The organism is Nocardioides sp. NPDC004968, assembly GCF_040608935.1.
Classification (GTDB): Bacteria; Actinomycetota; Actinomycetes; order Propionibacteriales; family Nocardioidaceae; genus Nocardioides.
The window spans coordinates 1-46,756 of sequence record NZ_JBEXJF010000041.1; the positions used below are offsets into that span (position 1 = coordinate 1).

The 46,756-nt window shown below is 69.7% G+C and carries 42 protein-coding genes, 1 pseudogene and 2 riboswitches; of the genes and pseudogenes, 20 read left to right on the top strand and 23 right to left on the bottom strand.

The window, feature by feature from the left end:
* The 4 genes from ABZU72_RS24815 to ABZU72_RS24830 form a co-directional block, all read right to left on the bottom strand.
* Positions 1-1,573: cobyric acid synthase (locus tag ABZU72_RS24815; RefSeq protein ID WP_355021455.1), on the bottom strand; the 1,573-nt coding region annotated here is incomplete at its 3' end.
* Positions 1,570-2,355 carry a precorrin-6A synthase (deacetylating) gene (cobF, locus tag ABZU72_RS24820; protein WP_355021456.1) on the bottom strand — a complete coding sequence of 262 codons (786 nt, stop codon included), beginning with the start codon at positions 2,353-2,355 and terminating at the stop codon, positions 1,570-1,572. The genes cobF and ABZU72_RS24815, both read right to left, overlap by 4 nt.
* Complete coding sequence (gene cobN, locus ABZU72_RS24825) at positions 2,352-5,999, bottom strand: cobaltochelatase subunit CobN (RefSeq protein WP_355021457.1); 3,648 nt, start codon at positions 5,997-5,999, stop codon at positions 2,352-2,354. The genes cobF and cobN overlap by 4 nt, the downstream gene beginning before the upstream one ends.
* 33 nt (positions 6,000-6,032) lie before the next feature.
* Positions 6,033-6,178: riboswitch (cobalamin riboswitch) on the bottom strand.
* Positions 6,156-6,716: a GNAT family N-acetyltransferase gene (locus ABZU72_RS24830; protein WP_355021458.1), complete on the bottom strand. Its 561-nt coding sequence runs from the start codon at positions 6,714-6,716 to the stop codon at positions 6,156-6,158. It overlaps the preceding riboswitch by 23 nt.
* 97 nt (positions 6,717-6,813) lie before the next feature.
* Here ABZU72_RS24830 and ABZU72_RS24835 point away from each other — a divergent pair, with 97 nt between their 5' ends.
* A complete protein-coding gene (locus tag ABZU72_RS24835; protein ID WP_355021459.1) occupies positions 6,814-7,434 on the top strand; it encodes a helix-turn-helix domain-containing protein in 621 nt (206 codons plus the stop codon).
* On the top strand, positions 7,427-8,152 hold the full coding sequence (locus ABZU72_RS24840; RefSeq protein WP_355021460.1) for a hypothetical protein: 726 nt from the start codon (positions 7,427-7,429) through the stop codon (positions 8,150-8,152). Before ABZU72_RS24835 ends, ABZU72_RS24840 begins: the two co-directional genes overlap by 8 nt.
* Here ABZU72_RS24840 and ABZU72_RS24845 read toward each other — a convergent pair.
* The gene (locus ABZU72_RS24845; protein ID WP_355021461.1) at positions 8,134-9,564 is read right to left on the bottom strand and encodes an NAD(P)/FAD-dependent oxidoreductase; all 1,431 of its coding nucleotides are present in this window, start codon (positions 9,562-9,564) and stop codon (positions 8,134-8,136) included. The genes ABZU72_RS24840 and ABZU72_RS24845 overlap by 19 nt on opposite strands.
* Before the next feature lie 192 nt (positions 9,565-9,756).
* On the opposite strand from ABZU72_RS24845, the gene ABZU72_RS24850 reads away from it, so the two are divergent.
* Positions 9,757-10,398: a hypothetical protein gene (locus ABZU72_RS24850; RefSeq protein ID WP_355021462.1), complete on the top strand. Its 642-nt coding sequence runs from the start codon at positions 9,757-9,759 to the stop codon at positions 10,396-10,398.
* Between the two features lie 22 nt (positions 10,399-10,420).
* Here the strand turns inward: ABZU72_RS24850 and ABZU72_RS24855 are convergent, their stop codons facing one another.
* From ABZU72_RS24855 to pcaH, 5 genes and pseudogenes are all read right to left on the bottom strand, one after another.
* A complete protein-coding gene (locus ABZU72_RS24855) occupies positions 10,421-10,762 on the bottom strand; it encodes a carboxymuconolactone decarboxylase family protein (RefSeq protein ID WP_355021494.1) in 342 nt (113 codons plus the stop codon).
* 132 nt (positions 10,763-10,894) lie between these two features.
* Positions 10,895-11,572 (bottom strand): annotated as a pseudogene (locus ABZU72_RS24860) (alpha/beta fold hydrolase); the annotation flags it as partial.
* Positions 11,569-12,828, bottom strand: coding sequence for a lyase family protein (locus ABZU72_RS24865; protein ID WP_355021463.1), 1,260 nt, complete (start codon positions 12,826-12,828; stop codon positions 11,569-11,571). The pseudogene ABZU72_RS24860 and the gene ABZU72_RS24865, both read right to left, overlap by 4 nt.
* Before the next feature lie 8 nt (positions 12,829-12,836).
* Positions 12,837-13,385: a protocatechuate 3,4-dioxygenase subunit alpha gene (pcaG, locus tag ABZU72_RS24870; protein WP_355021464.1), complete on the bottom strand. Its 549-nt coding sequence runs from the start codon at positions 13,383-13,385 to the stop codon at positions 12,837-12,839.
* Positions 13,382-14,158, bottom strand: a complete 777-nt coding sequence (gene pcaH, locus ABZU72_RS24875) for a protocatechuate 3,4-dioxygenase subunit beta (protein WP_355021465.1) — start codon at positions 14,156-14,158, stop codon at positions 13,382-13,384. Before pcaH ends, pcaG begins: the two co-directional genes overlap by 4 nt.
* 71 nt (positions 14,159-14,229) lie before the next feature.
* On the opposite strand from pcaH, the gene ABZU72_RS24880 reads away from it, so the two are divergent.
* Genes ABZU72_RS24880 through cobS form a run of 3 tightly spaced genes read left to right on the top strand, consistent with a single transcriptional unit; the run spans position 14,230 to position 16,815 of the window.
* The gene (locus tag ABZU72_RS24880) at positions 14,230-14,973 is read left to right on the top strand and encodes an IclR family transcriptional regulator (protein WP_355021466.1); all 744 of its coding nucleotides are present in this window, start codon (positions 14,230-14,232) and stop codon (positions 14,971-14,973) included.
* Positions 14,974-14,992: 19 nt separating this feature from the next.
* Complete coding sequence (cobT, locus tag ABZU72_RS24885; protein WP_355021467.1) at positions 14,993-16,042, top strand: nicotinate-nucleotide--dimethylbenzimidazole phosphoribosyltransferase; 1,050 nt, start codon at positions 14,993-14,995, stop codon at positions 16,040-16,042.
* Positions 16,042-16,815, top strand: coding sequence for an adenosylcobinamide-GDP ribazoletransferase (cobS, locus tag ABZU72_RS24890; protein WP_355021468.1), 774 nt, complete (start codon positions 16,042-16,044; stop codon positions 16,813-16,815). The genes cobT and cobS overlap by 1 nt, the downstream gene beginning before the upstream one ends.
* Here cobS and cobU read toward each other — a convergent pair.
* Positions 16,812-17,351 (bottom strand): bifunctional adenosylcobinamide kinase/adenosylcobinamide-phosphate guanylyltransferase, encoded by a 540-nt coding sequence (cobU, locus tag ABZU72_RS24895; RefSeq protein WP_355021469.1) that lies wholly within the window; start codon positions 17,349-17,351, stop codon positions 16,812-16,814. The genes cobS and cobU overlap by 4 nt on opposite strands.
* Before the next feature lie 36 nt (positions 17,352-17,387).
* On the opposite strand from cobU, the gene ABZU72_RS24900 reads away from it, so the two are divergent.
* Complete coding sequence (locus tag ABZU72_RS24900) at positions 17,388-18,176, top strand: metallophosphoesterase family protein (protein WP_355021470.1); 789 nt, start codon at positions 17,388-17,390, stop codon at positions 18,174-18,176.
* Between the two features lie 33 nt (positions 18,177-18,209).
* Here ABZU72_RS24900 and ABZU72_RS24905 read toward each other — a convergent pair whose 3' ends face one another.
* The 7 genes from ABZU72_RS24905 to ABZU72_RS24935 form a co-directional block, all read right to left on the bottom strand.
* A complete protein-coding gene (locus tag ABZU72_RS24905) occupies positions 18,210-18,971 on the bottom strand; it encodes an ABC transporter permease (protein ID WP_091048348.1) in 762 nt (253 codons plus the stop codon).
* On the bottom strand, positions 18,968-19,741 hold the full coding sequence (locus ABZU72_RS24910; protein WP_355021471.1) for an ATP-binding cassette domain-containing protein: 774 nt from the start codon (positions 19,739-19,741) through the stop codon (positions 18,968-18,970). The genes ABZU72_RS24905 and ABZU72_RS24910 overlap by 4 nt, the downstream gene beginning before the upstream one ends.
* Positions 19,738-20,121 (bottom strand): DUF1048 domain-containing protein, encoded by a 384-nt coding sequence (locus ABZU72_RS24915; protein WP_355021472.1) that lies wholly within the window; start codon positions 20,119-20,121, stop codon positions 19,738-19,740. The genes ABZU72_RS24910 and ABZU72_RS24915 overlap by 4 nt, the downstream gene beginning before the upstream one ends.
* A gap of 3 nt (positions 20,122-20,124) precedes the next feature.
* Positions 20,125-20,454 (bottom strand): PadR family transcriptional regulator, encoded by a 330-nt coding sequence (locus ABZU72_RS24920; protein ID WP_141805770.1) that lies wholly within the window; start codon positions 20,452-20,454, stop codon positions 20,125-20,127.
* 163 nt (positions 20,455-20,617) lie between these two features.
* Positions 20,618-21,166, bottom strand: a complete 549-nt coding sequence (locus tag ABZU72_RS24925) for a hypothetical protein (RefSeq protein ID WP_355021473.1) — start codon at positions 21,164-21,166, stop codon at positions 20,618-20,620.
* 40 nt (positions 21,167-21,206) lie between these two features.
* Positions 21,207-23,546 carry a WXG100 family type VII secretion target gene (locus tag ABZU72_RS24930; protein WP_355021474.1) on the bottom strand — a complete coding sequence of 780 codons (2,340 nt, stop codon included), beginning with the start codon at positions 23,544-23,546 and terminating at the stop codon, positions 21,207-21,209.
* Positions 23,546-23,854 (bottom strand): hypothetical protein, encoded by a 309-nt coding sequence (locus tag ABZU72_RS24935; RefSeq protein WP_355021475.1) that lies wholly within the window; start codon positions 23,852-23,854, stop codon positions 23,546-23,548. The genes ABZU72_RS24930 and ABZU72_RS24935 overlap by 1 nt, the downstream gene beginning before the upstream one ends.
* A 380-nt stretch (positions 23,855-24,234) precedes the next feature.
* Between ABZU72_RS24935 and ABZU72_RS24940 the strand changes: the two genes are divergently transcribed.
* Positions 24,235-24,564, top strand: a complete 330-nt coding sequence (locus ABZU72_RS24940) for a hypothetical protein (RefSeq protein ID WP_355021476.1) — start codon at positions 24,235-24,237, stop codon at positions 24,562-24,564.
* A gap of 98 nt (positions 24,565-24,662) precedes the next feature.
* Here ABZU72_RS24940 and ABZU72_RS24945 read toward each other — a convergent pair whose 3' ends face one another.
* Positions 24,663-25,682 (bottom strand): alpha/beta fold hydrolase, encoded by a 1,020-nt coding sequence (locus ABZU72_RS24945; RefSeq protein ID WP_355021477.1) that lies wholly within the window; start codon positions 25,680-25,682, stop codon positions 24,663-24,665.
* 78 nt (positions 25,683-25,760) lie between these two features.
* On the opposite strand from ABZU72_RS24945, the gene ABZU72_RS24950 reads away from it, so the two are divergent.
* Both ABZU72_RS24950 and ABZU72_RS24955 read left to right on the top strand, forming a co-directional pair.
* On the top strand, positions 25,761-26,336 hold the full coding sequence (locus ABZU72_RS24950) for a TetR family transcriptional regulator C-terminal domain-containing protein (protein ID WP_355021478.1): 576 nt from the start codon (positions 25,761-25,763) through the stop codon (positions 26,334-26,336).
* 33 nt (positions 26,337-26,369) lie between these two features.
* Positions 26,370-27,251 carry a hypothetical protein gene (locus ABZU72_RS24955; protein WP_355021479.1) on the top strand — a complete coding sequence of 294 codons (882 nt, stop codon included), beginning with the start codon at positions 26,370-26,372 and terminating at the stop codon, positions 27,249-27,251.
* A gap of 10 nt (positions 27,252-27,261) precedes the next feature.
* Here ABZU72_RS24955 and ABZU72_RS24960 read toward each other — a convergent pair whose 3' ends face one another.
* From ABZU72_RS24960 to ABZU72_RS24970, 3 genes are all read right to left on the bottom strand, one after another.
* Positions 27,262-28,722, bottom strand: coding sequence for a glycosyltransferase family 39 protein (locus ABZU72_RS24960; protein WP_355021480.1), 1,461 nt, complete (start codon positions 28,720-28,722; stop codon positions 27,262-27,264).
* A gap of 71 nt (positions 28,723-28,793) precedes the next feature.
* The gene (locus ABZU72_RS24965; RefSeq protein WP_355021481.1) at positions 28,794-30,428 is read right to left on the bottom strand and encodes an alkaline phosphatase D family protein; all 1,635 of its coding nucleotides are present in this window, start codon (positions 30,426-30,428) and stop codon (positions 28,794-28,796) included.
* A gap of 86 nt (positions 30,429-30,514) precedes the next feature.
* Complete coding sequence (locus tag ABZU72_RS24970; RefSeq protein ID WP_355021482.1) at positions 30,515-31,402, bottom strand: oxygenase MpaB family protein; 888 nt, start codon at positions 31,400-31,402, stop codon at positions 30,515-30,517.
* Between the two features lie 77 nt (positions 31,403-31,479).
* Between ABZU72_RS24970 and ABZU72_RS24975 the strand changes: the two genes are divergently transcribed.
* The 10 genes from ABZU72_RS24975 to ABZU72_RS25020 all read left to right on the top strand — a co-directional run bounded on the left by ABZU72_RS24975 (position 31,480) and on the right by ABZU72_RS25020 (position 45,753).
* Positions 31,480-32,577: a hypothetical protein gene (locus tag ABZU72_RS24975; protein ID WP_355021483.1), complete on the top strand. Its 1,098-nt coding sequence runs from the start codon at positions 31,480-31,482 to the stop codon at positions 32,575-32,577.
* 8 nt (positions 32,578-32,585) lie between these two features.
* Positions 32,586-34,031 carry a protein kinase gene (locus ABZU72_RS24980; protein ID WP_355021484.1) on the top strand — a complete coding sequence of 482 codons (1,446 nt, stop codon included), beginning with the start codon at positions 32,586-32,588 and terminating at the stop codon, positions 34,029-34,031.
* Between the two features lie 194 nt (positions 34,032-34,225).
* Positions 34,226-35,416 (top strand): MFS transporter, encoded by a 1,191-nt coding sequence (locus ABZU72_RS24985; protein ID WP_355021485.1) that lies wholly within the window; start codon positions 34,226-34,228, stop codon positions 35,414-35,416.
* A gap of 63 nt (positions 35,417-35,479) precedes the next feature.
* Complete coding sequence (locus ABZU72_RS24990; protein ID WP_355021486.1) at positions 35,480-35,905, top strand: Fur family transcriptional regulator; 426 nt, start codon at positions 35,480-35,482, stop codon at positions 35,903-35,905.
* A gap of 96 nt (positions 35,906-36,001) precedes the next feature.
* Complete coding sequence (gene katG / locus ABZU72_RS24995) at positions 36,002-38,155, top strand: catalase/peroxidase HPI (RefSeq protein ID WP_355021487.1); 2,154 nt, start codon at positions 36,002-36,004, stop codon at positions 38,153-38,155.
* Positions 38,156-38,294: 139 nt separating this feature from the next.
* Complete coding sequence (locus ABZU72_RS25000; RefSeq protein WP_355021488.1) at positions 38,295-40,760, top strand: transglycosylase domain-containing protein; 2,466 nt, start codon at positions 38,295-38,297, stop codon at positions 40,758-40,760.
* Positions 40,761-40,833: 73 nt separating this feature from the next.
* Positions 40,834-41,469: a TetR/AcrR family transcriptional regulator gene (locus ABZU72_RS25005; protein ID WP_355021489.1), complete on the top strand. Its 636-nt coding sequence runs from the start codon at positions 40,834-40,836 to the stop codon at positions 41,467-41,469.
* Positions 41,466-43,079 carry a CocE/NonD family hydrolase gene (locus ABZU72_RS25010; protein WP_355021490.1) on the top strand — a complete coding sequence of 538 codons (1,614 nt, stop codon included), beginning with the start codon at positions 41,466-41,468 and terminating at the stop codon, positions 43,077-43,079. The genes ABZU72_RS25005 and ABZU72_RS25010 overlap by 4 nt, the downstream gene beginning before the upstream one ends.
* A gap of 86 nt (positions 43,080-43,165) precedes the next feature.
* Positions 43,166-43,279, top strand: a riboswitch (SAM riboswitch).
* Between the two features lie 43 nt (positions 43,280-43,322).
* Positions 43,323-44,660, top strand: a complete 1,338-nt coding sequence (locus ABZU72_RS25015; protein ID WP_355021491.1) for an aminotransferase class V-fold PLP-dependent enzyme — start codon at positions 43,323-43,325, stop codon at positions 44,658-44,660.
* Positions 44,661-44,697: 37 nt separating this feature from the next.
* The gene (locus ABZU72_RS25020; RefSeq protein ID WP_355021492.1) at positions 44,698-45,753 is read left to right on the top strand and encodes a biotin/lipoate A/B protein ligase family protein; all 1,056 of its coding nucleotides are present in this window, start codon (positions 44,698-44,700) and stop codon (positions 45,751-45,753) included.
* A gap of 5 nt (positions 45,754-45,758) precedes the next feature.
* Here the strand turns inward: ABZU72_RS25020 and ABZU72_RS25025 are convergent, their stop codons facing one another.
* The gene (locus tag ABZU72_RS25025; RefSeq protein ID WP_355021493.1) at positions 45,759-46,583 is read right to left on the bottom strand and encodes an alpha/beta hydrolase; all 825 of its coding nucleotides are present in this window, start codon (positions 46,581-46,583) and stop codon (positions 45,759-45,761) included.
* Between the last annotated feature and the right edge of the window lie 173 nt (positions 46,584-46,756).

The window sequence follows — 46,756 nt, forward strand, 5'->3', positions numbered from 1 at the left end:
ACCGGCGGTGCAGGAGCCCATCACCACTGCGACCTGCGGTATGCCCTCGGCCGAGAGCACGGTCCGCTGTCGCGCTCGGGGTGAACGTGTTGGTCTCGACACGACGTCGTTCGTCCCTCACGACGTCGGCTCGACCGACGGGGGAGTTAGCGAGGTCGAGCAGCGCATCGACGTCGAGGTGTTCCTCGACGAGGTCGCCGATCAGGTCCAGGCGGCGCTCGCGGGCGGCCGGGAAGGAGACCGTGGACGGGTCGCGGCCCAGCGTCGCCTCGAGGAACGCGCCGCGCAGCGCGTCGCCCTCCAGGCTGCCGTGCCACATGGTGCCGAAGACGTTGCCGGCGCGGGCGCCGCCGAGGAACTCCGATACCCCGTCGCCGCGGGTGATCCGGCCGTGGTGGATCTCGTAGCCGCTCGCTTCGACCCCGAGCGCCGACCCGGTGGGCAGGCGGAGGTTCTTGGCGGGGGTGAAGTCGGTGCGTACGTCGAGCAGACCCAGCCCCTCGACCTCGGCGACCGAGCCCTCGACACCGTCGGGATCCGCGATCACGCCGCCGAGCATCTGGAAGCCGCCGCAGATCCCGAGGAGCGGGCGGCCGCGGCGTACGTGCTCGGCCAGGGCCACGTCGAGGCCACGCGAGCGGAGCCAGGCCAGGTCGCTGATCGTGGACCGCGTGCCAGGCAGGACGACCAGGTCGGCGTCGGCGACGTCGGCCGGTGAGGAGGCGAAGACGACGTCGAGGTCCGGCTCCAGGCCGAGCGCGTCGACGTCGGTGAAGTTGGAGATCCGGGGGAGGCGTACCACCGCGACCTTGCGGGTGGCGCCGGCTTCCGCACGCCGTCCGTCGAGGTCGAGCGCGTCCTCGGAGTCGAGCCACAGCGACGGCTCCCAGGGCAGCACCCCGAAGACCGGGCGCCGGGTGAGCGACTCCAGCGAGTCGAGTCCGGGCTTGAGCAGCCCGGCGTCGCCACGGAACTTGTTGACCACAAAACCGCTGATCAGAGCCTGGTCCTCGGGCTCTAGGAGCGCCAGGGTGCCGTACATCGCCGCGAACACCCCACCCCGGTCGATGTCGCCGACGACCACGGTCGGCAGCCCGGCATGCCGCGCCAGGCCCATGTTGACGTAGTCGCCGGCCCGCAGATTGATCTCGGCCGGGCTGCCTGCGCCCTCGGCGACGATCACGTCGAAACGAGAGGCGAGATCGTCGTACGCCGCATGGGCCGCGGTCGCCAGATGCCGGCGCCCCGCCTCCCAGTCGTGGGAGGAGACCTCGCCCGCGGGATGCCCCATCAGGACCACGTGGCTGCGGCGGTCGGAGCCGGGCTTGAGCAGCACCGGGTTCATCGACGGCTCCGGGGTGACCCGCGCCGCCAGCGCCTGTACCCACTGCGCCCGGCCGATCTCGGCGGTCGTCCCGTCAGAGGCCTGGCAGACCATCGAGTTGTTGGACATGTTCTGGGCCTTGTAGGGCGCGACCTTGACGCCGCGGCGGGCGAACGCCCGGCACAGCCCGGTCGTCACGACCGACTTGCCCGCATCCGAGGTCGTGCCGGCGACCAGCAGGCCGCTCATGCTTTCGGAGCCCGCAGGAGGTAGATGTCCATGACCCAGCCGGACTTCTCGCGCAGCCGAGTGCGTGCCTCCTCGATCGCCGGAAGGACCTCGCCGACCGTGCCCGCGGCCAGCTCCTCCTCACGGGTGCCGAGGTTGCCGCCCCACCAGATCCGCCAGTCCTCGAGCCCGGGGAGGTCGACGACCCGGTTGAGCATCACCACGAGGTTGTCGTGCCCGGCCTCGACGGCCTCGAGCACGGCGCGGCCGGTGGTGACGTAGAGCGGGCGCCCGACGTCATGGAGGACGAGCCGGTGCCGGGCGGCGAGCAGCTGCACCGAGGAGATCCCGGGGATGACGTCGACCTCGACATCGAGCTGCTCGGAGATCTGGTCGACGACCCGGATCGTGGAGTCGTAGAAGGCCGGGTCGCCCCAGACCAGGAAGCCGACGTCGCCGGGGTGCTCGGCCAGCACGGCGAGATATCGCTCGACCCGGGCCCGGTGCCAGTCGGCGACGGCGGCCCGGTACTCCGCGTCGGTCCCGGTGAACTCCTCACGCCGCTCGCGGGGCGCGTCGGCGACCTTGACCACCCGGGCGGGTTCGTCGAGATGGCGGTCGAGCAGCTCCTCGCGAGCCCGGACCAGCGGGTCGGGCATGCCCTGCTTGACCGTGCCCGACTTGTCGGTGACCAGGAAGAAGTCGACCGACCGCATCGCGGCCACGGCCTCGAGGGTGACCTGGTCGGGGTCACCGGGGCCGACCCCGATGATCTTGATCCGACGCTTGCCAGAAGAACTCATTCCTCCTCCAGATCACCTTCGATGTCGAGATAGATCTCCTGCATCGCCGCGACGAGCTCGGGGTCGGGAGACTCCCACAGCCCGCGCTCGGCAGCCTCGTGCAGCCGCTCGACGATGCCGCGCAGCGCCCACGGGTTCGAGGATCGCATGAACTCCTGGTTGGTCTCGTCCAGGACGTACTCACGGGCGAGCTTCTCGTACATCCAGTCCTGCACCACGCCGGCGGTCGCGTCGAAACCGAAGAGGTAGTCGACGGTCGCGGCCAGCTCGAAGGCGCCCTTGTAGCCGTGGCGCTGCATCGCCGAGATCCAGCGCGGGTTGACCACCCGGGCCCGGAAGACGCGGTTGGTCTCCTCCTGCAGCGTGCGGGTCTTGATGGCGTCGGGGGAGGTGGAGTCGCCGACGTACGCCTTCGGCTCGCTGCCGGTCAGCGCGCGGACGGTCGCGAGCATGCCGCCGTGGTACTGGAAGTAGTCGTCGGAGTCGGCGATGTCGTGTTCGGCGGAGTCGACGTTCTTGGCGGCGACCTTGATCCGGCGGTAGTTGGCGCGCATGTCGTCGGCCGCCGGGGCGCCGTCGAGGTCGCGGCCGTAGGCGAAGCCGCCCCACGCCGTATAGACGTCGGCGAGATCCTGGTCGGAGCGCCAGTTGCCGGCCTCGATCACCTGCAGGATCCCGGCACCGTACGAACCCGGCTTGGAGCCGAAGATCCGGGACGTCGCGCGGCGCTGGTCGCCGTGATCGGCGAGGTCCTCGAGGGTGTGCGCACGGACGAAGTTGTCGGTGTCCGACTCGTCGAGGTCGGCCACCATCCGGACCGCGTCGTCGAGCATCGAGACGACATGCGGGAACGCGTCGCGGAAGAACCCGGAGATGCGTACGGTCACGTCGATCCGGGGCCTGCCGAGCTCTTCGAGCGAGATGACGTCGAGGTGCGTGATCCGGCGGGAGGCCTCGTCCCACTCGGGGCGCACCCCGAGCAGTGCGAGCACCTCGGCGACGTCGTCGCCGGACGTACGCATCGCGGACGTGCCCCACACCGAGAGCCCGACCGATGTCGGGTAGTCGCCGGTCTCGTCCAGGTAGCGCTGCAGCAGCGAGTCGGCCATCGCCTGCCCGGTCTGCCACGCCAGCCGCGACGGCACCGCGCGCGGGTCGACGGTGTAGAAGTTGCGCCCGGTGGGGAGTACGTTGACGAGCCCCCGCAGCGGCGAGCCCGACGGCCCCGCGGGGACGAAGCCACCGTCCAGCGCGTGCAGGACGGCGGACAGCTCGTCGGTCGTCCCGTTCAGCCGCGGCACCACCTGCTCGGCGGCGAAGACGAGCACCTGGCGCACGGCCGGGTCGTCGTGGAGCGTCTCGGCGACCGCCGGGTCCCAGCCGGCCGCGTCCATCCGCTCGACCAGCCCCCGAGCCTGGGTCTCGATCTCGTCGACCGCTGACCTCCCGGTGGTCGAGCCTGTCGAGACCCCTTCCTTGAGTCCGAGCGCCGCTCGCAGCCCGGGCACGGCGCCGCCGACGCCGCCCCACACCTGCGCGGCGCGCAGGATCGAGAGCACCAGGTTGACCCGCGCCTCGCCCTCGGGCGCGGCGCCCAGGATGTGCAGGCCGTCGCGGATCTGGGCGTCCTTGATCTCGCAGAGCCAGCCGTCGATGTGGAGCATGAAGTCGTCGAAGTCGTCGTCCTCGGGCCGCTCCTCCATGCCGAGGTCGCGGTGGAGCTCGGCGGCCTTCATCAGCTGCCAGATCTCGCCGCGGATGGCGGGCAGCTTGGCCGGGTCCATGGACGAGATCCGGTCGTACTCCTCCATCAACGACTCCAGCCGCGCGATGTCGCCGTAGGACTCCGCGCGTGCCATCGGCGGCACCAGGTGATCGATGATCGTGGCGTGCGCGCGGCGCTTCGCCTGGGCGCCCTCGCCGGGGTCGTTGACCAGGAACGGGTAGATCAGCGGCATGTTGCCGATGGCCGCATCCGGGCCGCAGGACGCCGAGAGCGCGGCGTTCTTGCCGGGCAGCCACTCCATCGAGCCGTGCTTGCCGAGGTGGACCACGGCGTCGGCGCGGAAGCCGTGCTCGAGCCAGCGGTAGGCACCGAGGTAGTGGTGCGACGGCGGCAGGTCCGGGTCGTGGTAGATCGCGACCGGGTTCTCGCCGAACCCGCGCGGCGGCTGGATCAGGATGACGATGTTGCCGGCCTGGAGCGTGGCCAGCACGAGCTCACCCGAGTCGTTGACGAACAGGCTCCCCGGCGTCGGCCCCCAGGTCTCGACCATCTGTTCGCGCAGGTCAGCCGGGAGATCCGCAGTCCACTTGTCGTAGTCGGCCTTCGAGATGCGGACGTGGGCGTCGGTGAGCTGGGCGTTGGTCAGCCACTCCTCGTCCTGGCCACCGGCCGCGATCAGCGCGTGGATCAGCGCGTCGCCGGCGGCGGTGTCGCCCTCCTCGGCGGCGACGGAGTCGAGGATGCGTACGACCTCGTTGTCCTGTCCCAGGTCATAGCCCTCCTCGCGGAGCCGGCGCAGCATCCGGATCGCGGAGACCGGGGTGTCCAGGCCGACCGCGTTGCCGATCCGGGAGTGCTTGGTGGGGTAGGCGGAGAGCACCAGCGCGAGGCGCTTGTCGGGGTTGGCCGTGTGCCGCAGGCGGGCGTGGTTGACCGCGATCCGGGCGACCCGCGCGGTGCGCTCGGGGTCGGCGACGTAGTGGGGGAGACCCTGCTCGTCGAGCTCCTTGAAGGAGAACGGGGCGGTGATGATCCGCCCGTCGAACTCGGGGATCGCGATCTGGTTGGCTGAGTCGAGCGGCGTGACGCCGTCGTCGGAGACCTCCCACTCCGCGCGCGAGCTGGTCAGGCACAGGCCCTGCAGCACCGGGATGTCGAGCGCCGCCATCCGCTCCACGTCCCAGGCCTCGTCCTCGCCACCGGCGCTCGCCGAGGCAGGCACGGAGCCACCGGCCGCGAGCACGGTCACGATCAGCGCGTCGAGGGTGCCGAGCGCCTCGTAGAGGTCATCGGGGGCCGAGCGGAGGGAACCCGCGAAGACGGGTACGCCGGTGGCCGCGCCAGTCGCGTCGATGGCGTCGGCCAGCGCGTGGGCGAACGCGGTGTTCCCGCTGGTCTCGTGGGCGCGGTAGTAGAGCACCCCGATCCTGGGGAGTTGTGAAGCTGAGGGTGACCCATGGGCCACGCTGGGGTTCACAACCCGCTCCGGGACGCCCCAGGCCGGGACGGAGGCCGGCGGCTCGAACCCGAAGCCGGTCAGCAGGACCGTGTCGGAGAGGAACGCGTGCAGCTGGGCGAGGTTCGTCGGCCCGCCCTCGGCGAGATAGCGGTGAGCCTCGGCGGCGACACCCATCGGAACGGTGGAGTGCTCCATCAGCTCGGCGCTCGGCTGCTGCTCGCCGCCGAGGACCACGACCGGCGTGCCGCGCTCCTTGACGGCGCTCAGGCCGTCCCACAGGTCGGTGGGCGAGCCGAGGAGCCGGAAGACGACCAGGTCGGCGTCGGCCACGACCTGCTCCAGATCGGTCGCTCGCGACGGGTTCGCCCAGGCGTACTCGGCGCCGCTGGCACGGGCCGAGAGCAGGTCGGTGTCCGAGGTGGACAGAAGGGCGATGCGTACGCGTGCAGAGTCGGCCATGCCGAGTTCCTCCTAGGGGTTCTCGCCCCGTCGATCGGTCGGATTGCCCGTGGCCAGTGTCTGGCTGTGTCCGTGCCCAGAAGCTGTACGGACGTCACAGTGGCGGAACCGCCCCGGACTCTCACCGGGTTCCTGCGCCACGAGCGTGCTCGCAGCCTACCCCGCGTGGCGCGCGAGCCAGGTCTCGCGGGTGACCTCGTACTCGACCTCGCCGTCGGCGTGCCCGGCGAGCGGTTCGTCGAAGGTCTCGTGGAAGGCGCGTACGAAGCTCATCCCGACAGCGACCATGGTCGCGCGGGACGCCTCGTTGACCGCCATCGTCTGCGCGATCACCCGATCGATCCCGAGGTCCTCGAACCCGTGGCGGAGCAGCTCGAGCGAGCCTTCCTTCGCATAGCCCTTGCGCCACTGGCGTTGCGGGAGCCGGTAGCCCAGCTCGGCGGCATCGGTGCGCGGCGGGTTGTCGGGCGGCTCGAACATGTAGAGCCCGACGGCCTCACCGGCCGCGTACCCGATCCACTTGCCCAGCGCCTCCGTCTCCTTCGCCACCCGGATCCACTTGTGCATCCGCTCCTCGGTCTCCTCCGGCCTGAGCGCGCGGGTGAACAGATGGCGGAGCACCACGGGGTCCGAGTTGAGCTCGACGAGGAACGGCAGATGCTCCTCGGAAAGCGGGACCAGGTCGAGGCGCTCGGTGCGCAGACGGGCTTGCGGCATGGGCCAGACGTTAGCCAGGACGTACGTCGGTGGCACCTGGTTTCTGGGGCGATCACCTCAATTGACAAATCTGTTTGTCAATTGCATCCTGGATCTTGTGAGCAACGGCATCATCTATGTCGACGAGCCGGACCGGGTGGCCGCGGCGCTGTCGCCTATTCGTCGGCAGCTGCTCGGTCACCTGCAGGAGCCCACGTCGGCCACCCAGCTCGCTGCCGTGCTCGAGCTGCCTCGCCAGCGGGTGAACTACCATCTGCGGGCGCTCGAGTCGGCCGGGTTGGTGGAGCTGGTCGAGGAGCGGAAGCGCCGCGGATTCGTCGAGCGGATCGTGCGTGCGAAGCCGGGTGCGATCGTGGTCGACCCATCGGTGATGGGCCGCGGATCCGAGTCTGCTGAGAGCGCCGGGCGGATCATGGACCAGTTCGCCGCCGACCACCTGGTCGGGGTCGCGGCAGCCACCGTGCGGGATGTAGCCCGTATGCAGGTCAAGGCAGACGAGCAGGGCAAGCGCCTGCTCACGTTCACGATCGAGGCCGCCGTGCGCTTCGCTGACGCCGCCGACGTGCACAGATTCACCGAGGAGCTGACCGAAGCGCTGCGGCGTACGGCCGAAAGCTTCGACAGCCCGACCGGTCGTCAGTACCGCGTGGTCATCGGCGGGCATCCCGCCCCGGCCGCGGTGGCCGAACCGTCCGAACAGGAGCAGAGTGATGAATGACATTCAGCGCGGCGAGACGCCGCGGATCGAGGTCACCGCGTCGGCCTCGGCCGATGCCGCGTGGCAGGCGCTGCGGGATCCGGCCGCCATCCGACAGTGGCACGGCTGGGACACCGATGAGGCCGAGGCCGAGATCGACTCGATCTACTTCACCGACGTCGTCGAGGAGGCCGACCGGCGCACACTGGTCGTCAACGGCGGCGACAAATTCGAGATCCAGCCGGACGGCGACGGTGTCCGAATCACGCTGACTCGTGCGCCGTTGTCCGGCAACCCGGACTGGGACTCGTACTACGACGATGTCACCGAGGGATGGACGTCGTTCATGCATCAGCTTCGGTTCGCGCTCGAGCGCCGGCCCGGCATGACGCGCCGCACGCTGTTCTTCGCCGATCGCGGCACCTACTCGGGCACCGTCATCGAGCGGCTCGGCCTCGACGCTGTCGCCGACCAGCCCCGGGGCAGCCGCTACACAACGACGATCGCCGGCGAGGACGTGACTGGCGAGGTCTGGTTCCGCTCGGCGCACCAGCTGGGCGTGACGGTCGACGCATGGGGCGAGGGCCTGCTGGTGATCGCCGGCACCGCGCCGTCGGACGCCGACCCGGCCGGCACGTCGATGGCCATCCTCAGCACGTACGGCCTCGACGGCACCGACTTCGGGCAGCTCGACACGAGGTGGGCCGGCTGGTGGGCCGATCACCGGGCGGGGGAGTGATCCCCATCCAGGTGGCGTAGAGCGCGGTGGGCGGCGTGGTAGCCGCACATGCCGTGGACGCCGGCGCCGGGCGGGGTGGCGGCGGAGCAGAGGAACATCCCGGGGATGCCGGTGTCGTAGCCGGCGAGGGTGGGCCGGACGATGAGCTGGCGAAGGGTGTTGGCGCCGGTTGAGATGTCACCCCCGACGTAGTTGAGGTTGTACGCCGCGTAGTCGGCCGGTGTGGTGACGTGCGTCGCCACGATCTGATCGCGGAAGCCGGGGGCGAAGCGCTCGATCTGGGCCAGCACCGCGTCGGTGGCGTCGCCCTCGTAGCCGTGCGGGACCTGCGCGTAGGCCCAGACCGGGTTGAGGTCTCCCGCCGAACGGGACGGGTCCGCGACGTACTGCTGACCGAGCAGCACGAACGGACGCTCCGGCATCCTGCCCGCCGCGATCTCCCGCTCGCTGGTCGCCACCTCGGCGATCGTCCCGCCGAGATGGACGGTGCCGGCGCGGCCGACCTCCGGGTCACGCCACGGGATCGGCCCGCGGACCGCGAGGTCGAGCTTGTACGCCGCGGGGCCGTGCTGCCACCTCCGCATCGCCCGGCGCTGCCGCTCGGGGAGGGCGGAACCGGCGATGTCGGCGAAGCCGCCTGGACTGGTGTCGAACAAGGTGACATCGGCGTCCGGAATGTCGGCGAGGTTGCGGACGGTGGTGCCGGTGACGATGGTGCCGCCCAGCTCCTCGAGCCGCTCGGCCATGGCGAGGGTGATCGCGTGGGAGCCGCCCTCGGCGACCGGCCAGCCGTAGCGATGCCCGCTCACCACGAGCATGGTGCCCACGGCGGCCGGGCCCGGACGGTCCAGCGGCTGGAAAGCGTGCGCCGCGCATCCGGCGAAGAGCCCCTTCGCCGCCTCCTCGCGGAAGGCCCGCGCGAGCACGGTGGCCGGTGGCGCGGCGCGCATCCCGAAGCCGGCCAGGCGGAACGGATGCCGGGGGAGTCGCACCATCGGACCGAGGACGTGGTCCGAGATCGCGTCCCAGCCGCGTACGACCGGGCCGAACACCTGCTGCCAGCGCTGTCCGTCGGCACCCAAGCCTGCGGCCGTCTCCTCGACGGAACGGTGCAGGAGCGCTGCCGTGCCTGTGTCGAGCGGATGGGCGAGCTCGACCTCGGGAAAACGCCAGGTCAGGCCGTACTTCTCCAGCTCGAGGCCGCAGAGGAACGGTGAGGCCAGGCCGAGCGGATGGATCGCCGAGCAGATGTCGTGGCGCAGCCCCGGCAGGGTCAGCTCGGCGGTGCGCGTCCCACCGCCGACGGTCTCCGCGGCTTCGACGACCGTGACCTTCACGCCCTGCTGCGCGAGCACGATCGCAGCCGCCAGGCCGTTGGGCCCGGCGCCGACGACGGTTGCGGTGGACGACATCAGGACACAGCCTGACGCCTTGTCGCGGCCGCGACAAGCGACACAGGCGTACGTAGAACTGCGTAGGTCGATGCCGCGTCCGACCGGACGCCCGGCCGGAGCGACAGCGGAAGGCTCGAGTCATCCCATCCGAGCAAGCGAGGAGATTCGAGAATGTCCACGTCGACCACGTCTTCACAGGCAGCTACAGCCGTGTCCCGCTCTGCCCACAACCGGGCGATCGCAGGGGCTGCGGTCTTCCTGGTCGCCTACCTGGCGGTGAGCCCGGTGGCGGGCATGTTCGCCACCGGCGACATCCCGCTACCGACCGATCCCGGCGAGCAGATCAAGGCCTTCCTGGTCGCCAACCCGCTCGCGGCGATCTCCGGAGCGATCCTGCAAGCCGTCTCGGTCATCGGCTTCGCGGTCTTCGCCCGCGTCGTGGTGCCGATGACCGGCAACCGTGCCCTGGGCGTGGTCGCCGGCGTCTCGGTGGCCGCGATGCTGGTGTCCTCGGTGATCACCCTTGTCTCCGCGGTGTTCGCGGCCGACCTCTCCGCCGACACCCTCGCGACGCTTCGCCTCACCGGCTTCTACGCCGGCGGCGTGGTGAACGTGACCACGCTCGGCTTCGTCGCCTTCGCCGCCTCGCGTCAGCTCGTCCGCATCGGCGCGGTGGGGAGGGGCACCGCGACCCTCGGGTACGTCGTGGGCACGCTGTCGATGCTGTCGGTGATCTCCCTCGCCGTCTACTACGCCAACCTCTTCCTGCCGCTGGGCCGGGTGGGGTCGATGGTGTGGACGCTCGTCGCGGCGATCGTGCTGATGCGGCGTACTGGAAGGTCGGCGAAGTGAGAGTCCGGACCGCGGTTCGGACTCAGTCGTTCAGGACGCGGTTGGCGACGGCGAAGGCGGTGTTGGCGGCGGGTACGCCGACGTAGATCGAGGTCTGCAGGAGCACCTCGATGATCTCCTCGCGGGTCAGCCCGTTGGTGAGCGCGGCGCGGAGATGGAACTCGAGCTCGTCGAAGTGGCGGCCGGCGACCAGGGCGGTGAGGACGCCGATCGAGCGGTCCCGGCGGGCGAGGCCGGGGCGGGTCCAGATCGTGCCCCAGGCGTAGCGCGTGATCAGGTCCTGGTAGTCGCGGTTGATGTTGGTGATCGCGGCGGTGGCCCGGTCGACGTGGTCGTCGCCGAGCACCTGGCGGCGTACGTTCATACCGGCCGCGTAGGCCTGGTCCGAGGCCGTCACGTGGGAGGTGATCAGGCTGGCGACGGCGTGCGGTGCCTCGGCGGGAGCGAGGTGACCGACGGCGTCGAGGCTGACGAGCCGCCCGCTGCGCACCCCGACGACGATCTCCTCGAGCGAGGCCGGCGGGGTCGGGGCGTCGTCGACACCCGCGATCGCCAGGACCGGTGCGGCGATCTCGGCGAGCCGGCCGCGGACGTCGTACGCCGCCAGCGCATCACAGACCAGCGCGTAGCTCTCCGCGTCGGCGTCGCGCAGCGAGTGGAGCAGGGCGCCGCCCCGGGCGGGCTCGCGCTCGAGGAAGCCGGGGGCGAACCAGCGCTGGGTGGAGCCGGCGACCTGTGAGGCGGTGCCTGCGGCGCGTACGGTCTTCGCGCGGTCGTTCCAGCCCTCCGGCTCGCCGATCTTGGCGCCGGTGTTGGTGAGCACCGCGGCGCTCACCCGGGTGGGTGCGTCGAGCAGGAGCTGGAGGCCGACGGCGCCGCCGACCGAGTCGCCGGCGTAGGCGAAGGTGCCGTGGCGCTCGCCGCGGTCGGTGAGGACCCGGTCGATGCAGGCGAGCACGCCCGCGGCGAGGTCGGCCATCGAGAAGGCGTCGGAGGTGGGGGTGCCGTGGCCGTGGCCCGGGAGCTCCCAGCCGATGACGTGGAAGCTGTCCGCGAGCAGCTCGGCGGTGGCGGCCCAGAGCGCGGTCACCGAGGTGCCGAGGGACGGGCCGACGACCAGGATCGGCTTGCTCGGGTCTCCGGCCAGCTCGACGGGGGTGATCCTCGGTGTCATTGCAGGTCCTTCCAGATTTCGTGCGCGCGGGCGAGAGTCGTGTCGATGAGGGTGTCCGCGGCACCGAGATAGTCGTCGAGCCCTGCGGCCGCCTCGGTCCCGGCAAGGATCTCGCCACCCACGAACCCGGTCAGCGACCGCTGCTCGGCCAGCAGGTCCGCGCCCGCGGCTTCGGCGGTGGCGCGCATCCGGGCCGCATCGACGCGGAGCCCGGCGAGAAGCTCGGTGGTCTGCGAGGCGGCGACGGCGCTGCGACGGGCGAGGGTCTGCAGGGTCTCCCACTCGACGTGCCAGGCGCCGTCGGGACGCTCGTCGACGTACGTCGCCGCTGCGGTGTGGAGCGTGGAGGCCAGCGGGGGAGCGGCGAGCGCGTGGCGACGGATGAGGACGGAGAGCACCGGGTTGGACTTGTGCGGCATCGTCGACGAACCGCCGCGCCCCTCGCCGGCCGGCTCGGCGAGCTCGCCGATCTCCGGGCGGGTGAGCAGGGTGACGTCGGTGGCGATCCGGCCCCAGGTGTCGGCCGCGGTGACCAGCGCGTCGGCGGCCGCGGTCAGCGGGGCGCGGTTGGTGTGCCAGGGGACTCGCGGGGTCAGCCCGAGCGTGGTCGCCGCGGTCGCGGCCGCCTCTTGTGCGGCGGTCACGGGATCGCCGAGACCGCGGAGCCGGGCCAGACCGACGACCGCCGCCAGGGTGCCGGCCGCGCCTCCGATCTGTGCGGGCAGGGACGTACGCGTCCGGCGCAGGGCCTCGGCGGCGTCGCTCAGGCCGGAGAGCCAGGTCGCGGCCTTGAGCCCGAAGGTGATCGGCACCGCGTGCTGGGTCAGGGTGCGGCCGGACATCACCGTGGCGCGGTGGTGCCGGGCGAGACCGGCCAGCGAAGCGGCCTGCGCGGCGAGCTCGTCCTCGACCCGGTCGAGCACGTCGGCGAGACAGAGCACGAGCGCGGTGTCGACCACGTCCTGGCTGGTCAGGCCCTTGTGGACCCATCGGGCGGCCTCACCGTCGAGCCGGCCACGCAGCAGCTTCACGAGTCCGATGACGGGGTTGCCCCCGGCCTCAGCACCCTCGGCGAGCACTGGGACGTCGTCCGCGGAGACCAGGCCGACCAGCGGCGTACGCGCTTCCTCCGGGGCGATCCCGGAGGACGCGACAGCGGCCAGCCAGGCCTCCTCGACCCGCACCATCGCGGCGAGGTAGGCGGCCTCGGAGAAGAGATCCCCGGCGCGCTCCTCGCCGGGCCACAGCAGCGACATTCGACTCCTCAGCCGTAGGTGAGAAAGGTGGTCTCGCGGTCGCCCTGGAGGTGGATGTCGAATCGCAACCCGGTTGCGTCCGCGGTTGCCACCAGCGTCGCACGCTCGTCTTCGGACAGCGACACCAGCAGGGGATCGCCGGCGTTGGCCGGGTGCTCGGGCAGGTAGATCCGGGTGTGCAGCTTGTCGAGCAGACCGCGGGCGAAGACGGTGAGCGCGAAGAAAGGTGCCGAGCCCTCTGCGGACGCACCCGGGAGCACCGTCGAGAACGTGTAGTGGCCGTTCAGGTCGGTGTCGGCGCGGCCCCAGCCGGTGAACGTCCAACCGTCGCGGTGCAGCGACCCCTCGGCCTGCGGGACGTTGCCCTCGGCGTCGGTCTGCCAGATCTCGAGGAGGGCGTCGGGGATCGGGTTGCCGGCGCCGTCGTAGACCCAGCCGTGCAGCCGGATCGAGCCAGGGCTGCCGGGTGGGACCAGGTCGGCGTCGCCCTCGTAGGGGAGCGCGTAGCCGAAGAAGGGGCCGATCGTCTGGCCTGGCGTGGGGATGGCGGTGCTCACAGGTCGCCCTCCTCGGGCTCGGTCCAGGTGCGGCTCGGGCCGGTCAGGACGATGTCCCAGTTGTAGCCCATCGAGTACTCGGGGGTGGAGAGGTCGTGGTCGTACGTCGCCACCAGGGCATCACGAGCCTTCTGGTCCGTGATCGACTGGTAGATCGGGTCGAGCGCGAAGAGCGGGTCGCTGGGGAAGTACATCTGCGTGATCAGCCGCTGCGTGAACGCGCGGCCGAAGAGCGAGAAGTGGATGTGCGCCGGCCGCCAGGCGTTGATGTGGTTGCCCCACGGGTAGGGGCCGGGCTTGATCGTCTGGAACCGGTAGCGCCCCTCGGAGTCGGTGATGCAGCGGCCGACGCCGGTGAAGTTGGGGTCGAGCGGCGCCGGGTGCTGCTCGCGCTTGTGGATGTAGCGGCCCGCCGAGTTGGCCTGCCAGATCTCCACGAGCTGGTTGCGCACAGGACGCCCCTCGCCGTCGGTCACCCGGCCGCTGACCGTGATCCGCTCGCCGATCGGCTCGTTGCTGCCGGCGATGGTCAGGTCCGCCTCGAACGGGTCCACGTCGGAGTTCCCGAAGCACGGGGCCCACAGCTCGATGGTCTCGGGGTCGGCATGGCGCGGGTCCTTGGTGGGATGGCGCAGGATGCTGGACCGGTAGGGCGGGTAGTTCAGCAGAGGCTGACGTACGTTCTGGCCCGCGGAGTCGGCCTCGAGCTTGGCGATCTCGGCCGAGAGGTCGGCCTGAGCCTCGACTGGTTGTTTCTTGGTGGGCGCTGTCACGCTCCGAACGCTAGGTGCCGGAGGCGTACGATGAAAGCGCGGACTTCCGCTGAGCGAAAGAGGTGGGCGAGATGGCCGGAGGCAGTGGAGGCCGCACGGTCGCCTCCCGCGTCCTCGGCCTCATCGGCGCCTTCGACGCCGGTCATCGCCGGCTCACGCTGAGCGAGCTCGCGGTCCGCGCGGACATCTCCCTCCCGACCGCCCACCGCCTGGTCGCCGAGCTGGTCGAGTGGGGTGCTTTGGTGCGCGGCGAGGACGGGACGTACGCCGTCGGCCGTCGGCTCTGGGACGCCGGCCTGCTCGCCCCGGTCGCCACGGACCTGCGCTCCGTCGCGGCCCCGTTCCTGCACGACCTCTACGGCGCGACCCTGGAGACGGTCCATCTGGCCGTTCGCGAGGACGACCACGTGCTCTACCTCGAGACGCTCCGCGGCACCCGCAACGTACCCATCGTCTCCTCGGTCGGCTCGCGCCTGCCGATGTACTCCACCGGCGTCGGCAAGGTGCTCCTGGCCCATGCCCCCGAGGACGTACGCAACCGGGTGCTGGCCGGCCCGCTCAAGCCGTTCACCCGCCACACCATCACCACCCCCGGCCTGCTGCGGCGCCAGCTCGACCGGGTGATCTCCGAAGGCTATGCGACCACCGCCGAGGAGATGACCCTCGGCGCCTGCTCGGTCGCGGTCCCGATCACCACCGGCTCCGGGGTCGTCGGCGCCCTCGGCATTGTCGTCTCCGACCTCCGCCGCAACCGCCTCCGCCTCGTCTCCGCCCTCAAGGTCGCCGCCCAGGGCGTCTCCCGCGCCCTTCCGTGAGGTGGGGTACCTTGCCGAGGTGACGATCCGGACCGCAGACGACAACGTACGCAACCAGGCAGCCGAGCGGCTGGGAGCCCTGGCCACGCCGCCCGGAGCCCTGGGCCGCCTCGGAGAGCTGGCGGTCTGGGTGGCCGCGTGCCAGGGCGAGGTGCCGCCGCGGCCGGTCGAGAACGTACGACTGGTGATCTTCGCCGGTGACCATGGCGTCGCCCAGCACGGGGTCTCGGCGTTCCCGCCCGCGATCACGGGCGCGATGGTGCGTACGTTCCTGGGCGGTCGGGCCGGAGTCAGCGCGCTCGCGAAGGCGCACGGCGTACAGGTCCGGGTGCTCGACCTCGGCGTCGACGAGGAGTTTCCGGACCTCGACGAGGCCACCCGGGAGGCGCTGACCCAGCACAAGATCCGGCGAGGGAGCGGCGCGATCCACCTCGAGGACGCGCTGAGCGCCGAGGAGACCCGGGCCGCGCTGGAGGCCGGCGCTGCGGTGGCGCGCGAGGAGATCGCTGCCGGAGCCCAGCTGCTGATCAGCGGCGACATGGGCATCGGCAACACCACGCCCGCGGCGGCGATGGTGGCCGCCGGGCTCGGGCTGCCGGCGAGCGAGGTCACCGGTCGTGGGACCGGCATCGGCGACGATGCGCTGCGGACCAAGACCGACGTCATCACCGCGGCCCTCGACCGTGCCGGTGAGCGCGCCGGCGACCCGATCGAGACCCTCGCCGCGCTCGGCAGCGCCGACCTCGCCGCGACGACCGGCTACCTTCTCGAAGCCGCCCGCAGCGGCACCCCGGTCCTTCTCGACGGCCTGATGAGCGTGGCCTGTGCCCTCACCGCCGACAGGATCGAACCCGGGGCCGCGACGTGGTTCGCTGCCGGACACCGCTCGACCGAGCCCGCCCAGTCGATGGCCCTGGAGAAGCTCGGTCTCGAGCCGCTGCTCGACCTCGACCTGCGGCTCGGCGAAGGCTCCGGCGCCGTCGCCGCCGTGCCGGTCGTACGCAGTGCCGTCGCCCTGCTGCGCGACGTCGCACTGCTCTCCGAGCTCGCTCCGGGAGATCCTGCCTGATGCTCGTGCGGGACGCCTGGCGTCTCGCGGTCGGCACGCTGACCGCGATGCCCGTGCCTCCTCCTGAGCACGTCGATCGCCGTCGTGCCGCGATGGCGATGGCGGTGGCGCCGTTGGCGGCGTTGCCGCTCGCGCTGGGGGCCGCCGCTATCGCACTCCTGGGGCAGCTCATCGGGCTACCGCACCTGGTCACCGCCCTCCTCGCGATCGGCGTCGTGGTCGCCGGCAACCGGGCCCTCCATCTCGACGGTCTCGCCGACACGGTCGACGGCATGGCGGCGTCCTATGACCGCGATCGCTCGTTGGCGGTCATGAAGACCGGCACCTCCGGCCCCGCCGGCGTCACCGCGATCGTCCTCGTCCTCGGTCTCCAGGTGGCGGCACTCGCCTCGCTGCTGGAAGGGGAGGTCGTACGCACCTCGGTTCTCGCAGCTGTCGCCGTCTGCGCCTCGCGCGCGGCCTTGGCGCTGTGTTGCACTCGCGGTATCAGGCCGGCACGCGAGGACGGGTTAGGGCGTACGTTCACCCAGACCCTGTCACCGCTCGTCACCGTCCTCGTCTGGACCGTCGTCGCGGCCGCCCTCGCCGGCGCCGGCGCCTGGGCCGGTCTGCCGTGGTGGCGAGGAGCCCTCGCGGCCGCCGTTGCCGCAGCCGTCGTCGGCGCGATCATCCTGCGGGCGATTCGGCGGTTCGGGGGAGTGACCGGCGACGTCTTCGGTGCCGCCGTCGAGGCGGCGCTGGCGACCATCCTGGTCACCCTGAGCACCGGCTAGAGCTTCAGGACCCGTCCGGCGATGACGAGATGCACCTCGTCGCACGCCGCGGCCAGCCGCTGGTTGACCAGCCCGAGCAGGTCGCGGAAGAGGCGGCCTGATCGATGGGCCGGCACGACCCCGAGCCCGACCTCGTTGGTCACCAGCACCACATCGCCGCCCTGCTGATCCAGCACGGCGGCCGCGTCCTCGACCAGCGCCGAGACCGCCGCGGTCGCCATCTCCGACGTGGCCTCCCACAGTTGGCGGGAATCCATGACGGCCGTGAGCCAGGTACCCAAGCAGTCCACCATCACCGCGTCACCGTTGGTCAGCCCCTCGGCCAGCGCCCCCGCGAGATCCCGAGACTCGACCGTACGCCACCCCTCCGGCCGCCGAGCCCGATGCGAGGCCAGTCGTGCAGCCCAGTCAGGATCCGGCTCCTCCTCGACCGTCGGCCCCGGCGCGACGTACGCCACCGAAGGCGCGGCTGCGAGCAGCGACTCAGCATGCCGCGACTTCCCCGAGCGCACCCCGCCTGTCACCAGAATCCTCACCAGGCCAGTCTCCCAGCCATCGCATAGCCTGCGCCCATGACCCCAGAGCGCATAGCGCTGATCTCGGACGTACACGGCAACCTGACCGCCCTAGAAGCCGTCCTCGCAGACATCGACGCGAGAGGGATCACCCGGATCTTCAACCTGGGCGACTACGTCGGCAAGGGCCCGCGAGGCCGAGAGGTAGCAGAGATCTGCCGAGAGCGGTGCGAGGTCAACATCCTCGGCAACTGGGAGGATTTTCTCCTCGCCCCGGAGCCCGACTTCGGCCGCGAGTCGGTGGGGCTGATGTGGTGGCGGCTGCAGGCGTGGGAGCAGGCGGAGTGGCTGCGTACGCTCCCGTTTTCCTACGACTTCACGATGAGCGGCCGCCGGATCCGGCTCTTTCATGCCTCCGAGGAGACGGTCCACCGACGGGTCAGGTTCGACCATGACGAGCAGGAATTCCTGGGTCTGTTCCAGAACACAGAGGCGACCGGTCTCGACGTCCCGGAGCCGGACATGGTCGGGTACGCCGACACCCATGATCCCTACTACGAGACCGACCGGGACAGGCGCACGGTCTTCAACACCGGCAGCGTCGGCAACTGCATGAGCGACCCGACACCGGTCTACGTCATCCTCGAGGGCGTGATGGACAGCGACCAGGAGGCGCCGTTCGGCATCCAGTGGGTCCGGGTTCCCTACGACGCGGAGGCCGAGCTCGCGTACGCGGCAGACGTCGGGATGCCCGAGCTCGACGAATACACCTACGAGCTGCGTACCGGCTTCTACCGCGGCAACCTCAGGAACGACGAGCAGCCGACCTACCACCGGAAGGGGTAGATCGGCTCTTCGCCGTACTTGTTGTGGCCGGGCTCAACTGATCTTGCGTCGGTAGACAGCCATGGCGGCGACGTACGAGGCGACCAGGATGCCTACGCACCAGGCCAGCGCGACCCAGATGTCGTCACCGACCGGCTGCCCCGCGAAGAGAGCCTGGATGGTGTTGACGATCGACGTGACCGGCTGGTTCTCGGCGAAGGCGCGCACCGGACCGGGCATCGTCTCCGTCGGCGCGAACGCCGAGCTGATGAACGGCAGGAAGATCAGCGGGTAGGAGAACCCGGTGGCCCCCTCCATGGTCTGTGCCGCCAGCCCAGGGATGACCGCGAGCCAGGTCAGCGCCAGGGTGAGCAGCGCCAGGATCCCGGCGACTGCGAGCCAGGCGCCCAGGTCCGCCGAGGTGCGGAACCCCATCACGAACGCGACGCCCAGGATGATCACCATGGTCAGCATGTTGGCCACCATCGAGGTGCCGACATGCGCCCACAGCACCGCCGAGCGGGCGATCGGCATCGACTGGAACCGCTCGAAGATCCCGCTCTTCATGTCGGTGAAGAGCCGAAGCGCGGTGTACGCGATGCCCGAGGCGATCGCCATGACCATGATCCCGGGGAGCACATAGTTGACGTAGTTGTCGGTGCCGGTCCGGATCGCGCCGCCCAGCACATAGACGAAGAGCAGCATCATCGCGATCGGTGTGAGCGCGGTGGTGATGATCGTGTCCGGGCTGCGGGTGATGTGCCGCAGCGAGCGCCCCAGCAGGGTGCCGGCATCGGCGAATGCGTGCTTGGTCATGACTGTGCTCCTCGGTTGGTCGATCCGGTGAGTGAAAGAAAAATTTCTTCCAGCGAAGGCTGCTTCTCGACGTACTCGACCTTCGCCGGCGGCAGCAGCGCCTTGAGCTCGGCGAGGGTGCCGTTGGCGATGATCGTCCCGCCGTGCAGGATGGCGATCCGGTCGGCGAGCTGCTCGGCCTCCTCCAGGTACTGCGTGGTGAGAAGGACGGTCGTGCCCTGCGCGGTCAGCTCGCGAACGACCCGCCACACCTCCAGGCGCGCCTCCGGGTCCAGCCCGGTGGTCGGCTCGTCGAGGAAGATCACCGACGGCGAGCCGATCAGCGACATGGCGATGTCCAGCCGCCGCCGCATGCCACCGGAGTACGTCGCGACCTTCCGGGCGCCCGCCTCGACCAGGTCGAAGCGCTTCAGCAGCCCGTCGGCGACGTCGCCGGGGGAGGGGAGGTGGCGCAGCTTCGCCCCCAGGATCAGGTTCTCCCGCCCGGTCAGGATCTCGTCGACCGCCGCGAACTGGCCGGTCAGCGAGATCGCCTCCCGCACCCGCTGCGCGTCGTCGACGACCGATGCGCCCTCGACCAAGGCTGCGCCGCCATCAGGTTTCAAGAGCGTCGAGAGGATGCGTACGGCCGTGGTCTTTCCGGCTCCGTTGGACCCGAGCAGCGCGAAGATCGTGCCCCGCGCCACCTCGAAGTCGACCCCTCGCAGGACCTGGTTGTCCTTGTAGGACTTCTCCAATCCCCGTACGGAGATGGCAGCTGTCGCGCTCATGACTCGTCCTCCTTGCCCTGCTCATTTGTGATGTTCTGAATGGCCTCGTCGAGCCGGGCCCGTTCCTTCTTGATCCAGGCGCCCTCGGAGTAGTTCCTGGCGAACTCCTCGGCGAACTCGACCGGGTCGTCACCGACGATCGCGCTGACCGGGGTGCCGTCCGCGGCGCCCTGCTCGAAGAGCTCGAGGAGGTCCTCGGCCATCGCCGTCACGGTCGCGCCGTCGGCGATGCCGGCGGAGTACATCAGGTAGCGCTCGACCGCGTCGTGCGCCTTGCGGTGGTTCTCAGGAAGCTGCTGCTTGCGGGCCTTGAGCTGCCGCCAGCGCTTCTTCAGCTCGAGCTCGCCGACGACGGCCTCGAACATTGATCGGATCGACATGCCTTACTTCCCTTCCGTACGGAGGTTCTCCAGCCGTTCGGCCAGGAACCCCCAGGTGGTCCAGAACTCTTCGAGGTACTTCTCGCCATCTGTGTTGAGCGAGTAGACCTTCCGCGGCGGCCCTTTCTCGGACGGCCGCTTCTCGACGTCCACCAGTCCGTTCTTCTCGATCCGGACCAGCAGCGCGTAGACCGTGCCCTCGGCGATCTCGGTGAACCCCTGGCTCCGCAGCCAGGTCGTGATCTCGTATCCGTACGCCGGGTTGCCGGTCAGGAACGCCAACACGATCCCCTCCAGCGTCCCCTTGAGCATCTCGGTCATCTGCTTGCCCATCGGGCACCTCCCTTCCACTACTCAGTAATGCTGACTACCAGTACATAGTAGCACTGAGTAGTGGAGCCGGGTCAAGTCCTAACCGCATACAGAAATGCCAGCGGCGCTGGTACGACGGCCTCAACCGTCGTACCAGCGCCGCTGGTCGTGTCCTGGGGTGTGCTCAGCCGGTGGTGTCCACGTCGGCGGCTCGCTCGAGCGCCGTGGAGAGCAGGTCCGCCACATCCACGGATGCCTCGCCCTCCCCGCTGTGCGTCACTCCAACGCCGACGAGGCGTCCGTCCTCCGTCTCCGCGAACGCGATGCTGCCGACTTCGACAGGGTTTGACGACGTACTCGTGAACGTGAAGCCCATGGCCCCGTCGGGGAGGCCGCTGATCGGCTCCAAGGTGGCTTCGCCGTAGTCGCCGTTATCGGCATCTGCCGAGCACTCGTCGACGGACTCCTTGATGGCAGTGAGCATCGACGAGGCGTCGGGGTAGTCCCCGCCCCCGGGAACGAACACGGTGGCGCCTACGACATCCCCGTTCTCGAGTACGTACTGGTCGCCGGTGGTCCCGTCTGCGGCGTTCGACAACTTCGCTGTCTCCAGATACGCAAGCGCATCACACCAGCCAGTCCCGGGCGCCCCCATGTTTCCATCGTTGGTCTCCTCGACCTGAGGAAGCGCGTCGGTGTCCAGCAGTGTCGTGTCGCCGCCGCAGGCGGTCATCAGGAACGGTGTCGCACACAGTGCGGCAGCCAGGCGGAACCTATTCCTTCTTGTAGTAATCCAGGAAGGCATTCTTGTAGCTCCCTTCGAAGTCGCCGGCGGTCACGTACTCGTTGAGGTAGTTCATCGCCTCGTGAGCGTAGCGATCCACGTCGCCCGCTGGGACGTCCGACAGACTGATGATCTTGCCGTCCTTGACGAAGGTCTCATCCGAGGGCGGGATGTCGATCACGCCGGCGCGCTCCAGTGCGAACAACGCGTTGAGCTCGACGCGGTTGACCCCTTCGGACGCTCGGGTCTCAGCGTTCGATGTCGCCGCGGCAGCCTCGTTGGCGAACTTCTCGCCGGCGGCGTCCTTGCCGAGGTCGATCGCCTGGCCGACGCCGTAGTCGATCAGCTTGCTGCCGAGCTCACCGACCTGCTCGGCGCCCGGGAGAGGCACCATCCCGGCCACTTCGCTCGTCAGATCGATGAACGCCTGACGCTGAGCGTCCCGGTCCTTGGCGCCGTCGATCTCGACATCGCCGACGGCACGCTCGGCGAATCCCTGGAGGTGACCACCACGCTCGAGAACGTCGCGCAGTTCCGTGCGCAGACCCGGATCATTCGGGTTCTGCGCCAGCTCGGCGGCGATGTTGTTGATCTGTGTCTGCTGGAAGGTGCCGACGCCCTCGGCGATGCTGGTCATCCCGTCCTGCGTGCTCATGGAGACCTTCATCATGTTCTCGAGGTCATCCTTGTAGAACTTCGGGTACGGGTCCATGTTGCCGTAGTGGTCGAGCTTGAACGGCTCTGTGCCGGGCTCGCCGGACCCGGGGTTGTGGAGCGCTGCGTCGACGCCTGGGGTGTAGAACTTCATCAATTCCGCAACGTGGGGTGAGGCTGCTTTCGCGTCCTCGGCGTTGAAGCCCTCGTTGTCGGACACGTCGTGGAAGAACTTCGACACGAGGCCTGTCGTCTCCTGCGGGTGCTCCTTGAGGAGCTCCTGGCTGGTGCCGATGCCCTCGGCCAGCTCCGAGACGCCGGCGTAGCCGTCGGCCTGCCACGTGCGCTTGTCGAAGTAGTAGTCCTGTCGCGCCTTGTCCTCCGTGAGGAACTGGTAGCCCTGCTCCGGGTGGTCACCGAGGTTGCCCAAGATGGCGGCCATCGGGTCATCGCCCCAGCCACCCTCGTTGCCCGTGTCAAGCGGGCTGTGACCGGTGTGCTGATACCAGGTCTTGGCATCCATCACGGCGTTCTCGGCCCGCTCGAAGCGGTCGAGCTCCTCGGCGGCGCCGAGCACGAGGTTGCCGTTGAGGTCGTGGTCCTTCATCAGGTAGGTGAGGACCGAGGCGCCACCGGTGCCGCCCCAGTTCGGGTAGCGGTCGCGGAGGGCATCCTGCTCATCGTCGGAGAGGTAGAGCCCGGAGGGGCCGGCGTACTTCACGATGTCGTGGCCGAACTGCTCGGCCGGGAAGCCTGGGCTGTTCGAGGCCGAGGCGAGGCCGTTTCGAAGGTTGGAGGCAAGCGTGTTGAGAGAGTCCCCATCCGGGGACTGCATACGCAGGTATTCCTCGATCCTCGACATGCTGGCGACGGTGCCGTCGGCGCCGAGGTCCCTGTAGAGACCCGCGGCGACGGTGTCGTCGTCGGTGTACGCGCTCAGCATGGAGTTGAGGCGGTCGGCCTCTTCCTTGCTGAGCTTGTAGTCGTCGTCGTTCAGCGTGCTGTCGAGGCGGTCGCTGATCTCCTTGCCGAGCCGTGTCTGAGCGTCCGGCGGGAGGGCGTCGATGTAGCCGTCGTACTTGCCCGGGTCGCTGAGCATCTTGTCGATGAGCTCGTCTTCGGGCAGGTTGCGCAGCTCGGGCGGCAGGCTGGCCTGCTCGATCGTGCCATCGCCACCGTCGTAGTCGCCCTTGGTTGCGTGATTGAGGACAGCCGTCAGGTCCGCGTCAGCGGACGCGGCGTCGGTCAGCGCATCCTGGATGGTCTGGGCGAGCTGCTGCATCGTGCCCTTGTCCTTGTCCGGGTCTTTCTCGTCCGGGCTCGGATCGGTGATCTGTACGCCGCCGGAGAAGGAGACCTTCCAGCCTCGGCCGGTCGCGTCGTCGTAGGCGTGTTTCGCGCTGTCCTTGGCCTTCTTGATGGAGGCGGCGGCCTCGTCGAGGGCGTTGATGACCTGGGACAGCGGAGCCGCCATGTCGTTGAGGTCGGCGATCAGCCGGCGATGACGGTTCTCGGCACGGGTCGACGCCTCGCCGACCCAGGTGTCGGGGACCTTGCCGGCGTCCATCTCGTCCTGCTGGTCCTGGAAGCTCTTGCGGGCGGTGTTGAGCTGGTCCGCGGCGGTGTCGAGCTCTTCGGGCTTCCAGCTCTGCAGCTGCTCATAGGTGACGGCCATCAGTCTCGTCCGATCATTGCTTCGCGGTAGCGCGCCTGCTGCGCCGTGATGGTGTCGGCCTCCACGATCGCGTCGGCGTCGGCGACGGTGGTCGTCTTGTGATCGCGGGCGTCCTTGACCCACTTGTCCTTATCGCTCTTCCACTCGGTCTTGAGGCCGTTGGCGGCGCCCGCAGACGTGCTTCCCGGCAGCGCGGAGGCGACCTTGCCCATCGGGCCTTCGAGATCGAGACCTGCGACGGCTTCGGCCGCGGTCCCGATGGAACGGGCCGCGGTCTTCACCTGCGGCGCCACGATTTCGACGTTCACGAGAGGGTCCCCCAAGACGTTCGGAGCGATTGGTAACTCTCTCCTACCCCAAATTCCGGGTTTCAAACACAAATCGTCGAGAAATCTTGTACTGAGCAGCTCCCGCATCTCGACGCGCTCACCTGCGCGGATCTGCCCGTGGGTGCCAAACCTTTGGGATAACGTCTCGGGCCATACGAGGCCGTCCAGCACCGGCAGGACGGGCGCGATCCAACTTGATGGAAAAGGGCGCGATGTCACAACCGAACGAGGCGGCAGGGACAGGACCGGTTTGGTCCGCGACGAGCGCTCCGGCACCTGCTGGCGGTCCGCGAAGCGGCGTAGGGCTCGGGCTTGCCGGGCTGGGGCTCGGCGCGGGAATGCTTGTGATCGTCGCCCTGGTGCGTGTGATCGTCGGCATCCCGAAGGTCAGCCAGAGCTACTACAACTCCTTCTACAACATGGAGGACCGCCCGGTCGTCTGGCTCATCCTGGGGCTCCTGCTCATCGCCTCGATCGTTCCGATCGCCGTCGCGGTCGTCCTCGGGCACCTCGGCGTGAGCCGAGCGAAGGCAACCGGAACGAGCGCCGCGGCCGCAGGGATCGCGCTCGGGATCGGCTACACGCTGGTGGTCTTCTGGGTCGTACGCATCATCAACGCGATCACGAACGCGGCCCAGTTCAACGGCGGATTGAGGGTGTTCATCGAGTACATCGGGCTCTGGGCCTGAGGCGGCCGTTCGGTCTCGGGAGGGACGACGGCTGACCCTGGTGATCGGGTCGGCGCTGGCGCGGCTGTACGCGGTCGACTCGCACTGACGGCTGCCGGTCAACGTACGTCCGCCCAGAACCTCTCGAGCTCGGCATCGAGCTCGGCTGCGACCTGCATGGGCAGGGAGTGGGTGGTCTTCGGCCAGACCTTGACGGTCGCGCGGGGGAGCAGCTCGGCTCTCTCGGCGGCGTCCTCGCCACCGGCCAGCGACTTGTCGCTCGCGATCGCGACGTACACCGGCATCCGCAGTGACCGGATCTGCTCGTCGCTCAGCCGCGAGGGCGTCGGCAGGCTGCTGGAGTCGAAGTGCGCCGTACCGGCGGCGATCATCCGGGCCATCGGGTCCTCGGGATCGACCTCGTCGTCCTCGACGCCTCCGATCCGGTTCAGCGCATGGTCGCGCCAGGAGTCGGGCAGGAACGGGAGAGCAGCCACCGCCGACCAGCCGATCGCCCAGACCGGCAGCATGCCGAACGTCATGATCGGCTCGAGCAGGGTGAGGCTGGCCAGCCGATCCGGGTGGCGCACCGCGACGGCTGCGGCGAGCCCGCCGCCCTGGGAGTGACCGACCAGGTGGATGCGGTCGAGTCCGAGACCGGCCAGCGCCTCCTCGACCCAACGAGCGTTGTCGTCCATCCCGCGCAGCGGCAGGGTCTGCTCGGAGAGCCCGCTGTCGCCGATCGCGTCGAAGGCGTAGACGGTGCGGTGCTCGGCGAAGTCGCGCAGGTTCTCGCCCCACATGGGTACGCCGCTGGCCCGTCCCGGCACCAGCACGACCGGGACGTCGTCGACCGGGTCCGGGTTGACCCAGGCGTACGCACGGACCGTGCCGAACGTGGTCTCCACGTCGCGCGTCTCGGTCGGCTTCGGGAGCGCGGCGAAGGCCGCGGCGTACGCCTCGGTGTAGGTCTGGCGTCCAGCCGGTGTGCGGAAGTGGCCGACGCCGGGGCCGCTCGTGCCGAGCACCATCACCAGGCACCCGGTCGAGACGACCGCGATGACGGTGAGGAGCACCACCGGCCAGCGCCGGCGCTTCCTGCGCGGTTCGATGTGCTCATCCTCGATGTCCCCGTTCATGCCGTCCCTCACGTTCCCGATAACGATGCGATCGCATTGAAACCTATTGCGATGCGACTGTATTGCTAACCTGGCGCCATGCCAAGAGCCGTCGACCACGAACAACGCCGGTTCGAGATCGTCGCCGGGCTCTGGCAGATCGTCGCCGAGCAGGGGATCGAGGGCGTCAGCCTGCGGACCGTCGCCGCCCGGGCCGGGGTCTCGATGGGTCGCGTACAGCACTACTTCGGCACCAAGGACGCACTGGTGGTCGCCGGCATCGACCTGCTCGTCAAACGAGCCGTCATCGAGTACGAGGCGACCGCCGACCGTCCGCCGCGCGACCGCCTCCTGCACATCCTGCTCCAGCAGATCCCGGCCACCGACGCGGGCCGCATCGGCGTCACCGTCTGGTACGCCTACGTCGCCAAGGCGATGACCCACACCGCCGTACGCCGGATCCTGGCCGAGGCGACGAGGGTCGGTGTCGAGGAGTGCACCCGCCACATCGAGGAGGCTGACGGTCTCGAGGAGGCCGAGGCACGAGCACGCGCCATCGAGCTGCTCGCGCTCTCCGACGGCCTCACCCTTCGAGTCCTCATCGGGGACATCACCGCCGAAGAGGCCGAAGCCTCGATCAGGGCGTACACGTCGCGCCGGATGACGTCAGGGTGAATATGGTCCCGTGTGGCCCTTAAGGTCTACGGCGTGGTCGGGAATGAGGATCTGGGCTCGCCGTGGATGGCGACGGTGCGCCGGGTTGCTTGGACGGTCACGGGGGTGTTCAACGCCCTGATCGGGCTGGCCATCGGAGTCGGGTCGGTGGTGGCGGACGGTGGCACGTACGGGCCCTATCTGCTGGGGACCGGCTTCGGGATCCTGCTGTTCCTGATCGGTGTGCATGGACTGATCACCAAGGGCGTACGTCCGGCCTGGAGCGCCGCGCGCAGGATCAGGCGGCTGGGTGTGGTCGCCGGTGACGGGATCGTGATCCGGCTGAGGCGAGCGCCGGGCATCTGCGGAGAGCTGATGTTGGTGTGCTTCGTGGCGATGCTGTGCCTGGCGGCGGGGATCGGCTTTCGGGCCGGCAATCTGTTCATCGGGCTGCCGTTCATGGTCCTCGCGGTCTTCTTCGCCGTCGTCGTGGCCGAGCATGCGACGACGCTGAGACTGCGACGAGCAGTTCTGATCACGCCCGAGGCGCTGACGGTCGAGCTTGGCCCCGAGACGGTCTCGGCGGCGTGGACGGACGTCCGCGTCGACCTGTTCGAGCAGGTCATGAGCCCGAACGGGATCACGGTGAGGAACCGTTTCCTCGAGATCACGGCGCGGGGCGATGCGCCGTCGTGGACGGTGACGCGGCGTCATCGGATCCAGCTGATTCCGAGGCGCTGGCGCAAGGGCGTCGTCCGGGTCGGCTACCCGCTCCTCGACCGCCCGGAGCAGGTCCTCACGACGTTGAGGTCGCTGCAGCGGCGTACGGACGAAGGTCGCCGGGTGGTGCTGTCCAACGACACGACCCTCGCCTACCTGACCGGGGACCTCGAGATCTCGCCGTTGTCGGATACGACGGGACGTCGTGGTCGGTGACCGATGCAGATCAGGCGCTGTAGTGCCAGAGCTGTGACCACGGCTGTGTCGCGGTGTCGCAGACGTGGATCGGGGCGCCGTCCTCCTCGTTGCCGGCACCTTCGCGGTTGTGGAGCGAGGCGACCTGCCGGCAGCCGTCGAAGAAGCGGTCGGGGTCCTCGAACCCGACCACGACGATCGGTGTCGCGCCCGTCGGGGGCTGCTCCCAGAACCGCCAGCCGTTGTGCCCGCTGTGGACCGGAATGCCGATGCCATACCACTCCAGTGCGCCCGCCTCTCCGTAGTTGGCGGTGAAGACCACGGCCGTACGCTGCTGGGCTGGCGTCAGGTCCTCGACGACCGCCCGTACCTGGGCGGCGTACTGGGGCCAGCCGATCGTCTCCAGCTGGTCCTCGCCGGCGGCGGTGTAGAAGGAGCTGGCGTAGGTCTTCGCCGGGAGCACGGGGAGGTTGATCGGCCAGGCGGGGATGGTCAGGAGTGCCAGGCCGGCGCCGAGAAGGCCGACGGTGCGCGGTCGTAGTCGCTCGGCGACCACCACGGAGCCTGCCGCGACCAGCGGCGGGAACAGGCCGGCCAGGTAGTAGCCCTTGCCGCCCGCGATCAGGAAGAAGCCCGCGACCAGCACGAACGCGACGGCGACCGGTCGGAAGGGCGCCCACTCGCGGCGCCGGAAGAGCGCCACCAGCCCGATGATCCAGATCGGCGTGATCACCGGGCTGAGCAGGATCAGCGCCTGGGTGACGTACCCGATCCGTCCGGCCAGCCCGCCGTACTCGTCCCGGATGTCCTCGGAGAGGTCGAGCACCGGCCAGTCGTGCTCGAGCTGCCAGAGGAGGTTGGGAGTCCACAGGACCAGCGCGGTCAGGCCGGCCAGCCACGGCCACGGCATGGCCAGGTTGCGCCGGGTCGCCGGAACGAGCGCGATGCCGAGCAGGATCGCGCCGAGGAGGAAGACCACCGAGTGCTTGTTCTCCAGCCCGATCCCCGCGGCGATCCCGGCCGCCAGCCAGAACAGCCCCCGCTGCCGCCAGCCGTCGGCGATCAGCGCCCGGGCCACCAGCACCAGGATCGCGGTCCAGGCCAGCGCGTCGAACGTGGCCGTCGAGTGCCAATGCCCGAACGTCATCGTGACCACTCCGACTGCCACGAGTCCCGCGGTGAGCACCTGCGCCGTACGCCTGCCGCCGAGCAGCCGTGCGAACTCTGCCGCCAGCAGGACCAGTCCGACCATCGCCAGCAGACTCCACAACCGCAGCACGACGAGGTTGTACGGCGCGATCTCGGTCGCGACCCGCGCCAGCAACGGTGTCAGCGCTGGCTGGTCGGGATATCCCCAAGCCAACCGCTGACCTGCGGAGACGAAGTAGAGCTCGTCCCGATGGGGCCCGTAGAACGGGCTCATCGCCAGCAGTACGGCAGCCTGCACGGCGACCACGAACCCGACAGCGGGGGAGTACCGCGGACGGGTCACGCCTCTGAGCGTAGGGGCCCCGCGGGCCGCCCCGCAGCCTGTTGTCACAACCCGGGCGCCGCACTGACCTCCTACGCCTCGACCAGACCCGGCCGGCCGGATTCGGTGAAGAACCGACCGCCAACGGTCAGCGGCGCCCCGGGAGTGCTGACCTGGGCGACGTTCTTGTACGTGATCTCCGCGCCGTCAGCATTCAGGGAGACGGTCGTGTAGCCACGGAGGCCGTTGTAGAACTTCATGTGCGGGTTGCGCTCCAGGTAGGCAGCCCAGTTGGCGGGATGCTCGGCGCCGTTGCCGCCCGAGGTGATGGAGCTGGTGACGATCTCGGTGCCCATGATCCGCGAGGACGGGTCGTCGAAGTCGTCGTGGATGTTCAGCCCGTAGTGGACGTGTACGTCGCCGGTCAGCACCATCAGGTTCGACTGCTCGGACGCCTTCCAGCCGTCGAGGATCCGGCGCCGGGAGGCGGGGTAGCCGTCCCAGGAGTCCATCGACCGGGTGCCGTCGCCGGAGGGGTTGTCGCGGCGGGAGAAGGTGACCTGCTGCGGGACGACGTTCCAGAGAGCCGAGGAGCGGCGCCAGCCGTCGATCAGCCACTGCTCCTGCTCGTTCCCGGGGAGCGTCATCGACTCGGCCTCGGACTCCGCCGACGGCACCTTCCAGCCGTCGCCGTTGGCCTGGTTGGTGCGGTACTGCCGGGTGTCGAGGATGTCGAACTGCGCCAGCCGGCCCCACCGCAGCCGTCGGTAGAGCCTCAGGTCGGAACCGGACGGCTGCTGCGGGAGCCGCAGCGGCTGGTTCTCCCAGTAGGCGCGGTAGGCGGCGGCGCGGCGTACCAGGAACTCCTCCGGCGGCACCGAGTTCTCCGGGGTGTCGCCCGCGTAGTTGTTCTCGGTCTCGTGGTCGTCCCAGGTGACGATGAACGGGTGCGCCAGGTGGGCGGCGATCTGGTCCGGGTCGGACTTGTAGAGCCCGTAGCGCGCCCGGTAGTCGTCCAGCGTGACGGTCTCGTGGTTGAGGTGTGCCGGCAGCGGCTCGGTGTAGCCGCGCGCCCCGGCGGAGGCGTTCACGGCGTACTCGTAGAGATAGTCGCCAAGGTGGAAGACCGCGTCCACGTCCTCGCCGGCGAGATGCTTGTACGCCGTGTAGTAGCCCTGGTCATAGCGCTGGCAGGAGGCGAGGGCGAAGGTCAGCGACGACACCGCGGCCCCCACGGCCGGGGCGGTCCGGGTCCGGCCGACCGGGCTGATCCACTGGCCGACCCGGAAGCGGTAGAAGTACTCGGTCGCCGCGTCCAGGCCACGGACCTCGGCATGCACGGAGTGGTTGAACTCCGTGTGTGCGGCAGCGGTGCCGCGACGTACGACGCGTCTGAAACCGGCGTCGCGTGCCACCTCCCAGCCGACGTCGAAGCGCGACGGCGGCATCCCGCCGGTGGGCTCCAGCGGGAGCGGCGCGAGCCGGGTCCACAGCAGCACCGAGTCGGGCAGCGGGTCGCCGGAGGCGACGGCGAGGGTGAACGGGTCCGAGGTGATGTCGGCAGGGGAGCCGGCCGGAGCGGCGAAGGCGCCCGTACGTGGCAGGCCGGTCGTGAAGGCCAACGCGGTCGCGGCGGCCGAGACGGTCAGGAAGCGGCGGCGGTCGAGGCCGCGGAGGGCGCCACGGAGATCAGGGCCGAGATCAGGAGAGTTGCTGGGGGCAGGCATGGACGTGCTCCTGTCGATATGGGGGTTATCGACAACAGCGAAGCGGTGCCCGGTGAAGGCCCCGTGAAGTGTGGGGGAGGGGTGGGCTACGGCTTGGTGCCGGAGACAGGTTCAGAGACCGGCCGGTGCACCGGACAGCCCGGCGCGAAGGTGCCGAGGTCCTCGGTGTTGAACCCGTGCGGGTAGCTCTTGATGCGGGGCATGTCCCGGACGTACGCGGGCTTCCGCCGTGCCGGCAGCAGCGCGACGAAGCGCGCCCGAGCCTTCAGCGCCCCGCGCGACAGCGTCCGGGCGAGCCGCCCGGGCTCGGGGTAGCCGAACGCCTCCAGCAGGTGCGGCTCCATCAGCGACAGCGAGAAGATGCGGATGATCGGTGCCAGCGGACGCGGGTAGAAGGTCGTCAGCAGCTCGAGGGTCGAGTCGGCGACGGCACGGCCGCCCTCGTCGTACCCGAAGTGCTCGGCCTCGTAGGAGTCGAGGAGCTGCTCGAACTCCGCATAGGTCGCCGGGATGTCCTTGATCCCCATCCGCTTCCCGAGCGCCTGGTAGTAGCGCAGCGCGGCGAGCTGCTCGTCGGGGGTCGACTGCCGCCAGCCGAACTCCTGGTTCCAGCGCCGGGGGATCACCACGAACGTGGAGAGGACGTAGACCATGTCGTCGTTGGAGATGTCGTACATCTTGTGCATCTGGTTGATCCGCCGCACCGCGGCCCGGCCGCGAGGGCTGTCCAGGTCCTCGATCGCCGCGTCCTCCAGCAGCAGCGCGGTGTCGTCGTAGCGCTTCTGGGTGTTCTCGGTGAACTGGTGCGTGTCGGCCAGCAGCCGGCCGATCGAGGGCACCGCGTAGGTCCGGAACAGTGCGAAGCTGAGTGCCTGAGTCGTGTCCCAGGGGAACTCGTAGAGCCCCAGACGCCTCGAGATCTCCTGGAACTCGGTCTCCGGGTCCAGCCCTGCTGTGCGCGACTTCTTGGCCATGATGCCTCCTCGCTCGATACATAACCGTATCGTGACTTGGGTCACCTGTCGTGGCTCTCCCCGTAATGTCTTCGAGCATGGAGAAGTCGGGAACGCAGACGCCCCTGTCCCTCGCTGCCGCCGAGGCGGTCCGAACGTACGCCGCCGCCACCCGCTCCGCTCTCGGATCCGCCGAGTCCCCGGTGATCTCGTACGCCGGTCTGTGGCTGCTCCTCGCCTCGCTGGCGCCCGCGGCGGAGACCGAGACCGACGAGATCCTGGGCCTGAACAAGGCCGACGCGCGGGCCGCCGCGCTGACGCTGCTGGAGGCGCCGCACCCCACGATCGGGGCGGCGGTTGCCGGCTGGCTGCGGTCGGGTGTCGAGCTGACCAAGGGCCTGCCGATCGTGCTCGACCCGCTCCCGGACCAGGCCGGGCTCGACGCCTGGGCCGATGAGCACACCCGCGGACTGATCAAGGAGTTCCCGCTCGAGCTCGACGCCCAGACGCTGCTCGTGCTCGCCTCCGCGCTGGTGGTCACGCCGCGCTGGAGCGAGCAGCTGGAGCAGGGCGAGGACGGGTTGCTGCTGCTCGAGGACGGCTTCCAGGCCGTCGTGGAGACCGACGCTGCCGGCCCGGTCGCGGTCGCCAGCCCGTCGAGCGAGGACGGCATCTCGGTCTACTCCGTAATCGCCGAGGAGGGCGTGTCCGCCGACGACGTGTGGCGGGCCGCCGACGAGGTCGTCCGGAGGATCGACGCCGGCGAGGTCCATGACCGCACCTTCGATGCCGGCCAGGAGGACGGGCACGCCTGGACCGTCCGCGAGGTCACCGCCTTCGGCAGCGCTCCGTCCGACCGCTGGCGCAGCCATCTGCCGGAGTGGAGCGCGGAGGACCGTCACGACCTCTCGTCCGCGCCGGGAGTCGCCGAGATCGCCCGCGGAGTGATGGCCGCGGTCGAGGAGGAGACGGAGGCCGTCTGCGTCCAGAAGGCGGTCGCGTCCTACGACCGTGAGGGCTTCAAGGCTGCCGCGGTGACCGGGATGATGGTCCGCGCCGCCACTGCGGCGCCGCGCGAGACGAAGGTGCGGCAGATCGACCTGAGGTTCGACCGGCCGCACGCGGTGGTGGCGGTCGCACGCGGAGGAGCCTGGGAAGGCATCCCGCTCTTCGGCTCCTGGGTGACCCCGGCATAATTTCCGTCATGGACGAGCTTCCCCCGATCGCCGGCCGCTACCGGCTTCTCACCCTGCTCGGAGCCGGTGGCATGGGCGAGGTCTGGCGGGCGCGTGACACCGTCCTCGACCGCGATGTCGCGGTGAAGCTGCTGCGTGATGTGGACGACCCCACGATGGCCGAGCGGTTCCGCCGTGAGTCGCTCTCGACCGCCCGGGTCGTCCACGACGACGTCGTCAAGATCTTCGACGCGGGCAGCGACGACAACGACGTCTTCCTGGTGATGGAGCTGCTGCCCGGACCTACCCTGGCCGAGCCGCTGCAGCAGCGTGGCGCGATGCCGGTCGACATGGCGGTCGAGTACACCCGCCAGGTCGCCGGCGCGCTCGGCGCCGCCCACCGGGCCGGTGTGGTGCACCGCGACATCAAGCCCGCCAACCTCATGTTCGACGGCGACGGCCGGCTGACCGTGCTCGACTTCGGCATCGCGTACGCCATGACAGGGGTCGACGCCGGGCTGACGCAGACGGGCCATGTGATCGGCAGCCCGTCCTACCTCTCGCCCGAGCAGGCCTCCGGCGACCCGGTCGGGCCGCCCGCCGACGTCTACTCGCTGGGCTGCGTGCTCTTCGAGATGCTCACCGGCAAGGTGCCCTACTCCGCACCGCACCCGGTCAAGATCCTGCACATGCACCTCAGCGAGCCGGTGCCGCGGATCACCGACTTCCGGGCGGTGCCGGCGCCGCTGGCTCGGCTGGTCACCCGGATGCTCGACAAGAACCCGGCCGCCCGGCCGTCGATGGACCAGGTCGGTCACGAGCTCGGCTATGTCCTCAGCGGCGCCGACCCCGACGCCACCGACCGGCTCTCCGCCGGGCAGGCGCCACGTCCGACCCAGATGATGGCGCCGCGCCTGCTCGACGAGCCGATGGCGCTGGCCAACTCCCGCACCGGCGTCCTGCCCAGTCCCGGCACCCCGCCTCCGGTCCGGGGGCCGCGCCCCGGGTCGCTTCGGAAGTTCCCGACCGGCCGTCTCCTCGGCGCGGTGGCGATCGTGATCGCGTGCGTCTTCGCCGCCTCCTGGCTGGCCGCCTACGAGCCCGCGCCCGCCGAGGCCCAGCCGTCCCAGAGTTCCGACAACTCCGACAACACGGACACCAACGCCGACAACTCTGACAACTCTGACAACTCCGACGACTCCGCTGATGAGCCCGTCGACAAGTCGGACAACAAGACTCTCAACCGCCTCGACAAGCTCGACCGCTGGCGCGAGAACCTCGAGGGCTGGAACGTCATCGACGAGGGCCAGTCCCAGGAGTGGGAGGACCAGATCCAGCAGATCCGTGACCTCGTCGAGAAGGGCGAGAGCGCCAAGCGCGAGATGCGGGAACTCCGCGAGGAGTTCGACAGTCTCGGCAAGGGTGACGGCAAGGACGGCGAGAAGATCCTCGACGGGCTGCTGAAGGGCAACTGACCTACGCCCCGCTGGTCGAGCCGCCGGAGCCGCTAGGCGGAGGCGTGTCGAGACCAACACGGTCCTATCGAGCGCCGAGGGGACTGTGTTGGTTTCGACACGCCGTCGCTCGTTCCTCACGACGGCGGCTCAACCAGCGAGGGCGGTCCTGAAACGCTCGACCAACGGAGCGTGAGGGTGCAGACTTCGCGTCCATGACCCGACTCCAGTTGGCCCGGATGGCGGTCTTCGTCGCCTTCGCGGTCCAGGGACTGACCTTCGCATCGCTGATCACCAGGCTCGAGTCGATCGCGACCAAGCTCGACCTCAGCGCGGGCGACGTGTTCGTGGTGCTCGGAGTCACCACCGCCGTCGGGGCGATCGGCAGTGTGACCGCTGGACACCTCGCGACCAGGGTCGGCAGCGCCGCGACCCTCTCGCTGATGCTCGGCGGGGCCTCGCTGGCCGCGGTCGCGCCTGCTTTCGCGCCGACGATGGTGACCCTGCTGGTCCTCATCGGCGTCTACGGATTCTTCCTCGGCGGCGTCGACGCCTCCATGAACATGCAGGGCACGGCCACCCAGGACGGGTACGGGCGCCCGCTGATGAACGGGTTCCACGCGATGTGGAGCGGGGCGGCCGTCCTCGGCGCCGTCTATGCGACGGCGACGATCGCCTTCGGCGTACCCCTGGGTCTGGACATGATCCCGATCGCCGTCATCGGCCTGGCCGCCAACCTCGCCACGTTCCGGCTCCTGCTGCCGCCGGAGGCGGTCGACGCGGCAGAGAAGCGGATCAGCGGTACGCACCACCCGAAGCCCCCGCTGCCGTGGCTGCCTCTCCTCCTGGTCGCGGTGCCGACGTTCGCGATGTGGTTCATCGACTCGGCGGCCTCCGCCTGGGGCGGGATCTATGTCGTCGACGGACTGGGCGCCGCAGCGGCGGTCGGCCCGGCGATCTACGCCGCCTACCAGCTGGTGCTCCTGGCCGTACGTCTCCCCGGCGACCGCCTCGTCGCCCGCTTCGGTCCCGAGCGGGTGATCCGCACCGGCGGCATCGTCGGCGTCGGCGCGCTGGTGCTGATCGTCGTCGCCCCGCACTGGAGCGTGGCGGCCGTCGGGTTCGCCGTCCTCGGCGGCAGCCTGGCGATGGTCCCGCCGCAGTCCTTCGTCGCCGCTGCCCACATCTCCCCGGACAACGCCGAGGACGCGATCGCGCGCGTCAACCTCGCCAACTACGCCGGCTACCTCGCCGCCGCCTCCCTCATCGCCGCGGTCGCCGAGGTCTTCGGCGAGCGCTCGATGTTCCTCATCCCGCTGGCCATCTCCGTCCTGATCCCACTGATGGCAGGCCGCTTCGCGACCCGTCCGGCTCCGGAGTCTCCGGAGACCGTGAAACTGGGTTGATCCGCGCCAGAAATTTCCCCGGCGTTTCTTGACTCATTCAAGAATTGGCGTAGTGTCAGGGGTGTGGGGCACACGGACTACGAACAGCTGCTGAGAGGTGCCTCCCTGCGCGTCACTCGCCCGCGAGTGGCCGTTCTGGGGGCCGTCACCGAGAACGCGCACGCCGACACCGAGACGATTCTCGGAGCGGTGCGCGAGCGGCTTCCGGACGTCTCCCATCAAGCCGTCTACGACTCCCTCGCCGCCCTCTCGGCGGCCGGGATCGTACGCCGCATCCAGCCGTCCGGTTCGGTGGCTCGTTATGAGACCCGGGTCGGGGACAACCACCACCACGTGGTCTGCCGCTCCTGCGGGGCGATCGCCGACGTCGACTGCGCTGTCGGCCATGCGCCCTGCCTGACGGCATCTGATGACAACGGCTTCACGGTCGATGAGGCCGAGGTCATCTACTGGGGCACCTGCGCGGACTGCAGCCTGTCCCAGGGGTAGAGCCCGCGCCGGCGGAGCTTGTCATCGGCCGGCGCAACACATGTGAATCACAGCGTCTGGCAGCAGCCAGTCCGATCAGAAACGGATAGGAATCTCATGTCTGAAGAGGCCGTGAGCAAGTGCCCGGTGATGAACGCAGGCCGCGTTCACCCCACCGCCGGCAGTGCCAACCAGGAGTGGTGGCCGAACAAGCTCAACCTGAAGATTCTCGCCAAGGACGCCCCTGTGAGCGACCCGATGGGCGAGGACTTCGACTATGCGAAGGCTTTCGAGTCCCTGGACCTGCCTGCCGTCAAGGCGGACATCGCCGCGGTCATGACCGACTCCAAGGACTGGTGGCCGGCTGACTTCGGTAGCTACGCCGGGCTCTTCGTCCGGATGGCGTGGCACGCCGCCGGCACCTACCGCAGCCACGACGGTCGCGGTGGCGCCGGCCGTGGCCAGCAGCGTTTCGCGCCGCTCAACTCCTGGCCGGACAACGTCTCCCTCGACAAGTCCCGCCGTCTGCTGTGGCCGGTCAAGAAGAAGTACGGCAAGAACCTCTCCTGGGCCGACCTGATGGTCCTGGCGGGCAACGTGGCGATGGAGGAGGGCGGCTTCAAGACCTTCGGCTTCTCGGGCGGTCGCGCGGACGTCTGGGAGTCCGACGATGACATCTACTGGGGTCCGGAGAAGGTCTGGCTCGACGACGAGCGCTACACCGGCGACCGCGACCTGCAGGCGCCGCTGGCCGCTGTCCAGATGGGTCTGATCTACGTCAACCCGGAGGGCCCCAACGGCGAGCCCGACCCGATGAAGTCCGCGGTGGACATCAAGGAGACCTTCCGCCGCATGGGGATGAACTCCGAGGAGACCGTCGCCCTCATCGCCGGTGGCCACACCTTCGGCAAGACCCACGGTGCCCACCCCGACGATCTGGTCGGCCCCGACCCGGAGGCCGCGCCGCTGGAGAACCAGGGCATCGGCTGGAAGAACGGCCACGGCACCGGTGTCGGCGCGGACGCACTCACCTCGGGCCTCGAGGTCACCTGGACCTACCACCCGACCCGCTGGGACAACGAGTTCTTCCACATCCTCTACGCCTACGAGTGGGAGCTGTTCGAGTCGCCGGCCGGCGCCAAGCAGTGGCGTCCGAAGAACGGCGCGGGCTCCGACATGGTCCCCGAGGCGCACGGTGAGGGCAAGCGCGAGCCGCGCATGCTCACCTCCGACCTGGCGCTGCGCGTGGACCCGGAGTTCGACGAGATCTCTCGCCGGTTCAGGGACGACCAGGAGGCCTTCTCCGACGCGTACGCCCGTGCCTGGTTCAAGCTGACCCACCGCGACATGGGTCCGAAGAGCCGTTACGTCGGCTCCGAGGTCCCGGCCGAGGACCTGCTCTGGCAGGACCCGCTCCCCGCCGAGGGTGGTGCGACCGACGAGGCCGCGATCTCCGCCGCCAAGGCCGCGATCGCCGCGTCCGGTCTGAGCGTGCAGCAGCTGGTCTCCACCGCGTGGAAGGCGGCGGCCACGCACCGTACGTCCGACCACCGCGGTGGTGCCAACGGCGGTCGCATCCGTCTCGAGCCGCAGGTCTCGTGGAAGGTCAACCAGCCCGAGGAGCTCAAGCCGGTCATCGCGAAGTACGAAGAGATCGCGGCCGCGACCGGTGTCTCCTTCGCCGACGTGCTCGTCCTCGCCGGTGGCGTGGGCATCGAGCTGGCCGCCAAGGCCGCGGGCAAGGACGTCACGGTCCCGTTCTCCGCCGGCCGCGTCGACGCGACCCAGGAGCAGACCGATGCGGAGAACTTCGCCTGGCTCGAGCCGGTCGCCGACGGCTTCCGCAACTACGACTCCGGGTTCCTGAACCTCCCCACCGAGTTCCTGTTCATCGACCGGGCGAGCCTCCTCGGCCTCTCGGCCCCCGAGGCCACGGTCCTGGTCGGCGGCCTCCGCGTGCTCGGCAACAACTGGGACGGCTCCGACCTCGGTGTCTTCACCAAGACCCCGGGCGCGCTGACGAACGACTTCTTCGTCAACCTGCTCGACTACGACCAGCAGTGGACCCCGTCCGCCGACGAGGCGACCTACACCAGCTCCAACGGCTGGACCGGTTCCCGCGTCGACCTGGTCTTCGGTGCCAACTCCGAGCTCCGCGCCCTGGCGGAGGTCTACGGTGCCGACGACGCCAGGGAGAAGTTCGTCAACGACTTCGTCAAGGCGTGGGTCAAGGTCATGGAGAACGACCGCTTCGACCTCAAGCTCAGCTGATCATGGGGATCTGAGGCCGTACGCCACGGCGTACGGCTTGATGCGGAGGCCGGCCCCTTTCGGGGTCGGCCTCCGTTGTCATACCCACCCGGGTAGGATCAACGGCCGCCGCAGTCAGTTGCCTAGGTCAGGTGGAGCAATGGAACACCGGAGCGCCGAGCCTCCGAAGGGTCCGACCGGTCCGCCGCCGTCGTGGAGGCCACCTCCTCCGCCCGCTCCACGGATCGCGGCCGAGCCGCCCCGGACCACGCCCAGCAGGCCGGGTGCGCGTCGTGCGGCGCCCAAGCCGTCCTCCGCCGGCGCCTGGCTCGCGAAGGCCGAACCCGCCAAGATCTGGGTCGCGGAGAAGTGGGCCGCGGCCAGGAGCTCGACGTCCACGGGTTCGACACCCCGGACCTCGACGCAGGCGACCTGGCGACGCTGGGGAAAGGTCACGGCGAAGGTGGCGCTGGTCGGGTTCCTGGCCATCGCCCTGATCGGGTCGGTGACGGCGATCGTGGCCTACAACCGGATCAAGGTGCCCGACCCCAACGCCGCGTTCGAGGTCGAGACCTCCTTCGTCTACTACGGCAACGGCAAGACCGAGCTCGGCCGCTACCAGGACGGCGACCAGAACCGGATCAAGCTCGACGCCGACGAGATCCCGGAGACCGTCAAGCACGCCGTGGTGGCCGCCGAGGACCGTACGTTCTACGAGAACAGCGGCGTCGACGTGAAGGGCATCGTGCGGGCCGCGTTCTCCAACACCACCGAGGGCACCTCGGGCGGTGCCTCCACGATCACCCAGCAGTACGTCAAGAACTACTACCTCAGCGCCGAGCGCTCCTACTCGCGCAAGCTGAAGGAAGCGGTCATCGCCCTGAAGCTGACCAGGCAGAAGAGCAAGGACCAGATCCTCACCGACTACCTCAACACGATCTACTTCAACCGCGGCGCCTACGGCATCGAGGCGGCCGCGAAGGCCTACTTCGCCAAGTCCACCAAGGACCTGTCGCTGCAGGAGACGGCGGCGCTCGCGGCCATCCTCAACAACCCGGCCGGCTTCGACCCCGCCAGCAGCACCTTCCGTGGCGAGGAGAAGCTGCTCGGCCGCTACCAGTACGTCCTCTCCGGCATGGTCGACCTCGGCTACCTGAAGCAGGCCGACGCCGACAAGGTGAAGGACGCGCTGCCGAAGTTCCCCGCGAAGACGGTGCCGAGCCGGCTCGGCGGCCAGCGCGGCCACGCGCTCACCATGATCAAGGCCGAGCTGCTCGGCCTCACCGACGCGCAGGGCAAGCCGCTGTTCACCGAGGAGAAGATCGACAGCGGTGGCCTCCGGATCACCGCGACACTCTCGCCCAAGGTCATGAAGGCGTCGGCGACCGCGGCCAAGACCGTGAAGCCGAAGAACCGGAAGGCGTACGTCAAGGGCGACCCCGAGCAGAAGAACGCCCTGCACGTGGCGACCGCCTCGGTCGACGTCGAGTCCGGAGCGCTGCTCGGCTTCTACGGTGGCCAGGACTACCTCGACAGCCAGCACAACTGGGCCGCGACCGGTGGTCACGCCGGGTCGACGATGAAGGCCTTCGCCACTGCGGCGGCCATCGCGAAGGGCTACTCGCTGAACTCGACGTGGGCGGGTGACTCGCCGTTCACGACCTACGCCGGCTCCGAGGTGGTCAACGAGGGTGAGCAGGCCGGGATCGCGGACGGGATGGACTACGGCCAGCACATCACGATGCTCAAGGCGATGGAGCAGTCGGTGAACACGGCCTTCATCGACATGACCGAGTCGATGGGTGGCCCCGAGGAGGGCCGCAAGGCGATCTACGACACCGCGGTCGCCGCGGGGGTCGCCCCGGCGAAGGCGAACCCGAAGTTCCCGGGGATCCCCAGCACCACCACCGACTTCGACCACAAGGCCGACGACCGGATCGCCCTCGGCCGCGCCAACGTCAGCCCGATCAACATGGCCAACGCCTACGCCACGATCGCCAACGGCGGCTACCGCCACGACGTACACGTGGTGAAGAAGGTCCGCGACCGCGCCGGCAACGTCCTCTACAGCTGGAACGGCCGGAAGAACGCCCGGCACGCGATCTCCGAGGACATCGCCGCCGACGTGACGTACGCGATGCAGGGCGTGGTGCAGAGCGGCTCGGGCCAGAAGGCCCAGAGCATCGGCCGGCCGGTGGCCGGTAAGACCGGCACCGGCACCTGCACCAACGCGCAGTACGTCTGCTCGTCGTGGTTCGTCGGGTTCACGCCGCAGATCGCCACCTCGGTCCGCTACTCGCGCGGCAACGGCGAGGGGAAGCTCGACGGCGGCTGGATGCCGTCCTACTTCGGCGCCGACTATCCCACCGAGACCTGGGCGGCCATCATGGCGAAGGCCATGGAGGGCAAGGAGGTCGAGAACTTCCCCGAGCCCGTCTACGTCGACGGCCAGGATCCCGAGACCGGACACGAGGAGGAGCTGATCGCTCCGCCCGCTCCGCCGGAGGAAGAGGACGACGGCGAGGAGTGCGACCCGGTCTCGGAGTTCTTCGGCACCTGCGACGGCGAGGGCGATGGCGAGGGCGGCTGGGGAGACGGCGGCAACCCCTGGGAAGGCCGTCCGTGATGTGAGCTGAGGCGTACGCCTAAGTTTTTCGCGACACTTGTGAATTAATTAACACGTGTCTAGGATCGCGCTCATGGAGTTCGAGCTGGCCGCGGCCACCCCAGCCAAGGATCGCCGCGTCCGACGTTCGCGGGCGGCGCTGATCCAGGCCGCAATCGCCCTGGTGACCGAACGGGGCACGGCTGCGATTCCGATCTCCGACATCGCGTCGGCGGCAGACGTGAGCCGGCAGCTGGTGTACCAGCACTTCGGCGATCGCGACGCCCTGCTGCTCGAAGGCGCGCTCGACCTGGCCAGGACCGGGCTGCTGCCACGTTTCGCAGAAGCGTCGGCGGAAGGGCGCGAGCGTGCGCTGGCCATGACGCGGCACTTCGCCGAGCATCGCGTCTTCTACCGGGCGATGCTGAACAGCTCCAGCGCCCATGCGCTGACCAAAGCACTCGGCGGCCTGATCCTCCCGGTCAACCGGCGTGCCGTGGAGGCGCACTTCGCGGAGGGCCACGACCCGCAGCAGCTCGATGACCTGGCGGTCTTCATCACTGGCGGCGGGGCCGCCTTCATCAACGCCTGGGTGACCGACGCGGAGGACCCGCTCGACCCCGAGGACCTCGCCGACCGACTCATCGGGCTGCTCGGCATCATCACCGCCGCAGTGCGCCAGACGGCTGCTTCCGACGTGCCCGTGCTGAAGAAGGAGACCGACCGATGAGCCTCATGAGTCACATCATCCAGCGCCAGATGAAGCTTTCCGAGCCACTGACGCGGAAGGTCGTCGTCGACCGCGACCTGCGCGTTCCGATGCGCGACGGCGTGGAGCTGCTGGCCGATCGCTGGACGCCGAAGGGCGGCGCGGAGGGCCTGCCGACCGCGCTCGTCCGGTGCCCGTACGGCCGTTCTGGCTTCTTCGGCGCGATCATGGCCCGCCCGCTCGCCGAGCGCGGCTACCAGGTGCTGATCCAGAGCGTCCGCGGCGGCTTCGGCTCCGGTGGCGTCATGGATCCCATGCTCCAGGAGCGCGAGGACGGCCTGGACACGTTGGACTGGGTGATCGAGCAGCCCTGGTTCGGCGACTCCATGGTGCTGGTCGGCATCAGCTACCTGGGCTATGTGCAGTGGGCACTTGCAGACAGCCTGCCGCCGCAGGTCAAGGCCATGATCCCGGTAGTCACCGAATCGGCGCTGACGAGTGAGTTCATGCGTGCCGACGGTCGTTCGTTGGAGCTGCCGCTCGAGTGGGGTGCGCTGGTCGCCACCCAGGAGCGCCCCTTCGCGATGTTCCGCAGGAACGCCCAGACCAAGAAGACTGCCGCTGCCCTGCGCGTGCTGCCCCTGCAGGATATGGACGTCGCGGCCACCGGCGAGCGTTCGCAGTACATCCAGGACGTTCTCGCCCATGATGCCGACGATCCGCACTGGGACGGCATCGACCACCGCCATCGGGTCGCCGGCACGCTTGTCCCGGTCAGTTCCATCGGCGGCTGGTACGACGTCTTCCTGCCGGGTCAGCTGCGGGACTTCGCGATTCTTCAGGACGCCGGCAAGCCGGCCCGGCTCACTGTCGGGCCCTGGACCCATGTGGACCTGACGATTCCTGGAGCGGCCGAAGCGGTCGACTTCGGCCTGGCGTACGCGCGCGGCGAGGAGCCGGCCGAACGGGCACCGGTGCGGTTGTTCGTGATGGGCGAGGACGCCTGGCGCGACTTCGAATCCTGGCCGCCGAAGGGCTATGAGCCGCAGCATCTCCACCTCCAGAGCGACGGTGGTCTGTCGGTGAGTACCCCGGACGACTCGGATCCCGACCGCTATCACTACGACCCGGCCGATCCGACGCCGGCGGCCGGGGGCATCAGCATCAGCCACGGCGGCCGCGTCGACAACGGCGCCGTGGAGGCTCGGGCCGACGTGCTCACCTACACCACCACGGTGCTCGACGAGGACGTCGAGGTCGTCGGCGAGGTCAGTGCCGAGATCTGGTTCCGGTCGAGCCTTGCGTACGCCGACGTCTTCGTGCGGCTCTGCGATGTCGACGAGGAGGGCCGCTCCCACAACGTCTGCGACGGACTCATCGGTCTGACGGGCGCCGACGAGCTCACCTGCGCGACCGTGCGGCTCTGGCCCACGGCGTACCTGTTCAAGCGCGGCCACCGGATCCGTGTGCAGGTCTCTAGCGGTGCCTTCCCGCGCTACGCCCGTAATCCCGGGACCGGGGAGCCGCTCGTCACCGCCACGACGCTCCTGGCTGCCGACCAGACGGTCCACCACGATCCAGAGCATCCTTCGGCTCTGATCCTGCCGGTTCGCGCCGTTCCGGCCACCTAGACGCGTCCAATATGTAGGACAAGCGTCCATATTTCGAGACGTACGGTTTGCGGGGTCCCTCCACCTCCGGCACCATCTTCGGCGAAGGTCACGACTGCCAGCGCGAAGCCCCGGCTTGCTGGCGGGCAACCCTCCCACGCGGTGGGGTGCTCCGGGTGACGACCAGGCCCTCGCCGAGGTGGCGCGGGCAAGCGCGTGCTTCGCCGGGCAGCCCTGGGGAGCCATGACCCGAAGGGTGCCCCCATGTCCCTGCTTCCGCTCGTCGGCTCGAACACGCAGGTCCCGCTGCTGGACGGAACGACCACGACGTACGCCAATCTCGATGTCGCCGCGTCGGCGCCGGCGCTGCAGAGCGTGGCCGATCGGGTGGCCGAGGTCCTGCCCTGGTACGCCTCGGTGCATCGCGGCGCCGGCTACCTGTCCCAGGTCTCGACCGCTCTCTACGAGGAGTCGCGCGCGACCATCGGCGCCTATGTCGGCGCCCGCGAGGACGACGTCACCGTCATCACCCGCAACACCACCGACTCGGTGAACCTGCTGGCCGGCTGCGTACCGGGCAGGGTGCTCGTCCTCGACATCGAGCACCACGCCAACCTGCTCCCGTGGCGCCGCGTCGAGGCCGGTGTGACCGTGGTCGCCGGCCGGGACACCCTCGCCGGCACCATCGACGCCCTCGCCGGCGAGCTGGCCCGCGACAGCTACGCCCTGGTCGCGATCACCGGCGCCTCCAACGTCACCGGTGAGGCGCTGCCGGTCGCCGAGATCGTCACCCTGGCCCACGCCCACGGCGCCCGGGTCCTCGTCGACGGCGCCCAGCTGCTCGCCCATCGCCACTTCTCGCTGGCCGCGACCGGCGCCGACTACGTCGTCCTCTCCGGCCACAAGCTCTACGCCCCCTACGGCGCCGGCGCCCTGGTCGGGCGCCGCGACTGGCTCGACGTCGGCACCCCGTACCTCGCCGGGGGAGGGGCCGTCGATGACGTCACTCACGCGTCGGAGGTCGAGCTTGTCGAGACCACGTGGCAGCCCGCGCCCGCACGTCACGAGGGCGGCTCGCCCAACGTCATCGGCGCCGCCGCGCTGGCCGCCGCCTGTACGACTCTCGGCGGCCTCGAGCCGGCCGAGCTGGACCGCCACGAGGCGTCACTGAGGGGGCGTCTCGTGGCCGGCCTGTCCGCGCTGGAGGGTGTGGATGTTCTGCGCTTGTGGCCCGACTCCGAGGAGCCGGTCGGGGTCGTCACGTTCACGGTCGACGGCATCGAACCCGGCCGGGTCGCGGCCTACCTCTCCGCCGAGCACGGTCTGGGCGTACGCGACGGCCGGTTCTGCGCGCAGCCGCTCCTCAAGCGCCTCGGGCTCACCGGCGGCGCGGTCCGCGCGAGCATCGGGATCGGCACCTCGGTCGCGGACGTGGACCGGCTGGTGGCCGGCGTACGTGCCCTTCTCGCGGGTGACGTCCGGGGCGACTACGTCCTCGTCGACGGGGCCTGGACGCTCGCCGAGGACCCGCGCCCGCTCGTCGGACCGGCCGGTCTGACCCGCCTGGCCGACACCGCCGGCTCGTGCGGAGCAGCCGTCTAGCCGGGATGATTCGGGGCGCTCACGGTGTTGAGAAATTGTGAGCGAAAGAGTGCATGGCGAGCGGAAGGTACGCGGCGGCAAGCTGGTCGTCGTCGACGCGACGGTCTCCGCTGACACGATCATCGACGTAGTCCTCTCGGGCGACTTCTTCCTGGAACCCGACGAGGCGCTGGGCTGGCTGACCGAGGCGCTGGAGGGGCAGTCCGTCGACCTCTCCATCGACCAGTTGACGGCGGTGCTCGACGTCGCCGCCCGTGATGCCGAGCTGGTCGGCTTCGGCACCCGTGACGTCGCCCTGACGGTGCTGCGGGCGCTGGGCCGGGCCACGACCTGGGACGACCTCGACCTCGAGATCGTCGAGACCGGGCCGCTCGCGCCGAAGATGCAGATGGCGCTCGACGAGGTCATCGTCCGCCAGGTCGCCGAGGGTCGCCGCGCCCCCAACCTGAGGTTCTGGGACTGGGCCAGCAGCGCGGTCGTGATCGGCAGCTACCAGTCGATCTCCAACGAGGTCGACGAGGCCGCCGCCGAGCGTCACGGCATCGAGGTCGTACGCCGCATCTCAGGTGGCGGTGCCATGTTCATCGAGCCGGGCAACACGATCACCTACAGCCTCGCCGTCCCCGACACGCTCGTGGCCGGCATGTCCTTCCAGGAGTCGTACGCCTTCCTCGACGAGTGGGTGCTGCGCGGCCTGCGCAGCGTCGGCATCGAGGCCGCCTACGCCGGTCTCAACGACATCGCCTCGCCGGTCGGCAAAATCGCCGGCGCCGCGCAGAAGCGGATCCCCGGCGGCGTCCTGCACCACGTCACGATGGCCTACGACATCGACGCCGACAAGATGCTCGAGGTGCTCCGGATCGGCCGGGAGAAGATGTCCGACAAGGGCACCCGGAGCGCCGCCAAGCGGGTCGACCCGATCCGTTCCCAGACCGGGCTGAGCCGCGAGAAGGTCATCGACGCGCTCCTGGCGGAGTTCGAGCAGAGCTTCGGGGCGGCGTACGTCGGCCTCGACCAGGCCACGATCGACGAGGCCGCGGCGCTCGTCGAGAGCAAGCACGGGACTCCGGCCTGGCGGGCCAGGGTGCCGTAGGCCGGTCAGCGGTCGATGAAGGCCAGCAGGTCGGCGTGCAGCCGGTCGCGATCGGTGTCCGGGAGGGCGTGGCTGGAACCCTCGTAGACCTTCAGCTCCGCGCCGTCGATCAGCTCGGCCGAGCGGCGGCCCCCGACGTCGATCGGCACGATCTGGTCGTCGTCGCCGTGCACGACCAGCGTCGGCACGTCGATCTTGGCCAGGTCGGGCCGGAAGTCGGTGGCGGAGAAGGCCGCGATGCACTCGTAGGCGCCACGGTGCCCGGAGGCCATGCCCTGGAGCCAGAAGGCGTCGCGGGAGCCCTGCGGCACATCGCCGTTGCGGTTGTGCCCGAAGAACGGCCCGTCGGCCAGGTCGCGGTAGAGCTGGGCCCGGTTCGCCAGCTCCCCGGCGCGGATCTCGTCGAAGACCTCGATCGGTAGCCCCTCGGGGTTGTCCTCGGTCCGCAGCATGAGCGGCGGCACCGCGGAGACCAGGACGAGCCCGGCGACGCGGGCTGTGCCGTGCCGCCCGACGTACCGGACGATCTCACCGCCGCCGGTCGAGTGCCCGACGAGGGTGAGGTCCTGCAGGTCGAGCGCGTCGATCAGAGTGGCGAGGTCGTCGGCGTAGGTGTCCATCTCGTTGCCCGACCAGGTCTGGCTGGAGCGGCCGTGGCCCCGGCGGTCATGGGCGACGGCTCGGTGACCGTGCTCCGCGAGGAACAGCGCGGTGGCCTCCCAGGCGTCGGAGTTGAGCGGCCAGCCGTGGCTGAGCAGCACGGGGCTCCCGCTGTCGCCCCAGTCCTTGTAGAAGATCTGGGCGCCGTCGTCGGCGGTGATGTAAGGCATCGGCTTCCTCCCACGGTCGGTTGGGTCCTGTCCCGACGAGCCTCGCGCAGTCACCCGGCTCCGCGGACCACGTGGACCGCGTAGTCCCGGGACTATTCTCGGCCAGGCGGATGATCGCATCGATCACCGGCTGGAAATGCTTGTGGCCGAACATCACGGCGCCGAGCATCACG

What these genes read in the sequence shown, in the direction of transcription:
- cobF (WP_355021456.1), bottom strand. Translation starts at nt 2,355, where the DNA reads ATGAGTTCTTCTGGCAAGCGTCGGATCAAGATCATCGGGGTCGGCCCC.
- cobN (WP_355021457.1), bottom strand. Translation starts at nt 5,999, where the DNA reads ATGGCCGACTCTGCACGCGTACGCATCGCCCTTCTGTCCACCTCGGAC.
- ABZU72_RS24830 (WP_355021458.1), bottom strand. Translation starts at nt 6,716, where the DNA reads ATGCCGCAAGCCCGTCTGCGCACCGAGCGCCTCGACCTGGTCCCGCTT.
- ABZU72_RS24840 (WP_355021460.1), top strand. Translation starts at nt 7,427, where the DNA reads ATGAATGACATTCAGCGCGGCGAGACGCCGCGGATCGAGGTCACCGCG.
- ABZU72_RS24845 (WP_355021461.1), bottom strand. Translation starts at nt 9,564, where the DNA reads ATGTCGTCCACCGCAACCGTCGTCGGCGCCGGGCCCAACGGCCTGGCG.
- ABZU72_RS24855 (WP_355021494.1), bottom strand. Translation starts at nt 10,762, where the DNA reads ATGAACGTACGCCGCCAGGTGCTCGGCGACGACCACGTCGACCGGGCC.
- ABZU72_RS24865 (WP_355021463.1), bottom strand. Translation starts at nt 12,828, where the DNA reads ATGTCGCTGCTGTGGCCCGGCGAGGAGCGCGCCGGGGATCTCTTCTCC.
- ABZU72_RS24880 (WP_355021466.1), top strand. Translation starts at nt 14,230, where the DNA reads ATGGCCGGAGGCAGTGGAGGCCGCACGGTCGCCTCCCGCGTCCTCGGC.
- cobS (WP_355021468.1), top strand. Translation starts at nt 16,042, where the DNA reads ATGCTCGTGCGGGACGCCTGGCGTCTCGCGGTCGGCACGCTGACCGCG.
- ABZU72_RS24900 (WP_355021470.1), top strand. Translation starts at nt 17,388, where the DNA reads ATGACCCCAGAGCGCATAGCGCTGATCTCGGACGTACACGGCAACCTG.
- ABZU72_RS24905 (WP_091048348.1), bottom strand. Translation starts at nt 18,971, where the DNA reads ATGACCAAGCACGCATTCGCCGATGCCGGCACCCTGCTGGGGCGCTCG.
- ABZU72_RS24910 (WP_355021471.1), bottom strand. Translation starts at nt 19,741, where the DNA reads ATGAGCGCGACAGCTGCCATCTCCGTACGGGGATTGGAGAAGTCCTAC.
- ABZU72_RS24915 (WP_355021472.1), bottom strand. Translation starts at nt 20,121, where the DNA reads ATGTCGATCCGATCAATGTTCGAGGCCGTCGTCGGCGAGCTCGAGCTG.
- ABZU72_RS24920 (WP_141805770.1), bottom strand. Translation starts at nt 20,454, where the DNA reads ATGGGCAAGCAGATGACCGAGATGCTCAAGGGGACGCTGGAGGGGATC.
- ABZU72_RS24925 (WP_355021473.1), bottom strand. Translation starts at nt 21,166, where the DNA reads ATGACCGCCTGCGGCGGCGACACGACACTGCTGGACACCGACGCGCTT.
- ABZU72_RS24930 (WP_355021474.1), bottom strand. Translation starts at nt 23,546, where the DNA reads ATGGCCGTCACCTATGAGCAGCTGCAGAGCTGGAAGCCCGAAGAGCTC.
- ABZU72_RS24945 (WP_355021477.1), bottom strand. Translation starts at nt 25,682, where the DNA reads ATGAACGGGGACATCGAGGATGAGCACATCGAACCGCGCAGGAAGCGC.
- ABZU72_RS24950 (WP_355021478.1), top strand. Translation starts at nt 25,761, where the DNA reads ATGCCAAGAGCCGTCGACCACGAACAACGCCGGTTCGAGATCGTCGCC.
- ABZU72_RS24965 (WP_355021481.1), bottom strand. Translation starts at nt 30,428, where the DNA reads ATGCCTGCCCCCAGCAACTCTCCTGATCTCGGCCCTGATCTCCGTGGC.
- ABZU72_RS24970 (WP_355021482.1), bottom strand. Translation starts at nt 31,402, where the DNA reads ATGGCCAAGAAGTCGCGCACAGCAGGGCTGGACCCGGAGACCGAGTTC.
- ABZU72_RS24975 (WP_355021483.1), top strand. Translation starts at nt 31,480, where the DNA reads ATGGAGAAGTCGGGAACGCAGACGCCCCTGTCCCTCGCTGCCGCCGAG.
- ABZU72_RS24980 (WP_355021484.1), top strand. Translation starts at nt 32,586, where the DNA reads ATGGACGAGCTTCCCCCGATCGCCGGCCGCTACCGGCTTCTCACCCTG.
- ABZU72_RS24985 (WP_355021485.1), top strand. Translation starts at nt 34,226, where the DNA reads ATGACCCGACTCCAGTTGGCCCGGATGGCGGTCTTCGTCGCCTTCGCG.
- katG (WP_355021487.1), top strand. Translation starts at nt 36,002, where the DNA reads ATGTCTGAAGAGGCCGTGAGCAAGTGCCCGGTGATGAACGCAGGCCGC.
- ABZU72_RS25000 (WP_355021488.1), top strand. Translation starts at nt 38,295, where the DNA reads ATGGAACACCGGAGCGCCGAGCCTCCGAAGGGTCCGACCGGTCCGCCG.
- ABZU72_RS25005 (WP_355021489.1), top strand. Translation starts at nt 40,834, where the DNA reads ATGGAGTTCGAGCTGGCCGCGGCCACCCCAGCCAAGGATCGCCGCGTC.
- ABZU72_RS25010 (WP_355021490.1), top strand. Translation starts at nt 41,466, where the DNA reads ATGAGCCTCATGAGTCACATCATCCAGCGCCAGATGAAGCTTTCCGAG.
- ABZU72_RS25015 (WP_355021491.1), top strand. Translation starts at nt 43,323, where the DNA reads ATGTCCCTGCTTCCGCTCGTCGGCTCGAACACGCAGGTCCCGCTGCTG.
- ABZU72_RS25025 (WP_355021493.1), bottom strand. Translation starts at nt 46,583, where the DNA reads ATGCCTTACATCACCGCCGACGACGGCGCCCAGATCTTCTACAAGGAC.